Source organism: Kitasatospora sp. NPDC041988 (genome assembly GCF_055588525.1).
On record NZ_JBVJCO010000002.1, the window covers coordinates 1 to 56,002 of the forward strand.

Here is a 56,002-nt window from a genome sequence, read left to right on the forward strand (position 1 = left end):
GGGGAGGGAGAGCTCACTCCCGGGCGGGTGTTTTCCCTCGGGGGGGGGGGACTCCCCTAGTGGGAGCACGGCGGAGGGTTGGGTGTGGGGGGGGGGCGGGGGCTCCCGGGGGGGGTCCGGGGCGCGCCGCCGGGCGGGTCACCGGCTCGCGACGTAGGGGTGGTCGCGGCGGGCGTCGTGGAGGACCGAGGCCCACCAGAGCAGCTGGTCGAGCATGACCTTGGCCGAGCCCTCCGGCTCCTCCGGGGCGATGAGGGTGCCGTCCGGGGAGAAGAGCAGGTAGTAGCGCGGGAAGGAGACGTACTCCCGGACGGTGTGGGCGTGCAGTTCGTTGAACACCTGGCGCAGTTGCTCGATCGCCAGCAGGCCGCCGCTGCCCCCGCTGTAGCCGACGAAGCTGATCGGCTTGGCCTGCCACTGGGTGTAGTGCCAGTCGATGGCGGCCTTCAGTGCTGCCGGGAAGCTGCGGTTGTAGTCGGGCGTCACCACGACGATCGCGTCGGCGGCCTCAAGGCGCCGGGTCAGGTCGGCCATGCCGGCGGGGCGGGGCAGGTCGGGCTGCAACGCCGGTGACACGGAGGGCAGTTCGAGCGGGATCTCGACGTCCGCCAGGTCGATCAGGTCGACCGCGAACTCGCCGTGCCGCTCGGCCTGTTCGACGAACCAGTGCGCCACCACCGGGCCGAAGCGGCCCTCCCGGACACTGCCGATGATCACTGCGAGGTTCAGTCGCTCACTGGACATGGTTGCGCTCCTCAGGAAGGGGGTTGGGGTTGTCCGGCTCCCTGCCGGGGCCGTGCACTCCAAACTGCCCGGTCCGCGGGACCGGAGGAAGGCCGGGCGGAGAGTGGTAGTGGCAGGGCCACGATCCGGGTGCCGCCCGGGTGTTACGTTCGGCGGGTGAGCGACAACGAGCTGGGCCTCTTCCTGCGCCTCCGCCGTGAGGCCGTCACGCCGGCCGAGGTGGGACTGCCCGTCGGGCCGCGCCGCCGCACTCCCGGACTGCGCCGCGCGGAGCTGGCGACGATCGCCGGGGTCAGCGTCGAGTACGTCACCAGGCTGGAGCAGGGGCGGGACCGGCGGCCGTCGATGCCGGTGCTGTCGGCGCTGGCAGACGCGCTGCGGCTCACCGCCGCCGAGCGGGTCCACCTGTACCGGCTGGCCAAGGGGGCCGATCCGGGCTTCAGTTGCACGGGCGGGGCCGGGCCGAACCGGGTGGTGAGGCCGACCGTGCAGGCGCTGCTCGACCGGTTGGAACCGGCGCCCGCCGTGGTGCTGAACAGGCTGAGCGAGATCCTGGCCTGCACGGACGGGTACCGGCTGCTGGCCGGGCCGATCGGACTACTGGACGGCAGGCAGCCGAACCTCGCGCGGTTCGTCTTCACCGATCCGCGGGCGCGCACGGCATACCCGGACTGGGATCGGGTCGCCGACGAGCAGGTCGCGGCCGTCAAGCAGGGGCCCGGGCGGTCCGATGCCCATGTCGGCATGCTGATGGACGAGTTGACCGTGTCGTGCGGGGCGGAGTTCGCCGGGCGGCTGGAGACTCTGCCCGGGCTGCCGAGGGCGAACGGGTTCACCCGGGTCGTCCACCCGGAGGCGGGGGAGCTGCGGCTGGCCTACGAGACGCTCGAACTGCCCGCCGACGACGACCAGCGGCTCGTCGTCCACCTGCCGGCCGACGAGGCCACCGCTGCCGCGCTCGACCGCCTCACCGGCCGCCGCCCGGGTGCCCTGCGGGCGGTCTGAGTCTCTGCCGAGTCTCTGCCGACCCGGCGGTCACGGCCCGGAGCTACGGCGCCTTCTCCGGCGGGTGGAACGCCACCGGGGCGGCAAAGGCGGCGCGGCGGGTGGCGCGGCGCAGGGCGCGCAGGACGGGGGTGCCGAGGGTGAGGCAGAGGACGACGGTGAGGGCGGCGCGGGGGAGGTCCCAGCCGAGGGAGGTGGTGAGGCAGTAGGCGGCGAAACGGACCAGGTTGGTGCCGACCGGGTCGCCGGGGACGAAGGAGATCGAACTCGCCAGGCCGGCGATGTAGGGCCAGCCCTGGAGGTTCATGATCGTTCCGTAGAGCACGGAGGACAGTGCCCCGTAGCCGGCCAGCAGGGCGAGTTCGCGGCGGCCGCGGAGGGTGGCGGCGCCGGGGAGCAGGCCGGCGCCGAGGCAGACCCAGCCCATCGAGAGCATCTGGAACGGCAGCCAGGGGCCGACCCCGCCGGTCAGCAGGGCGGAGGCGAACATCGAGAGCGAGCCGAGGACGAAGCCGAAGCCCGGGCCGAGCACCCGTCCGGACAGCACCATCAGGAAGAACATCGGCTCCAGGCCGGCCGTGCCGGCGCCGAGCGGGCGCAGGGCCGCGCCCGCGGCGGCCAGCACACCGAGCAGGGCGACCGACTTGGCGTCCAGGCCGGGGGCGCCGCCGCCGGCCGTGCGGCCCTCGGAGATCTGGGCGATCACGACGGCGAGCAGCAACGGCAGGAGCAGGGCGAACAGCCAGGGGGCGTCGGTGGAGTGGCCGACCAGCGCGGAGTCGGTGGCGGCGAGCAGCGGCCAGCCGAAGGCGGCCACGCCGACCAGGGAGGTGAGGAGCAGGGTCGCGATCGAGCGGCGGCCGAGGGGAACGGGGCGGGCGAGTGCGGCCGGGCGGGTGAGGGGCCGGGGGGCGGCGGTGGGGCGGTTCATCCGGTGCTCCCGTCGGGTCCGGTGCTCCCGTCGAGGGCCCGTTCGACCTGGTGGACGGTGAGCCAGGGGGAGGGGGCGAGGATCTTGGCGACCTGCGGGGCGAACGCGGGCGAGGAGACCACCACTTCGGGCGTCGGACCGTCCGCGACGATCTCGCCCTCGGCCAGGATCACCGTGCGGTGGGCGAGTTCGGCGGCCAGCTCCACGTCGTGGGTGGCGAGCAGGACGGCGTGGCCCTCGGTGGCGAGCGTGCGCAGGATCTCGACCAGGCGGGCCTTGGCGGCGTAATCGAGGCCGCGGGTCGGCTCGTCCAGCAGCAGGAGCGGGGGCCGGGCGGTGAGGACTACGGCCAGGGCCAGGGTGAGCCGCTGGCCTTCGGAGAGGTCGCGCGGGTGGGTGGTGTCGGCGATGCCGGGCAGCAGCCGCTCCACCAGGGCGCGGCAGGTGCCGGGGGCGGCGCCCGCGTCGCTGTCGGCCGCGGCGCACTCGGCGGTGACGCTCTCCCCGTAGAGCAGGTCGCGCGGGTCCTGCGGGACGAGGCCGACCTGGCGGATCAGGTCGGCGGGCCGGGTGCGGTGCGGGGTGAGCCCGCCGACCCGGGCGCTGCCGGTGGCGGGCGTGTGCAGCCCGACCAGGGTACCGAGCAGGGTGGACTTGCCGGCGCCGTTGCGGCCCATGAGCGCCGTGATCTCGCCGGGTCGGAGGGTGAGGTCGACGCCGCGCAGGGCGGGGACGGGGCCGCGCTTGACGGCGAGGCGGTCGGTTACGGCGACGGGGGTGGTTGCGGTCGGTTCAGGGGCGGTTGCCGGGTGCAGGCCGTCGAGCCGGGTACGGAGGGCGGCGGCCTTGCGGCGGGCGTCGCGGACGGAGAGCGGCAGGGGGTCCCAGCCGGCGAGCCGGCCGAGGCCGACCACGGGCGGGTGAACGGGCGAGTGCGCCATCACCTCGGCGGGTTCACCGAGGACGGGCGGCGCGCCGGGGTTGAGCAGCAGCACCTGGTCGGCGTACTGGACGACCCGCTCCAGCCGGTGCTCGGCCATCAGCACGGTGGTGCCGAGGTCGTGGACCAGCCGCTGCAGCACGGCCAGCACCTCCTCGGCGGCGCCCGGGTCGAGCGCGGAGGTGGGTTCGTCCAGGACCAGCACGCGCGGGTGGACGGTGAGCACCGAACCGATCGCGACGCGCTGCTGCTGGCCGCCGGAGAGGGAGCCCAGGGCGCGGTCACGGAGGTCGGCGAGACCGAGGAGGTCGAGCGTCTCCTCGACCCGGCGCCGCATCACGTCCGGGGCCAGGCCCAAGGACTCCATGCCGTAGGCGAGTTCGTCCTCGACCGTGTCGGTGACGAAGTGCGCCAGCGGGTCCTGGCCCACCGTGCCGACCAGGTCGGCGAGTTCACGCGGCCGGTGCTCGCGGGTGTCGCGCCCGCCGACGGTGACCCGGCCGTGCAGCACCCCGCCGGTGAAGTGCGGGACGAGACCGCTGACGGTGCCCAGCAGGGTGGACTTGCCGGAGCCCGACGGGCCGACCAGCAGGCAGAGTTCGCCCTCGGGGATCGTCAGGTCGACGCCGCTCAGGGCCGGGGCCCCGGCATCGGCGTACTGGACGGAGACCTGCTCGAAGGTGATCACGAGGCCCTCCGGGGCGGGTGCGGGGTGGCGGGTCGGGCGGGCGGCTGTGCGGTGGCCCCGGTCGGGGTGCGGGCCGGGGCGGGGCCCTGGGCGGGGGGCTGGGGTGAGGCAGGGGTCTGGGGTGAGGCGGTCACGCCGTCCTCCGTGGTGGCTGCGGGGCGGCGAACGCCGGGACCAGGCCGACGAGGATGGCGACGACGGCGGCCAGCGGCAGCGTGGGGGCGGTCGGCGGGACGACGGTTGGGGCGAAGGCGGCAGGGTCCTGGGCGGAGAGCCAGATCGTCAACCCGGCCACGGCGGCGCCCGATCCCGCGGTCAGCCACTCGGGCAGCGCCCACGGATCGGGCCGGTAGCGGCTCCTGGTGGAACGCCGGCCGCCGAGCAGCAGCCCGGTGGATGCGGCGGCAAGACCGAGCAGCAGCACGGGCAGGGCCCAGCCGGCGCCGCCGGCGGTCAGCAGCCCGTACGCGGCGAGGCAGACGCCGAGCAGGCCGGCCAGGGTCAGCACGGCGGTGGTGCGGGCGAGGCGCGGCGGGATGTCGGCGGTGCGACCGAAGCCACGGGTGTCCATGGCGGCGGCGAGCGCCACCGAACGCTCCAACGCGCCCTCCAGGACGGGAAGCCCGACGCTCAGCACGGCGGCGATGCCCCGGTCGGCACGCCCGCGCAGCCGACGGGCGGCGCGCAGCCGTTGGACATCGGCGACCAGGTTCGGTGCGAAGGTCATCGCCACCACGACGGCCACACCCGCCTCGTAGAGCGCGCCGGGCAGCGCGCGCAGCAGACGGGCCGGGCTGGCGAGAGCGTTGGCGGCGCCGACGCAGATCAGCAGGGTGGCCAGCCGCAGCCCGTCGTAGAGCGCGGCGAGCAGGCCCTCGACGGTGACCCGGCCGCCGATCCGCACGCCCTGCGCCCAGGCGGGCAGCGGCACCTCGGGGAGGGTGAAGAGCACATGCGTCCCGGGGACCGGCGAACCGAGCAGCACGGCGAACACCAGGCGGATGCCCAGCACCAGCAGCCCGAGCCGGAGGAACGCGCCGTACGAACGCGACCACGGCGCATCGCCGCGCCTGGCGGCCACCACGTAGCCGGCCACGGCGACGAGGAGCAGCAGGAGGAGCGGGTTGGTGGTGCGCGTGGCCGCCGCGCCCAGGCCGAGCGCCCACAGCCACCAGGCCCCGGGGTGCAGCTGGCGGGGGCCGACGGGCGGGCGGCGGGTGGCGCGGGGGGTGCGGGGCGGGCCGGCGGCGCGGGGTGTGGTCACGGGGGAGGAGGTCCAGGTCGGGGAGGGCGGGGGTGGGGCGGGGCTGGCGGGGGCGGGCTGTTGTGCGGGTGGGGTGCGGGGGTGGGCCTGGAGCTGACTCGGGGCTGACTCGGGGTGGCCCTGGAGTAGGAAGTCGGATGGGCCGACTTCCTACTCCGGCTGGTCGGGCGGGAGCCCTTTCTGTAGACCGGTCGTCATAAGTAGACCGGTCGATATATATAGACCGGTCGATATATGTGGACCGGTCAACATATTCGGGTGCCTGTTCAGCGGCGGCGGCGCGCTTGCCAGACGGTGCCCGCGGCCAGGACGGCGACGAGCACGGCGCCGGCGATCACGCCGAGGTCCGGGCCGCTGGTGCCGGGCGAGCCGTCGTTGCGCGCGGTGGTGGCAGCGGCGTCGGCGGAGGAACGGTCGGAGGGCTGATCGTTGGGCCGGCCGGCTCCGCCGAGCTGGTCGGCGCAGCCGGCCTTCGGATAGCCGGCGATGGCGCAGAGCAGCCCGTTGGTGTCGTACCGCAGCGGCGGGGCGACGGTGGCCAGCACCTCGGCCGAGCTGGCGTTGCCGGGCACGACGGCGCAGGCGGTGCGGGGCCCGGGCGGGGTCTCGCCGGCGGCGTCGGCGGCGGTGCCGAAGTCCAGGACGACACCTACGCGCTTACGCCCCTGCTGCGCGGGCGTGCTGCCGCAGACGGTGGCGAAGTCCGGGGCGGTGCCGGGGCGGGCGGCGTCCCGGCCGCCGTCGGGGCTGACGGCGAAGCGCCACCCGTCCACGCCGCCGTCCGGTGGCACGTACACGGCGGGCCCCTGCTGCTGGTAGGCCCATGCGCCGTCGGACCACTTCCAGAACGACCAGTACCGGTACCCGGCGGCCTGCGCCGGCGCGGCCCCGAGGACCAACAGGATCAGCACCCCGGCCACCACCCCGGCGACGAACCGGACGAGCGCGGGCGCCACCCGCCGACAGCGACTGGGAGCCGCGGGTGCGGGGGCGAGCGTTGCCGGGGCGGCCGGTGTCGGGGCGAGCGTTGCCGGGAGCCGGCCAGGCAGGCCGGCGGGCGGCAGCGGGGTGGTGGGCGCGGGCCTGCCGGTGACAGTCGGCCGGCCGGTCGCCACCGGCGCGTCCACGACCTGGCGATCCGTGACCTGGCGATCAGTGACCTGGCGATCCGTGACCTCGTGATCAGTGACCTGGCGATCCGTGACCCCGTGATCCGCGACCTCGTGATCCGCGACCCGCCGATCACGGACTCGCCGCTCCGCAACCCGCCGCTCCGCACCGGAACACGAGCTCGCGGCGCCTGCCCCGGGAGTCGGCCCGGCCGGGCCGGAGCCGGTCGGGGTGGCGGGGCTGGTCACAGCTTCGGGCCGCGCTTGCGCTGGATGCTCAGGAGCACGCCGCCGCCGATGCCGATGAGCAGGCCGATGCCGATCGGCCACCACTGGCCGATGCCGCCGTCCTTCTTCTCCTTCGCCGGCGCGGAGGCGGCAGCCGAGGCCGAGGCCGGGGCGGTCGCCTTGGGCGCCGGGCCGAGGGCGGTCAGCTGCGCGACGAGGTCGCCGCCGAACGAGGCCGGGTCGCGCTGGGCGGCCTGGGCGACGAGTAGCAGGGTGGCGGTGGCGGAGGCGTCGGTGCCGCCCTTGGTCCAGGCGGTGCCCTCCTTGGCCAGCCAGTCCACCGCGCCGGTGGCCTGCTGCGGGTGGCCGCCCTGGATCAGGCCGAGCGCGGCCCAGGCGGTGGCGGTGTAGTCGGGGGTCGGGGCGGCGCCGGGGGTGGTCAGGGTGAGGTGCTGCCCGCCGGCCGCGAGCTGTGCGGTGAGGTAGGCGCCCGTGGCCTCGCCGGAGTCGGCGCGCGGCACGGCTGTCGGCGCGGAGCCGCCCGTGCCGGTGGAGCCGTCCGCGCACGTGAGCGCCTTGGGCGCGGCGTCGGTCCGGTTGGTGTTGGTGACCGGCAGCTTTCCGCCGACCGCGGCCAGCGAGGCCTGGCCGGTGGCGAGGGCGTTCGGTTCGAGCGCGCCGTCCGGCTTGGGCTGGTAGGCGAAGGCGCCGCGCTGGTCGGCGGGGGCGGCGCAGCCGAGCTGGAAGAGCGCCAGCCCGTCGAAGGCGTTCTTTCCGGCCTTGGCGACGCCGGCCGGGTCCACCTTGGCGGCGAGCAGGGCGTTGACGGCGAGGCCGGTGGAGTCGGCGTCGCCGGGGCTGCCGGGATTGTAGGCCCAGCTGCCGTCCGCGTTCTGGTTGGCCTTGAGCCACTGGACGCCCTTGTCGACGGCGTCCTGGTGCCCGCCGAGCGCGACCAGCGCCTGGACGGCGACGGCGGTCGCGTTGCTGTCCTCGGTCGCGGCGGCGCAGGCGGCCGCGGTGTCCGCGCGGAACGACGGCCAGCCGCCGTCCGCACACTGCTGGCCGGTGAGCCAGGAGACGGCGGAGTCGGCGGGCGTCACCTTGGCGCCGGCCAGCGCGGTGAGGGCGAGCGACTGCCGCCACACCCCGTCGAACGTCGGGTCGCCCTTGCCGTAGAGGCCTTCGGGGACGGCGGCGGCGCTGGGCGAGGGGCTGTCGGCGAGGGCCGGAGCGGCGGCGCCGCCGGTGAGCAGCGCGGCGGACAGGGCGGCGGCGCCCAGGCGGGCGGCGGTGAGCATGGTGGAGGTGAGCCTTTCGGTGAGCGGTGGTGGCCCGGGTGGGCCGTTCCGTAGACCTCGACGGTGCCGGGTGCGGGTGTGCCCGGTGTGGCCGCTCGCCTCTCCCCGGGCATTCCGACTCGCCCGGCCGTCCAGCGCCGGGCTCACGGTTGCGGGGTCAGTGCCGGATTCGCACCGGCTTTCCCCGGAGGAGAAGCGGGATGGAGTTGTCCTGCGGGTCGACTTTAGCCGCCGCACGGGGGCTGCCGAACCGGCCCGGGCGAGAACAGGTTCCACTTGGCCGGCGAGGCGCCGCCACAGGGCCCGGCGAGCACCGGCGAGCGCCGGCACCGGCAGCGGCGAGGCGGCGACGGGCCGGCGGCAGGCCGACGTCAGGGCAGGGTGAGCAGCCGGGCGGCGGTGTGCAGGTCGGCGCGGACCTCGGCGATCGAGGAGCGGCCGGAGAGCCAGGACACCAGGGCCGAGTGCCAGGTGTGCTCGATCACCCGGACGGCGGCGCGCTGGCTGTCGGTGGGCGGCCCCGACTGGCCGATCGCGTCCAGGATGAGCTGGCCGGTGGCGGTGCTCACGAGGTCCACCTCGGTACTGACCGAGCGGTCCGCGAAGGAGAGCGCCCGGACCATCGCCTCCGCCAGCAGTGGTTCGCGCTGGAGCGCGTGGAACGCGCGGGTGAGTGTCTCGGCGACCCGCGGGGCCGGTTCGAGCTCGGCCGGAGGGTGCCGCCGGACGTGCTCCTGAAGGCTCTGCAACTGCTCCAGCATGACCGCGACCAGCAGATGTACCTTCGACGGGAAGTACCGGTAGAGGGTGCCGAGCGCCACCTGCGCGCCCTCCGCGACCTCCCGCATCTGCACCGCGTCGTACCCGCCGCGGGCCGCCAGCGCGGTCGCGGAGCGCAGGATCCGCCGCCGCCGTTCGGCCTGCCGGGCGGTCAGCGGCGGGCCGTCGGGGTGCGGCGCGGGCTGCGGTGCGGAGCGCGGCGCGGGGTGCGCCGCGGCGGGCGGCGCAGGGTGTGGTGCGGCGGGCGACGGCAAGGGTGCTCCCGGTGCGCGAGACTGGCGGGGTGCTCCTGAAGTGCCGGAGCAGGTCCGGAACGGTTCCGGAGCAGGTCCGTCCTGCCGGTCCGGTGGAGCAGGTCCGGCAGGTCGGGCGGGTGATCCGGCGTGGCGTGAATCACCAGCCCTGGCTCCTGACGAGAAGCTACGGGCCGGTATCTTCAAGGTCTCTCATTGTTCACATGGTCAGTGGCGAACTCCACACCACACTGAAACCTGATCTACTTTACCGACCGGCAGCACACCTAGCAGCAGAGATGGGGGCCGAGGATGACCGCGCAACCGCTGCGGATTGCCCTGCTGTCGTACCGCGGCGACCCGTTCTGCGGCGGCCAGGGCGTCTACGTACGGCACCTTTCCCGTGAACTGGCCCGGCTGGGCCACCACGTGGACGTGATCGGCGCCCAGCCGTACCCCGTACTGGACGAGGTCGAGGGCCCCGGCTCGGTCCGGCTGGTCGAGTTGCCCAGCCTGGACCTCTACCGCGCCGACGACCCGTTCCGCACCCCGGACCTCGCCGAGTACCGCGGCCCGGTGGACGTGCTGGAGGTCGCCACGATGCGCACCGGCGGCTTCCCCGAGCCGCTGACCTTCTCGCTGCGCGCCCGCCGGTACCTCGCCCTGCACAAGGGCCGCTACGACGTGGTGCACGACAACCAGACGCTCGGCTACGGCCTGCTCGGCCTGGGGCGGCACGGGTTCCCGCTGGTCACCACGATCCATCACCCGATCACGGTGGACCGGCAGCTGGAGCTGGACGCGGCCCCCACCCGGCTCAGGCGGCTGTCGCTGCGCCGCTGGTACGCCTTCACCCGGATGCAGCGCCGGGTGGCCGCCCGGCTGGAGCACATCATCACCGTCTCCGGCAGCTCGAAGCGGGAGATCGTCGAGCACCTGCGCGCCGCGCCCGGCGCGGTCTCGGTGGTGCCGATCGGCGCCGACACCCGGCTCTGGTCCCCGTCGGGGACGGTGCGGCGGGTGCCCGGCCGGATCGTCACCACCTCCAGTGCGGACGTGCCGCTCAAGGGGCTGGTGTACCTGGTGGAGGCGCTGGCCAAGGTCCGCACCGAGCGGGACGCGCACCTGGTCGTGGTCGGCAAGCCGCAGAAGGAGCAGGGGCCGGTCACCGAGGCGGTGCGCCGGTTCGGCCTGGAACGGCACATCGAGTTCCGCAGCGGCCTGACCGATCAGGAGCTGGTCGACCTCTACCGCTCGGCCGAAGTGGCCTGCGTGCCGTCCCTGTACGAGGGGTTCTCGCTGCCCGCCGCCGAGGCGATGGCCACCGGTACGCCGCTGGTCGCCACCACCGGCGGGGCGATCCCCGAGGTGGCCGGGCCGGACGGCGAGACCTGTCTGGCCGTCCCGCCGGGCAACGCGGACGCGCTGGCGGCGGCGCTCGGCCGGCTGCTGGACGATCCGGAGCTGCGCGACGCGCTCGGCGAGGCCGGGCGCGAGCGGGTGCTCGAACGGTTCACCTGGCAGCGGGCCGCCGAACTGACCGTCGAGGGCTACCGGGCAGCGATCGCCACCGGGGTCGGGCAGCGGGCCCGCTCCGGTCCGGGCTGGCGGTACGTGGCCTGACGGCCGTCACGTCACCCTCTTCAAGTCATTCTGTCCCCGCCCGGTCTGATGTGTCGTCAGGGGCGTTTGGTACCAAAGGAATGGGAGCCCCGCAGTGCTGACCGTTGATTTCTCGCGCTTCCCGCTCGCCCCCGGCGACCGGGTGCTCGACCTGGGCTGCGGCGGGGGGCGGCACGCGTTCGAGTGCTACCGGCGCGGGGCCAACGTGATCGCCCTCGACCAGAACACCGAGGAGATCGCCGAGGTCAGGAAGTGGTTCGCGGCCATGGAGCAGGCCGGCGAGGCGCCCGAAGGTGCGTCGGCGGTCGCCATGGAGGGCAACGCGCTGGCCCTGCCGTTCGAGGACGAGTACTTCGACAAGATCATCATCTCCGAGGTGATGGAGCACATCCCGGACGACAAGGGCGTGCTCAACGAGATGTTCCGCGTCCTCAAGCCCGGCGGCCTGCTCGCCGTCACCGTGCCGCGCTGGCTGCCCGAGAAGATCTGCTGGGCGCTCTCCGACGAGTACCACGAGGTCGAGGGCGGCCACATCCGCATCTACCGCGGTGACGAACTGGTCGGCAAGCTCAAGGACGCCGGCCTGGAGCCGTACGGCACCCACCACGCGCACGCGCTGCACTCGCCGTACTGGTGGATCAAGTGCGCGGTCGGCGTGGACAACGACAAGGCGCTGCCGGTCAGGGCCTACCACCAGCTGCTGGTCTGGGACATCGTCGGCACCCCGGTGATCAGCACCCTCACCAAGGCCGCCGAGAAGGCGCTCAACCCGGTCATCGGCAAGAGCTTCGTCGCCTACGCCTCCAAGCCCAACCGCGCCGAGACCGCCCGGGCCGGCGAGTGACCGCCGCCGTCCCCGAGGTGCTGCTGCTGGACGGGGTGCTCGACGCCGAGCAGGCCGCCGGCACCGTCCGCAGCATCCTCGCCGAGCAGCAGAGCGACGGCGCCATACCCTGGTTCACCGGCCACCACCTCGACCCGTGGGACCACACCGAGGCCGCGATGGCCCTGGACACCGCCGGCGAGCACGCCGCCGCCGAGGCCGCCTACCGCTGGCTGGCTGCCAACCAGAACCCCGACGGATCCTGGTACGCGGCCTACAGCTACGGGCAGGGCGGCACGGACGGCCAGGTCTCCAACGCGGCCAAGGAGACCAACTTCTGCGCGTACGTCGCGGTCGGCGTCTGGCACCACCACCTCAGCACCGGCGACGACGCCTTCCTGGAATGGATCTGGCCCGTCGTCAGGCGCGCCCTGGACTTCATCGTCGGCCTGCGGCTGCCCGGCGGGCCGATCTCCTGGCGGGTCGACGAGAACGGCGAGGCGCCCGACGAGGCGCTGCTCACCGGCTCGTCCTCCATTCTGCACGCGCTCCGCTGCGGCCTGGCCATCGCCGACTACCTGGAGGAGCCGCAGCCCGACTGGGAGCTGGCGGCCGGCAAGCTGCGGCACGCCATCGCCCACCACCCCGAGCGGTTCCTCGACAAGGACCGCTACTCGATGGACTGGTACTACCCCGTGCTCGGCACCGCGCTGCGCGGCCGGGCAGCGCTGGAGCGGATCGAACGGGAGTGGGACCGCTTCGTCGTGCCCGGCCTCGGCGTGCGCTGCGTCAGCGACCGGCCCTGGGTGACCGGCGGCGAGAGTGCCGAACTGGCCCTCGCGCTCTGGGCGGTCGGCGAGTCCGACCGCGCGGTGGACATCCTGCGCTGGATCCAGAAGCACCTGCGGCACACCGACGGGTCGTACTGGACCGGGTACGTCTTCGAGGACGATGCCATCTGGCCCGAGGAGCGCACCACCTGGACGGCGGGCGCGCTGCTGCTGGCCGTCGCCGCGCTCGGCGGCGACCCGGCCACGGTGGCGGTCTTCGGCGGCGACCAGCTGCCCGCCGGGCTGGTGGTGCAGGACTGCTGCTGAGGCGGCCTCACGGGGCGTCGAGCACTCGGCGCCGCAACGACTCGGCGCCGCAACGCTGAAGGGGGGGGGGGGGGGGGCGGCCCCCCCCCCCCCCCCCAGGTTGTGTCCTGGGGTTCGCCGCACCTGGGTTCCTAAGGGTTGGGTAGGCCCACCCCGCGTGCGTCCTTTGAGCGGTCCGGATGGTCGTGGGGCTGCTTGCCCCCTCCTTCCCCCCCCCCCCCCCCCCCCCCGACCCCCCCCCCCCCCCCCCCCCCCCCCCCCCCCCCCCCTTCAGCGTTGTTGCCTGGGCGTCAGCCGCGCTGGATGCCCGAGGTGTCGGTCAGCACGCCCTGGGAGCCGTCCTGGAGCTGGGCGACCAGCGCGGCGCCGCGCTGCTCGACCGCCAGGTACCAGGTGCCCGGGACCAGCTCGCCGACCGGGCCACCGGCCGGGTTGTCCTTCGGGGCCAGCTGACGCGGCGCCGGGACGGCGAACCAGAACGGCGCGAAGTCGGCGGCCGGGGCCGCCGGGGCGGGCTGCGCCTGGGCGGCCGGAGCCTGCTGGGCAGCGGCCTGTGCGGCGGCGGCCTGCTGGGCGGCACCGTCCTGGGGCTGGCCGGCCTGCGGGGCCGGGTAGCCGTAACCGCCGGGCTGACCACCGAAGGCCGGCGGCTGCGCCTGGAGCGGGTCCTGGCCGGGGGCCGGGTAGCCGTACTGGCCGGGCTGGCCAGGCTGGCCGGGCTGACCGGCGTGCGGGGCCGGGTAGCCGCCCGGGTAGCCCTGCGGGGCGGCCGGCTTGTCGGTCACCAGCGGCGCCTTCAGCGCGGGCACCAGCGGGGCGGCCGCGGCGGCACCGGCGAGCACGATCAGGGAGATGACGGCGAGCCAGGCGCCGAAGCCGTGGTCCAGGCCCTTCGGGCCGCCGCCCAGGGACCAGATCGAGGTCCAGAGCGCGGCGACGGCGAAGGCGATGCCCCACTGGTCCAGCCGCAGGCCGAGCACCTGGCGGTTGGCGGCCGCGGCACCCTGGAAACGCTGCACCAGGATCAGTACGGCGGCGAGGATGCCGAGCAGGAAGACCGAGGGCAGGACGGGGAACAGGACGCTGTCCCAGGCGTTCTGCGACGTGTCACCGCAGTACCTGCCACTGCAGTCCACGGTCCAGTACGGCAGGAAGGAGGCGATGAAGAGCAGGACGGCCGCACCTGCGACGGCGGCGTCTCCCCTGGTGAGAGCGCGCAGATTCACTAACGTTCCCCTCGTTGGTGTGTCGTGGACGGCGGTTTGCACGGTCGGCTTGACCGGCCCGGAAAACTCCGAACGGACCAGAAGCCTAGGGCCAACCGCCTCGCGGGTGCACAGCGGGCTCGGGAATGGGGCGAAGTCGTTGCAAACTGTGCGGGTCCGACTCCTGCCGTCCACCCGGTGGTCGAGTGGGCCCCTCGGCCGCGGACGCCTACCGGGTGGTCAGAAACGTCGTCAGCGCGTCCGCGATCCCCTGGGCTGCCTGCTGGCGCCACTGAGGGTCCGTCATCCGCCTGGCGTCGGTCGAGTTGCGCATGTTACCGCACTCGATGAACACCTTGGGAACCGTCGAGAGATTCAGCCCGCCGAGGTCGGAGCGGGTGTCCAGTCCCTGACTCGCCGTGTAGTCGGCGTACGGCTCGCCGGTCGCCGTGTGGAAGCTGTCGCGCAGCAGCAGGCCGAGCCGGTGCGAGGGTGCGACGATCGCCGAGGTGTCCGCCTTCCCCGCGACCACCTTCGCGGGCATGATCACGTGGAACCCGCTGCCGCCGGCCGGGCCGCCGTCCCCGTGCACCGAGACCGCCACGTCGGCGTGCGCATCGGCGCCCGCCCGGGCGCGCTCGTCGATGCACGGGCCCCAGGGCCGGTCCCCGTCCTGGACCAGCACCACCGTGGCCCCGCGGGCGGCGAGGATCGCGCGGGCCCGGCGGGACACGTCCAGGCTGTACTCGGCCTCGGTGTAGCCGGCGTTGGTGGAGGTGCCGGTGGTGTCGCACTCCTTGCGGGCGTTGCCGATGTCGACCTGGCGGTTGATCTCGGTGGTGTGGGCGAAGTTGCCGGGGTTGTGGCCGGGGTCGATCACCACGGTCCGGCCGGCGAGGGCGGTGGACGCGGGGGTGGTGGGGGCGGGCGTGGGCACGGTCTCGGGGGAGGCCGACGGTGTGCTCGCCGGTTCCGGTCCCGCAGTGGTGGCCGGGGCGGTCCCCGAGGTCGTCGCGGTGGACGGCGCCGCTGCAGTGGACGGCGCCGGCGGGGCGGCCGCCTCGGCCGTGTGGGCCGACGGTGCGGCGTCGTCCGCCCGGCCGTGGTCGCCGACGGCCTGCCAGCCCAGCCAGCCGGCCAGGCAGAGCGGCACCACCGCGCCGGCCACCGCGGTGGTGCGCAACAGGCGGGAACGGCGGGGCGGTTCGTCGTGCGTACTGCCGTCGGTGGTGCGGGTCACGGGTGGTTCAGATCCTGTCCTGGGTGCGCGCGGTCAGGCCGTACATGTCCGCGATGGTCTTCCACTTCGCCACGAAGTCCTTCTTCGCCTGGGTGGCCTGCGGGTTGAGCTCGTCGGCGTGCTTCTTGTCGGCGGTGTTCGGCGCCGAACCGGAGCAGCCCTGCCCGGACACCGCACGCGCCCAGCTCGCGTACGCGCGGTCGATGTCGGCGGACAGCTGCCAGGCCGACTTCAGCGACGCCACCGCGTCCGCGCCGCCGGGCAGGTCGGTGACGGCCAGGGCGGCGAGCTTGGTGAGCAGCTGGTCGCGCTGCTTGGCGCCGGTGTCGAAGACCTGCGCCGCACTGTCGATGTCGGCCTTGGACGGGCAGCTGGACACCTTGGCGACGGCGCTGCCTATCGGCGCCTTTGCGCTCTCGCCCTGGGTCAGCAGTTCGTCCAGCGCCTTGGCCTGGGCCTGCGCGTTGGGGCCGGGCGCGCCGGCCGTCGGGCTCGCGGAGGCGGACGCGGTGTCGGTGGCGGTCGGGCTCGGCGCGTCGGCCGAACCGCTGGGCACCGGGGCGGGCTGCGGGTTGCCAGAGGCCGTCGCGTCCGTGGGCGCGCCGGTGGCGGACGGGCCGGGGGCGGCCTTGTCGGCCGAGTCGCCGTTGCCCTTCACCGCCCAGAGGATGCCGCCGCCGATCGCCAGCACGAAGAGGAGGGCGAAGGCGATCAGCAGCGGTGCGCGCTTGCTGCCGGGGCGGTCCTCGTCGTCCAGGTCGTCGTAGCCGGTGGGGTAGTCGGCGGGGAGGTCGGGCTGCCCGTACGGCTGCTGGGGGTAGGGCTGCGGCGGGTAGGGCTGCTGCCCGTACAGCTGCTGCGGGTGCGGGGGCTGCGGCGGGGTTGCCGGGTAGCCGTAGCCGCCGGGCTGGGCCGGGCCCTGGTGCTGCGGGGTCGCGTGGCCCGGGAAGCCGCCGGCGGGCGGGGCCGTGGGCTGTGCGGCCGGAGGCGGGCCGGCCGGCCGCGGGGCTGTTGCCGGGAAGGCGGGCGCGGTCGGGGCGTCGTAGCCGGGGGCGGCCGACAGGTACGGGCGCGCCCCCAGCGGCGGGCCCTGGTCGCCGACGGCGCCCGGCCCGGGCGGCCGCGGGGGCGCCCCGGCAGGCGGGACGGCCGCGGGCGGGGGCGCGGCGGGGTTCTGCGCGCTGCCGGGGGCAGGCTGCTGCTGCGGGCCGCGGACCCAGCCGCCGGCGCCGCCGCGCGCGGTTGGGTCCCAGACCGCCGGAGCCGTGTTCTGCTGGTCCGTCATTGCGCTCTAGCCCCCACCGTCTGCCCGGATGCTCTGCCTGGTGCTGTGCCGTTTTGTCGCTTTGTCGTCGCCTGCGGCACCCGTCGGCGCCGCGCGGACACCGTACCGTTCGAACCCCCGCCCGACAGCCCCGGCACGACGTTAGAGCATCCGTGATCGCCCGTGGGGCGGGTACGCGGATCCCGGCGGGGACGGATCAGGCGGCGGTCCGGCGAAGCACCCGCAGCGAACCGGTCACCGAGATCTCCTCGAACCCCTCGGCGAGCGCCCGCAGGTACACCCGGTACGGGGCCTGCCCGCCGTCCGCAGGATCGGGGAAGACGTCGTGCACCACCAGCAGGCCCTCGGGCGCCAGATGCGGCACCCAGCCCTCGTAGTCGCCGGTGGCGTGCTCGTCGGTGTGGCCGCCGTCGATGAAGACCAGGCCGAGCCGCCCGCCCCAGAGCGCCGCGATCTGCGGCGAACGGCCGACCAGTGCCACCACGTGCTCCTCCAGCCCGGCCGCGTGCAGCGTGCGGCGAAAGCGCGGGAGCGTGTCCATCCGGCCGACCTCCGGGTCGACCAGCGTCGGGTCGTGGTACTCCCAGCCGGGCTGCTGCTCCTCGGACCCGCGGTGGTGGTCGACGGTCAGCGCGACCGTCCCCGCCTCCCGGGCGGCCGCCGCGAGCAGGATCGCCGAACGCCCGCAGTACGTGCCGATCTCCAGTACCGGCAGCCCCGTGCGCCGCGCGGCCGTCACGGCCGCCGCGTACAGCGCCAGCCCCTCGTCCACCGGCATGAACCCGGTCGCACCCTCGAACGCCGCCAGCACCTCGGCCCCGGGTCGCGTGTTCTCCAGGAGGTCGGACATGCTGCAGCTCCTTGCCAGGGGTGGTCGGTACTCGGTACTCCGTACTCGCCGTCGGACCCTACTCGACAGTACGCCCCACCGTCCCGCCTACCCCGACGTGCAGCGGAGCAGGGAGTCGGCCCGGCCGACTTCCTGTGCGCGGTCCGGTCAGGGGGCGAGGAGGGAGCGGGCGATGCGGGTGCGGTGGGGGGCGAGTTCGGCGGCGATGGCGGCGGATTCGGTGGGGGTGGTGGTGACGGCGGCAGGGAGGGGCGGGCGCTGGGCGAGGAGGGCGAGGCGGAGGTGGGTCGGGGGGTGGGTGGCGTCCACGGCGGCCCGGTCCCGGGCGGAGCGGCGAAGCAGGCGCTCGCGTTCGAGCGGCGGGACGGTGGCGAGGTGGTCGCGGAGCTCCGCCCACAGGGCCTCGGGCGGCGGGACGGGCCGGGTGGGGGCCGCGCCGCGGCGCGGCGCCCGGGGGCGGTGCTGGTGGGAGACGCGCAGCCGGGAGACGAGGGTGGTGGCGGCCTCGGAGAGCAGGAGCGTCTCCAGCATCCCGTGGGCGGCCTCGGTGGACGCGGCCCGCGCGGCGAGTGCGTCCGCGTGGTACTCGGCCTGGTGTCCGGCCCGGGCGGTGAGCCGGTCGAGCAGCAACAGGGCCCGCATGAGCAGCCAGGCGAGCGAGTTGAGCAGCACGTTGGCGATCAGGTCGGCGAGCTGGAACAGCAGCCGGAACCCGGCCGCGTCGCCGACCGACTCGCGCGGACGGGCGAGGTCGTACCAGTGCGCCAGCGCGCCGATCGCCGAGCCGAGCCAGAGGCCGCGCCGGTGGTCGCCGTTCACCCGGTGGGCGAGCTCGTGGCCGAGCAGGCCGATCCGCTGTTGCTCGTCGAGCGCCTCCCAGAGCGGCAGGCCCAGGGTGAGCACGCTGCGCCGACGCAGCCCGACGACCCCCAGGCTGGCGTTGAACGCGTCGTCGACCCGGATCGCTCCGACCGGCCGCGCCCCGAGCTCGGCCGCGACCCGGTCTGCGAGACCGTAGAGGGCGGGTGCCTGTTCCCGCTGCAGCACGCTCTCGCCGCGCGGCACCCGACCGATCCGGGGGCGGAGCAGGACGACGACCGCGAGGACGAGCGCGCCCAGGCACCGGAGCGGGGTGTTCCCGGTCACCAGCAGCCAGAGCGACCAGCCGAACAGCGCGGCCGTGCCGAGGTGGACGAGCGAGGCGGTGGCCGCGGCGGCGATCCAGTCGCGCCGTCCGCTGGAGGTGGTGCCGCCGGCGGCGAGCTCCTGGTACAGCTGCTCCCCGCTGCCCGGGCGCCGCGAGTGAAACGTGTTCTACTCCGCGCGGGCGTGCCGTGCCAGAATCGGCCCGACCACCGATCCGAGGGGAACCCGGGAGCAGCCCCATGCGCGCAGCCATCCTGCACAAGACCGGCCAGGACACGCTCGACGTCCGCGACGACGTGGTGGCGGTCGGCTTCGGCCCCGGCAAGGTGAGAGTCCGCCTGCGGGCGGCGAGCCTCTGCCACTCCGACCTCTCGGCGATGAGTGGCGTCCTGCCGCAGCCCGCGCCGTTCGTCCCCGGCCACGAGGGCGCCGGCGACGTGGTGGAGGTCGGCGAGGGCGTGACCGGCATCGAGGCGGGCGACCGGGTGGTGCTCTGCTGGATGGCGCCCTGCGGCCGCTGCGCCCACTGCGAGCGCGGACGCGGACACCTCTGCGTCTCCAGCCTGCGCCGGCTCGGCGCTCCGGGTTTCCGGTTCGACGAGGGCGGCGTCCCGGTCGAGGCCTCCGGCTTCTACGGCACCGGCTCGTTCGCCGAGGAGGTGGTGGTCGAGCGTGACGCCGTGATCAAGGTCCCGGCCGACCTGCCGTACGAGCTGGCCGCCCTGATCGGCTGCGGGGTGACCACCGGCATCGGCGCCGCCGTCCACACCGCGCAGGTCGAGCCGGGCGCCTCCGTCGCGGTGATCGGCGCCGGCGGGGTGGGCGTCGCGACCGTGCAGGGTGCCCGGGTCTGTGGTGCGGGCCGGATCGCCGTGGTCGACCCGGTCGCCTCGCGGCGGGAGCGGGCGCTGGCGTTCGGCGCCACCGACGCGCTCGCCCCCGAGGAGCTGAAGGCCGTCGCGAAGGGCATGCCGGGCGGCGGGTTCGACTACGTCTTCGAGGCGGTCGGCCGCGGGGCCACCGTCCGGGCCGGGTACGACGCGGCGCGGCGCGGGGGAGCGGTGGTGGTGATCGGCGCCGGGGCGCAGGACGACCTCGCGCAGTTCACCATGGGCGAGCTGTTCTTCAACGAGAAGCGGCTGCTGCCCTCGCTGTACGGCGGGGCGTCCGTGCCGCGCACCATCGCACTGGTGGTGGACCTCTGGCGGGCCGGGCGGATCGACCTCACGGGGATGATCACGCACCGGGTCGGGCTGGCGGACGTCAACGAGGCCATCGCGCAGATGCGGGGCGGCGAGGCGCTGCGGACGGTCGTCACGCTGGACTGAGCCCCCGTCGCCGGAACGCGGCAGGGCCCGCCGGCGCACCGGCGGGCCCTGCCGCGCACTGAGGGAGCGGGCTCAGCCCCGGTCGGCTCCGAGGCCGAGCCGGTGCCGCCCGTGCGGGTCGGCCTCCGGGCGGTCGTCGGCGGCGGAACGGCCGCGGTGGCGGCCGTGTGACGCGGTGTCCTCGGCCGTGGTCCCGTCGGCGTCGGTCCCGTTGGCCGCGGGTCCGGTGGTGTCGGTGAGGGTGTCGGACATCAGAATCGTCTTCCGTGCGAGGGTGCAGGTGCTTCGGCGCCAGGCGGGCGCCGCGGGCAGTCGGGCGCGTGACCGGCACGACCGGGCGCATGAACCGCGCCAGAGCCGGTGATCACGGCCCGTGCCCCGGCCACCATAACGGCCGGAGCGGGCAAGATCCTATCGAGATCCTGATGGATGGCCCGCGAACGGCACGGCTCCGCGCGGACCGGCCGAACCCAGCCAGTGGCCCACCAGTTCGCGGTACAGCGGCGACAGCACCTGGAGATCGCCGTGCCGCGCGAGCACACCGCGGCCGCCGTCCAGCAGCAGGACGCGGTCGGCCCGGAGCGCCGAACTGATCCGGTGCGCCACCACCACGAGCACCCCGGGGCGGGCGGCGAACGCCCGCTCGACCCGGTCCTCGGCGGTGGCGTCCAGGTGGCAGGTGGCCTCGTCCAGCACCACGACGGGGGCGGGGGAGAGGTACGTCCTCACCAGCGCCAGGAGTTGGCGTTCGCCGGCCGAGAGTGCGCCCGGATCGGCGAGCACGGCGTCGGGGCCGCCGAGCCGGGCGACGACCTCGTCAGCACCCAGAATGGCTGTGGCGCTGGCGAGTTGGGCGTCGTCTGGGTGGGCCTCGGCGGACGCGGCGGGCCAGCGCAGATTGGCGCGGACCGTACCCGGGAACACGTACGCCTCCTGCGGGAGCAGCGCCACCAGGCGCGCGCGGTCGCCGTCGGGGAGCAGGTGCGGGCGGACGCCGTCCACGGTGACCTCGCCGCCGAGCGGCGCCAGCAGGCCGGCGAGCAGCGCGGCGAGGGTGGACTTCCCCGTTCCGCTCGGGCCGACCACGGCCAGGTGCTCGCCGGGGGCCGTCGTTACGTCGAGGCCGGCGAAGACCGGTTCGGCGGTCGGGCCGTGGGCGTGGCGGAGGGCGGCGAGGCGGAGGGTGGGGGCGGTGGTGCGGGTGGTGGGCGTCGGTGTCGACTCGGGTTCCGGCCCCGGTCCGGGTTCCGGCTCCGACCCCGGTCCGGGTTCCGGCTCCGGTTCGTGGGAGGTGGTGGCGAGGCGGTCGAGGACGACGGCCAGGCTCAGCAGCCAGCCGCCGACCGTACCGGCCAAGGTCCGTACCGCGGGGTCGAGTTGCTGGAGCAGATAGGTGGCCACGCCGAGCAGCTCGCCGGGTGTGAGGCCGCCGTCGTCGAGCAGCCAGGGCGCCGCCGCGACCACCGCCAGCACCGGCAGACGGCCGCCGAGCGCAACCACCAGCGAGCGGACCGCGGCGGCCCGGCCGAGCGCGCGGGAGGCGGCGGCGCTGTCCCCGGCGGTGGCGGCGAGTGCCTCGGCTGTCCGCTGCCGGGTGCCGGTGGCCTGGATGTCGCGCAACCCGTGGAGGACGCGGCCGGCCTCGGCGGCGAGGCGCTCCTCGGCAATCACGACGGCGCGGCGCCGGTCCACCAGCGGGCGGAGCAGCCGGGCGAACAGCAGGCCGGCGGCGAGCAGGGGGACGAGGACCAGCGGCAGTACGGTGGGCGCGAGCACGGTCAGGCCGACCAGGGCCGCGACCAGGGTCACCCCGACCCCGCGCAGCGTCCGCAGCAGGGTGGCGGTCAACTGCCGTGCGGACTCGACCTGTTCGGTCAGCCGGGCGACCTCGGCCGGATCGGCGTACGGCCGGGCGAGCGCGCCCCGGACGACGCGCTCCACCAGAGCGTCCCGCAGCGGCTCGACCACGGCCGCGAGGTGCGGGAACCCGGCCCGTGCCGCGTATGCGCGGGCGGCGGTCACCGCACCGAAGCCGGCCAGCCAGGCCACCCCGACCCCCGGCCGCCCGGCCAGGAACCCCTGGTCCACGGCGGCCGACACCATCAGCCCCGACACCAACGCCGGCAACGCCTCGATCCCGGACCACCCGAGCAGCCGCCACAACGCCCCCCTCGTGTCGGCGAGCTGCCGCCCGAGCAGCGCCCAGCCGGGCGAGCGGGGCTGCACGAGAAGTCGGCGGGGCCGACTTCTGGTGCGCGCCGAGGCTGTGTCCGACGGTCCGGTGGGTGCGGAGCCGGTGTCGGCGCTCTCGGGCCCGGCGAGCGACTCGGGGAGCAGCGCAGGAAGTCGGTCAGGCCGATTTCCTGCGCGCGGCACGCCGTTGGTGGCGCTGTGGCGGCCCATCAGGCGGTGGCCGCTTCGAGGGCGGTGCCGGAGAGGGTGGCGCGGTAGTCGGGGTCGGTGAGGAGGTCGGTGTGCGGGGCGAGGGCGCGCAGGCGGCCGGCGTCGAGCCAGGCGACCAGGTCGGCGCGGGCGGCGGCCGCCTCGCGGTGGGCGACCACCAGCCGGGTGCGCCCGTGGGTGGCCCGGTCCAGGGCCTCGGTGACCTGGTACTCGGTGGCGAGGTCGAGCCCCGAGGTGGCGTCGTCCAGCACCACGACCCGCGCGGGGCGGGCCAGCAGCCGTGCCAGCCCCAGCCGTTGCAGCTCGCCGCCGGAGAGCCGGAGCTCGTCCAGCGGGGTGTCCCAGCCGGCGGGCAGCCGTCGCAGGAAGCCGTCCGCCCGGGCGGCGGCCGCGGCCTCGGGGCCGGCGTCGTCCAGCGCCTCGCGGACCGTCCGGCCGGTCAGTGCGGGGCGTTCGAAGGCGTAGCCGACGGCCCGGCGCAGCTCGGAGGCGGTCAACTCGTCGACGGGGACGCCGTCGACGAGCACCCGGCCCTCGTCGGGGTCGCGCAGCCGGCCGGGCAGGGCGGCCAGCAGGGACTTGCCGCAGCCGGAGCGGCCGACCAGGGCGACGGTGTGCCCGCCCGGCACGGTGAGGTCGAGTGGCCCGAGCAGCACCCGGTCGCCGTCGCGTACCACCACACCGCGGAAGGCGAGTTCGCCCGCGCCGCCCTCCGGCAGGAGGGCCGTGCCGCCGGCCGCCGGTGCGAGCGCCAGCAGTTCGTCCACCCGGGCCTGCCCGGCCCGCGCGTGTGCCACCCCGACCAGCGCCTCGACCTGCTCGAACAGCCCGGCCCCGAGCGCCGCCCAGCCGGCCGCCGCTGCGAGCGCGCCGGGCGCCAGCGTGCCCGCCGAGACCAGGGCGCCGGCGGTGGCCAGCACCGCGACCTCGACCACGGCGATCAGCAGCGTCGCCTGCCACGCCGTCCGCCGCTGTGCGGCCCAGAGCGCGTGTCCGGCGTCCGAGAGGGCGGGGAGTGGCTCCAGCACGCGCGCCGCCTCGCGCCGCTGGGCGCCGGCCGCGTGGATGCTGCGCAGTCCGGTGAGCGCGCCGGCGAGCCGGCCGGCGAGGTCGGCCTGGACCTCCTGGTAGCGGACGAAGACCTGCCCGGCCTCCCGCAGGAAGAGCCGGATCAGCACCACCCCGGGCACCACGCCGCCGAAGAAGGCGAGCGCCAGCCAGGGCGAGAGCACCCCGAGCCCTACGATCGCGCCGAGCGAGGTGAGCAGTGCGGTGGTCGCGCCGAGCACGGCGGGGAGCCGGCCACCCGCGTCCGCGGCGGAGCCGACGAGGCGCGCGGCCAGGTCGCCGGGCGGCGGTCCGCCGTGCCGGAGCCGGCCGCCGGGGCCGAGAGCGAGCAGGTGGCGCACCAGTCGGCCGCGCAGGGCGGCGGTGGCCTCGGCCGCGCAGGCGGGGCCGGCCGCGGCGGCGAGCGCGTTGGCGGCGGCGGCCGTGCCGAGGACGAGGGTGAGCAGGACGAACGCGGAGTGTCCGGCGCCCCGGTCGAGTGCGGTGTCGACGGCGCCGGCGAGTGCCGGGGGCAGGGCGAGCGTGGTGGCGGCCTCGGCGGGCAGGGCGACGGCCAGCGCGAGGGTCCAGCCGGTGGGGCGGCGGGGCATGGGCGGGCTCCCGTCGGGGTGGGGCAGGAAGGGGCGCGGGTGGGTCAAGAGAGAAGGAGCAGAGAAGGAGCAAGGGAAGCGGGGCAGAGGACGGAAAGGGACGGCGCCGCTCCCGCCTGTCCGGACAGGCGGGAGCGGCGCCCGTGGGTCACCGCGTCAGCGGGTGACCGACCGCCGCACGACTAGCTGATCGTGAAGATCAGGCAGGTCAGGATGAGACAGGTGTACTGGCAGCCGCCGCCGTGGCCGGTCAACTCGACGGACTCGGTCTCGGGCAGCTCCTGCAGGGCCGCGAGGTCGGTCTCGAAGTCCATCATGTTCTCCATGATCGGGTTCCTCCCCTGGTGCTTCCGCCCGCCGCGATCTGCGGTACGGGCGTCGGGTGTTGCTCCCGCGGCGGCCTCCATCCACCACCGCAGGTACCACCCCGGGCCATCTGGGCCCGGGAGTCTGTGAGCGGACCGGGTAGCCCCGGCCGGTCAGCCGGGGCTACCCCGGCCGGCCGGTCCGCAGGAAGGCGGCCAGCAGTTCGTGCAGTACGGCGGCGCCGTCCTCGGCCAGCACCTCGTGCCCGGCTCCGGCCGCCTCCACATAGCGGAAGTCGGCGCCCTCGGAGCGGCCGATCCGCAGCAGCTCGTGCCGCAGTGAGCGGGACTGGCTCACCGGGACGACCTCGTCCCGGTCGCCGTGTACGACCAGCAGCGGCGCGCTGAGCCGGTGCGCCAGCTGGAGCACGTCGCGCGGGCCGCGGGCGTCCGCGATCGGTTCGCCGCCGCCGAGCCGCGTGGTCAACGCCCGTACGGGGGGTGCCGCTTCGGCCAGCAGCCGGGCGCCGGACAGGAACGGGGCGACCACCGCGCAGCGCGCGACCTGCTCGGCCGGCGCGTGCGCGGCCGCCAGCAGGGCCAGGAACGCGCCGTAGCTGACGCCGAACAGGGCGGGCGGCTCCAGGCCGAGTGCGGCGCGCTGGCCCGCGAGGCCGTCCAGCAGGTACAGGATGTCGTCGAGGTCGGGCCCGCCCCAGGCGCCCCGGATGGCCATCGCGTGCGCCAACCCGTAGCCGGTGGAGCCGCGTTGGTTGGGTGCGACCACGGCGATCCCCTCGGCCGCCATGCGCTGCAGGGCGGGGTCGAACTCCAGCCGCCAGGCGTCCGCCGGGCCGCCGTGCAGGGCGAGCACCAGGTGCGGACTGCTCAGCCAGGCGTCACCGCCGTACACCACGGCCTCCAACGGTCCGGCCGGGCCGGCGAGTTCGAGGCTCTGGGCCGGGTGCCAGCGGCCGCCGTCGCCGGGCGGGGCGGAGCCGTCCAGCCGCCAGCCGGCCGGGGCGGTGCGGGAGGTGCGCGGCCCGCCGGGCTGCCAGGGCAGGACGGTGTCGCGCCACGGCCCGGGCAGGCCGGAGCCGAGCGGCGCCAACTGCAGGGGCAGCGGCACCGGTCCGGACCCGGCGGGTGCCGGACCGTGCGCCAGCAGCGCGTCCACGTCCAGGGTGGCCAGCGCCGTCGGGTGGTCGGGGGAGGAGTACGGCATCCGCAGCCCCGCCTCCGACCAGTGGCCGACCGCGCCGAGCCGCCCGGGCGGCACCGGTAGCTGGTCCAACCGCCCGGCGGCGGGCCGCCACAGGGCCAGCGCCGAGCCCGCGCCGTGGTCGATCTGGACCACCACCCGGGCCCCTTCCGGCCCGGGCCGCAGCGCCACCGGCCGCAGGAACATGCCCGAGACGTGCAGGCACTCCGGGAACCGCAGCGGCTCCCCGCCGCCCAGCAGGCCCCAGCCCAGCCGGTCGGTGCCGGTCGCGTCGCTGCGCACCATCGCGAAGCTGCTGTCCGGATCGAACAGCACCAGCCGATCGTTGCTGCGTTCGCCGATCTCCAGCAGTGGGGTGACGGCGCCGCTGCGCAGGTCCAGGACGACGGTGCGGACGATGCCCGCGTCGACCCGGTCGAGTGCCAGCAGCGCGCCGGCACGGTCGAGCCAGACGCCGCCGCCGTGCAGTCCGGGGAGCTCGGCGACCTGTCGGGGCTCGCTGCCGTCGGCGTGCACCAGCCAGACGGTGGTGGCCGGCCGGGTGTCGGTGCCCAGCGCCACGGCGACCGGGGCGCGGGCGCCGTCCGGTGTACGCGAGCCCGGGGTGCGCGGGTCGTCCGGTGTACGCGAGCCGCCCGGGGTACGGGCGCTGTCCTGTGTGCCGGCGCTGTCCGCAGAAGCCGCCGGAAGCGGCAGCAGGCGCAGCCCGGGTCGCCTCAGGGTGGCCAACTGACGTTCTTCGGTGGCAGATTCACGGCCCGGTCGGGCGGCACCGAGTGCCACCAGGTCGTGCCGCTCGCCGTCGTGCCGGCAGACCAGGACCGAGCCGTCCGGCAGCGCGATCAGCTGCGAGCGCAGGCTCTCGGACCGGTTGCCGGGCAGCGCCAGCGAGGTCGGTGCGGCCGGTCCGGCCGCCGGCAGGTGCCAGCTCTCCGCGTACCAGCCGCCGTCGGCGGCGGAGGCGAGACAGGCGGCATGGCTGCCGTCGGCGGCGAAGGTGAAGCTGAGGCGGCGCAGGGCCTGCGTCGCGCTCCTGGTGGCCACGGTCATGGTGCCCTCGTCTCGCCTGCGGGGGGCGGCAGTTCGCCCGGCGGCGCCGGCACCGGATCCACCCAGAGCCGGGGGCCGCCGTGCCGCAGCCGCAGCAGGAAGGCGAGCACGCCTGCCGTCCCCGTGCCGTACGCGGCGGCGCAGCCGGTACCGGTCTCGTCGGGCAGCACCAGCAGGCCGTCGCGCAGCGCCGACCTGGCGGTGATCAGCTGCGCCAACTCATCCGCGCCGGCGCGGAATTCGGTGTCACCGGTGAACTCGGCGAGGTCGAGCAGGTATTCGCCGTTGCCGGCCAGCCCGTGGCAGGCGCTGACGCCGCAGTGCCAGCGTCCGGCCAGGACGGCCCGCCCGGCGGCGAGGGCGAGTTCACGCGCGGTGGCGTCGCCGGTCACCTGCCAGAGCCGGAGCAGGAAGGTGCCCGCGCCCGAGGCACCGCTGCACCAGTGGGCGAGCCTGACGTGGTCGGGGTCGCCGGCGTCCTGCGGCCACCAGGCGCTCTCCTGCGCGCCGGCGCCGGACTCCCGCCGCACGGTGGCCGCGAGCGTACGCCCGGCCTCGGCGGCGCCGTCGAGCAGTGCCCGGTCGCCGGTGGCCTCGGCGGCGGCGAGCAGGAACGCGCCGACGCCCGCCACCCCGTGGGCGTACCCGAGGTGGGTGATCCCGGCGAGTGCCGAGTCGAAGTCCTTCGGGACGGGCCAGACCGTGCCGTACGGGGTGGGCCTTCCGGCGGCCAGCAGGCCGTGGCCGCAGCGGGCGGCCCGGGCCAGGAACTCCTGGGCGGCGTCCGTTCCCGAGCCGTCGGCGGCGACTCGGAGCTGGAGGAAGCCAGCCCCGGCCGCACCATGGCAGACGTCCGGGTTGGGCCACTCGACGGCTATTTCGCGGGCCAGGCCGACGGCGCGTTCGGCGAGCGCCCGGTCGCCCAGGGCCCCGGCGGCGTCCAGCAGCGCCCAGGCGGTGCCCGAGCGGCCGAAGTACAGCCCGGGCAGGACGACGGGCTCGGCGGCGCACCGGCGCTCGATCCACTCCACGGCCATCGCCGCCGTCCGGCTGGCCTCCTCCCGCACCCCGGCCGGCAGCCCGCCGGCCACCGCGGCCCGGGCGAGCAGCGCCAGCACCCCGGCGGCGCCGTGCTGCACATTGCACGGGTCGGACCGCTGTCCGGCCGGCACGGTGGGCCAGAGCCGGTCCCGCCGCAGCGGGGTGGCGGTGGCCGCGAGGTGCCGCAGGCCGTCGTGCAGTACCCGGTCGACGATGGTGTCGCCGTCTCCCACGGGGCGGCTGAGGGTGGCGCCCGCGACCGTCGGCCCGACAGCCTCCGTACGGCCGCCGCCCGGCGCCGGTACCCCGGGACCGCCCGCCAGGGCCTCCCGTACGCGGTGCAGCTGCCACCGCTGCCGTGGTTCCTCCGCGCGCAGCCCCAGCACCACCGGCGCGAGGCGCCGCGCGGTGTCGCCGGAGCGGGCGGCGAGTGCGAGCCAGCGGCCGAGGCGGTCGGCGACGGGACGGGCGTGCGGGAGGTCCTCGGGCAGCAGCGGGTCGTGGCCGGTGGCGAGCAGGAAGAAGAGCCCGCCGAGCGCGTACAGGTCTGCCGTCGGCTCGGCCGCACAGCTGCCGTCGCCCGCAGGCCCGTCCTCGACGAGGGCGAGCCGCCCGGGCCCCTGCTCGGGGGCGCGGTAGCCCGGGGTTCCGGCCGATCCGGCACGGCGGCCGGCCTCGGCGGCCAGCTCCAGGTCGACCAGCCGCAGCGTGCCGTCGGGCTGCACCAGGACGTTGCCGGGGGAGAGGTCGCGGAGTACCAGGCCCAGCTCGTGCACCCGCTCGACCAGGTCGAGCAGGGCGTGCACCAGGGGGCCGGCCTCGGCCCAGTCGACGTCCGGGCTGCCGTCGCGGCGCAGCCGGGCGGCCACCCAGCTGCCCAGCGGTTGCCCGGCGATTCGTTCCTGCACGAGGAACAGCGAGTCGTCCTGCTCGATCAGCTCGACCGGCCGCGGTGCCAGCCCCTGCCCCTCCAGCCGGGTGAGCAGCGCGGCCTCGTGCCGCAGCGCGGCGCGGGCGTCGGTGCCGGAGCGGTCCACCTCGATGTGCGCGCGGGCCTGCTTGACCACGACCTCCTCGCCGCCCTCGGTGTCCCGGCCGAGGAAGACCCCGCCCTTGGCGCCGTGCCGGATCGCGCCGGTGATCACGTACCGCCCGGCCAGCAGTACCCCGCCGGCCCCGCGCCGAGCCGCGGCCGGCTTGGCCGCCCCGGGCCCACGACGGTCGGAGACGGCGCCCCGCCCCTCGGTCCCCCGCCCCTCAGCCCGTCGCTCCTCGGCCCGTCGGCCGTTTGGTCCCCGCCCGTCTGCTCCCTGCTCCTCTGCTCCTCGCTCCTCGGTTCCCCACCCCTCGACCCCCGGCCCCTCCGCCAGCGGATCGCGCGCCCACGGCGGACACCGGTACGACGCCCCGCGCATGTCCTCCACCCGCTCGCCGCCCGGCCCGCGCAGCATCGACCGGTAGCCGCCGTCGTTGCCCAGCTCGGCGCGGGCCGCGAAGGCGCCGTACCGGTAGTGGACGCGGCTGCCGGGCCGGTACGGCCGGTCGGAGAGCACGACCGGCCCGGGCAGGCCGTCGGTGGCCCGGTGCAGCGCGGCGGCGAGCCGCCGGAACTGCTCCTCGCCGTCCGGGTAGACGGTGATGAACTTGCCGGCCGAACCCCGGTCGCTGTTGCGCGAGTTGAGCTCGTGCAGCTGTGCCGGCCCGGCGGCGAACTTGAACGCGCACGGGTCGTCGGCCAGCACCTCGGCGACGGCGGCCAGCACCGTGCCCCCGACCGCCGACGCCGCGCTGACGTGGATCTTCCAGCCCTCCCCGGCCAGTTCACCCGCGGACGGCCTGGCCGTGCACCAGAAGTCCTCGACGGTGACCTCCCAGTCGCCGTCGCCTCCCCGGCCCCCGGCGCCGGCCAGCGCCGCCCGCGTGACCTCCGGCCACGAGCCGGCCGCCTTCGGCCCGCGACCCGCCGATCCCGTTCCCCCGGCCGTACGAAGCGATGTGCCCGCCCCCATCCGCATTCACATCCCTTCGTCTCGGCCGGCGCTCGCGGGTGCCCACTGCTCCGGCACCCGGGCGCACGGCCACGGCCTGATCGGTTTCTCGGAAGTACGGGAGCGCTGCCCCGGCCGCGTCCGCCGCGGACCTCGGCCGGTGCCCGGCCCGGACCCCTTCCGGGGCCCGGAGCGGACCCGCCTGACCTGGGCCCGAGCTCCGGCGGAGCGCCTTCCCGACCCCCCGGTCGGGGCAACTCCCGTTCGCAGAAGTGAAGTTACTTTCGGTTTTGGGGCGGACTCAACGCGTAGCGAGTCACTTCACTCGTAAGGGTGATCTGGGCGCTGTTTCGAATTTGTGCGAGCCGCCCCCTGTGAGCGGTGACTCCCGCGCGCTTCGGCGGGCGCGGCGCTCGAACGGCCCGTACGCCGTCTCCCGGCGGTGCCCGGGCGCCGCCCGAACGCGCCGAACAGCGGGTTGACGCGCATCTGTGCGCCCCGTCCCCCACACCGGGCACCGCGCGGGGCGGCCGGCCGGGACGCGCCGGCCCCGGAACGCACCCGGCCCGGGCGGCCCGGGCGCCCCCGCGCGCACGGTAGTCTCGACAGGTGCCGAAACTGTCCGACGTCATCACCGCGCTCGAAGAGGTCTACCCGCCCCGGTGGGCGGAGTCCTGGGACGCCGTCGGCCTGGTCTGCGGGGACCCTCAGGCCGAGGTCCGCCGCGTGCTCTTCGCCGTCGACCCCGTGCAGGCGGTGGTCGACGAGGCCGTCGAGTGGGGTGCCGACCTGGTGGTCACCCACCACCCCCTCTACCTGCGCGGCACCACCAGCGTCGCCGCCACCACCTTCAAGGGCCGGGTCGTGCACACGCTGATCCGGGGCGGCATCGCCCTGCACGTGGCACACACCAACGCCGACCACGCCGACCCGGGCGTCTCGGACGCGCTGGCCGAGGCGGTCGGCGTCCGCGTCACCGGCCCGCTGGTGGCGGACCCGACCGACCCGCTGGGCCGGCGCGGCTCCGGCCGGATCGGCCTGCTGGAGCCCCCGCTCACGCTCTCCGCCTTCGCCGCCCAGGTCGCCAAGGGCCTGCCGGCCACCGCCGCCGGCGTCCGGGTCTCCGGCGACCCGAACCGGCTGGTCAGCCGGGTCGCGGTGTGCGGCGGCTCCGGTGACAGCCTCCTCGCCGAGGTGCGCGCGGCCGGTGTCGACGCCTACCTCACCGCCGACCTGCGCCACCACCCGGCGTCCGAGGCCGCCGAGGCGGCGCCGGTCGCGCTGGTCGACGCCGCGCACTGGGCCACCGAGTGGCCCTGGCTCGCCCTGGCCGAGCGGGCGCTGCACGGCGCCGCCGAGAAGCGGGGCTGGGCCGTGGAGACCAAGGTCTCCCACAAGGTCACCGACCCGTGGACCGCGCACGCCCCCATGTCCTTCACCGCCTGACCCGATTCACAGGAGCCCTCCGCTTGAACGCCGCGCCCGCCGACCAGATCCGCCTGCTCGACCTCCAGGCCATCGACTCGAAGCTCGACCAGCTGGCCCACCGGCGTCGCAGCCTGCCCGAGCACGCCGAGATCGAGACGGCCACCGCCGACCACACCGCGCTGAAGGACCTGGTCGTCGCCGCCCAGGCCCAGCAGGGCGACACCGCCCGTGAGCTGACCAAGGCCGAGCAGGACGTCGAGCAGGTCCGCGCCCGGGCCGCCCGCAACCAGCAGCGCCTGGACTCCGGCGCGATCACCTCGCCGAAGGACCTGGAGAACCTCCAGCACGAGATCGGCTCGCTCGCCAAGCGCCAGGGCGACCTCGAGGAGGTCGTGCTGGAGATCATGGAGCGGCTGGAGTCCGCCCAGACCCGGGTCACCGAGCTGACCGCGCGCCTGGAGCACTCCACGGTCGTGCTCAAGGAGGCCGAGGGCCGCCGCGACGCCTCCTTCGCCGAGATCGACGGCGAGGCCGAGAAGGTCCGGCGCGAGCGCGAGACCGTCGTCGCCGTCATCCCGGCCGACCTGCTGAAGCTCTACACCCGCCTGCGCGAGCAGCAGGGCGGCGTCGGCGCGGCCCGCCTCTTCCAGCGCCGCTGCGAGGGCTGCCGGGTCGAGTTCGCCGTCTCCGACCTGAACGCCATCAAGGCCGAGCCCAAGGACGCGGTCGTCCGCTGCGACAACTGCGGCCGCATCCTGGTGCGCACCGCCGAGTCGGGCATCTGATCCGGTGGCGGGGCGCAGGTTCATCGTCGAGGCGGACGGCGGCTCCCGGGGCAACCCGGGGCCGGCCGGCTACGGCGCGGTGGTCCGGGACGGTGACACCGGCCGGATCATCGCCGAGGCCGCCGAGTTCATCGGCCACGCCACCAACAACGTGGCCGAGTACAAGGGCCTGATCGCGGGCCTGAAGGCAGCCCGGGAGATCGACCCGGACGCCTCGGTGGACGTCCGGATGGACTCCAAGCTGGTGGTCGAGCAGATGTCCGGGCGCTGGAAGATCAAGCACCCCGACATGCAGCCGCTCGCCGCCGAGGCGCGCGGCGTCCTCCCGCGCGGCCAGGTCAAGTACACCTGGATCCCGCGCGAGCGGAACAAGGACGCCGACCGGCTCGCCAACGAGGCGATGGACGCGGGCAAGGCCGGCCGCCAGTGGGAGCCCAGGCCGCTGAAGGCCGCGTCGCCCGTCGTCGTGGAGCCGGCCGCGGAGCCGCCGCTGGAGAAGGCCGCGCCGAAGGCCGGCTGGGCGGCCGCCGCCGACCTCGGCACGCCGACCACCTTCGTCCTGCTCCGCCACGGCGAGACCCACCTCACCCCGGAGAAGCGCTTCTCCGGCAGTGGCGGCAGCGACCCGGAGCTCTCCGAGAAGGGCCGCTGGCAGGCCGAGCGGGCAGCGGAGGCGCTGGCCGCCCGCGGCTCCGTCCAGGCCGTGGTCAGCTCCCCGATGCGCCGCACCCGGGAGACCGCGGAGATCGTCGCCGCCCGCCTGGGCCTGGAGGTCCGGTACGAGGACGGGCTGCGCGAGGTCGACTTCGGCGACTGGGAGGGCCTCACCTTCGCCGAGGTCCAGCAGCGCTACCCGGACGACCTCACCGCCTGGCTCGGCTCGCCCAAGGCCAAGCCGACCGGCAGCAGTGAGAGCTTCACCACCCTCACCCATCGGGCGGGGGTCGCCCGCGACAAGATCCTGGCCCGCCACCCGGGCAAGACCGTGCTGGTCGTCTCACACGTCAGCCCGATCAAGACGCTGGTCCGGCTCGCGCTCGGCGCCCCGCCGGACGCGCTCTACCGGATGGAGCTGTCCGCCGCCGCGCTCTGTGCCGTCCAGTACTACGCGGACGGCAACGCCTCGCTGCGGCTGCTGAACGACACCGGGCACCTGCGCTGATCGGCCGGTGGGGCCCGGTGGACTGCGCCTACAAGACGGTCGAGCCGGTGGAGGCGCGGCCAACCGCCCCCGCTACGTCCTACTCCTCCGGCTCCCAGGCGCGGAGCAGGTCGAGCAGCCCTGCGTCTCCGTCAACGTGCAAGGAGCCGGCCGGGATACGGTCGTACAAGTAGAGGACCAACTCACTGGCCGTGCCATGGATGGAGGCGCCGGCTGCGTCCGAGTCCTCGCCGGTCGCGGCAGTGGGCGCGGGGATGCGGGTGGAGCGTGCGCCGTCGCCGTCGACCGTGAGGCGCCAGGAGCGGCCCTCGGCGGTGTGGAAGTCGAAGGCCGTGGGCTTGTGCGGCCAGGCGCTGGGCGTCGCGACGCAGGTGAACAGGAACTCCTCCACACCGTCGAGGGCGACCTCGGCCGGCAGCGGCTGTGGGGCGCCCGCGGCGAGCCGGGCGTCGTAGGTGTGCACCGCGCTCTCCTGGACCCGGTGCCGGGCGACTCCGCCGGAGGTCCGCGGCGTCTGCAGGGCACTCCACCACGCCCAGCAGCCGGCGTCCGGGCCCGCCTCCCGCAGGGTGCTCAGCAGAAGCTGCGTCGACGCGGCCAGCCAGGCCAGCAGGGCCTCACGCTCCCGCGGCACTTCCAGAGCGGCGCGCGCAGCGGCGGCCTCGGCGGGGGGAGCGTCGGCAGGCCCCGCGCCGACGATGGCGGCCCAGAAACGGTCTCCCCCACCCAGGTGCTTCACCAGATCGAACAGCGTCCACCCGGGGCAGGTCGGCACCTGTGCGTCGAGACTGGGCGCGGCGGCGACCGCGGCGCGGAAGGCGGTCGACCGTTCATCGATCAGTCGTAGCAGGTCAGGGAACTCAAGATTCTTTTCCACGCCGGATGTCTATCACCGTGCTCCGGTGATCGGACAGCGATTTTTCTCAGTCGCCGCCGGTTGGCCATTGCGGACGTCGTCCTCGCCTCCCACCGCTCGGGTGACAAGCTGCGCACTGCTGCGAGGACGCTGGTGGTGGCGGTACGCCCGGCGTCGTGCCTGTGGGTGCTCTGGCCTCGCCGCGCGGCCGGGCACCTCGGCGACCCGAGCTTCCACCGCAAGGCATCGCTGTTGCAATGGAACAAACGTCACGAACTGGGAAGTCAGCCACTTCAGCCATGCGAAACCGTTGACAGCCGGAGGAGCCCCCACCGCGCTCCGGATCAGTGGATCTCGGTGACCACCACGTCCAGCTGCCACGGCTTGCGCGCGGTGCCCTCGGCCGCGACCTCCACCCGGTGGTCCAGCCCCCGCAGGGCGTCCACCAGCTCGCCGGGCGTCTTCGGCTCGGCGCCCGCCACCAGCAGGTCGCGCACCAGCCGGCCCTTGGTCGCCTTGTTGAAGTGGCTCACCACGGTGCGCTTGCCGTTGCGCTCCTGGAGTACCCGCACGGTCGCCGTCCGGGACGCCACCTCGCCGGCCGGCTTCCACGCCGCCGCGTACGCCGAGCTGCGCAGGTCCAGCACCAGCCCGTCCGCCACCTCCGGCAGCACCGACGCCATCGTGCCCCGCCAGTACGCCCCGAGCGCTCCCAGGCCGGGGAGTTTCACGCCCATCGAGCAGCGGTAGGGCGGAATCCGGTCGCCGATCCGCACCGCACCCCAGAGCCCCGAGAACACCAGCAGCGAACGCGCGGCCCGGTCGTACGCGGCCTCGTCCAGCCGCGCGAGCCCGAGGTTGTCGAACAGCACCCCGGTGTACACCTCGCCGGCCGGCAGTGCGCCCGCCGTCGGCAGCGCGGCATTGCGCGCGATCTCGCCGCGCAGGCCCGGGCTCAGCCCGAGCACCTCGGCGGCCGCGTCCTCGTCGCCCCGGCAGAGCCCGACCAGCGTCTCCAGCACCTGCGCCCGCGCCGCCGTCAGCCCGGGCAGCGACAGCCCGTCGAGCGCCACCGGCACTCCGTCCCCGGACGCGGCCTTGCCCTCCGAGGGCGGCAACAGCACCAGCACAGCGGACTCCTCAACACTTTGTGGCGGACGATCCCCGCCACCCTACGCAAAACCGGCCCGCGACCGGGCGCCCGGTCCGTCCTGCGAACGCTCCGCCGCTACTGCCGGCCCGCCGCTCTCCCGCCCGGCCGCTACTCCCGCCCCGCCGCCGCCGCGACGACGGCCGCCCCGGTGCCGAGTGCCAGGCAGAGCGGCGAGTAGTAGCGGGTGTCCAGGCGCCGGAACCGGTCGGACCGCTTCACCCGGCCCCCGCCGAAGAGCAGCAGCCCGCCCGCACCGCGCGCCAGCATCACCCCCGCCACCGTCCGGACGCCCGCCCTGCGCACCCACCCCGGACCGGCCTTCGGCAGCACCCCGGCCTCCGCGCCCACCAGGTACGCCGCCGTGCCCAGCAGCCCCGCCACCGCGACACAGGCCGCCGCGGGCGGCACCCCGTCGCCGGTGCCGACCACCGTGTCCGCGAACTCCTCCGGCGTCCGCAAGGGCCACGGCGTCACCGCCCACACCGCGTGCAGCGCCCCCGTCGCCGCCAGCACCATGCCCACCGCGGCCCCTGTCACCCGTACCGCACCCATCGCCGACCCCCTCCACGACACCGACCACTCGGGCCCACCCTAGGACCCCTTACGCCCCGCCGGGCCGCCCCCGCCACCGGCGGCCATGACGACTCCGTCGCCCTCGCGGCCGAGGACCTCAGGTCCCTGCCGGGCCGCTGAGCCCATGCCCGGGAGGGCGGGCCCGGGCACCGGCGCGCCCGGCACCCGGGTCCGCCCGGAATCACCCGATTCGCCCTACGCTGCCTCCATGCCACGCCGAAAACTGCGCGTCAAGGCCGCCGACTCCGCCCGGATCAATGCCGAACTGGCCGAGTTGCGTGCCCGTCTGGAGATCCACACCGAGTGGCCCGACCCCGTCCTCGCGGAGGCCGAGGAGGCGGCCCGGACGCCGCGGCTGCCGGAGTACGACGCGACCGAGCTGCCGCTGTTCACCGTCGACCCGCCCGGCTCCCGGGACCTCGACCAGGCCATGCACCTGACCCACCGCCCGGGCGGCGGCTACCGGGTGCACTACGCGATCGCCGACGTGGCGGCCTTCGTCCGGCCCGGCGGGCTGATCGACACCGAGGCCCGCCGTCGCGTCCAGACCCTCTACTTCCCGGACCACCGCGTCCCGCTGCACCCGGCCCGGCTCTCCGAGGACGCGGCCAGCCTGCTGCCGGGGGAGACCCGCCCCGCCCTGCTCTGGCAGCTCGACCTGGACGCCGACGGCGCCGTCGTCCTCGCCGACCTGCGCCGCGCCCTCGTCCGCTCGCACCGCAGGCTGGACTACGCCGCCGTCCAGCGAGCCGTGGACGGCGGCGGCGCCGACGAGCAGCTCGCCCTGCTCGCCACGGTCGGCCGGCTGCGCGAGGAGCGGGAGCGCGCCCGCGGCGGGATCAGCCTGCCCGTCCCCGAGCAGGAGATCGAGGAGACCCTGCACGGCTACGTCCTCGGCTACCGCGCACCCACCCCCGCCGACGGCTGGAACGCCCAGATCTCGCTGCTCACCGGCATGGCCGCGGCCGAGCTGATGCTGGATGCCGGCGTCGGCCTGCTGCGCACCCTGCCCGCCGCCCCGCCCGAGGCGTACGCGCGGCTGCGCCGCACCGCCCGCGCGCTGGACGTGGACTGGCCGGACGACCTGCCGTACCCGGAGCTGATCCGTTCGCTCGACCCGGACGCGCCGCTGAACGCGGCCTTCCTCAACGAGTGCACCGGCCTGCTGCGCGGCGCCGGCTACCGGGCCTTCGACGCCACGCAGGGCCTGCCGGCCCCGGCCGACCCGGTGCACGCCGCGCTGGCCGCGCCGTACGCGCACTGCACGGCGCCGCTGCGCCGGCTGGGCGACCGCTTCGCCCAGGAGATCTGCGCGGCAGTCGCCGCCGGCGAGACGGTGCCGGACTGGGCCCGGGAGGCGCTGCCCGCCGTCCCGTCCCTGATGGCGGGCGGGGACCGCCGCTCGGCCGAGGTGGAGCGGGCCTGCGTGGACCTGGTGGAGGCGGAGCTGCTGGCGGGCCGGGAGGGGGAGGACTTTCCGGCGCTGGTCATCGACGTGGACGAGCAGCGGCCGACCCGCGGCACCGTCCAGCTGCGCGAGCCGGCCGTCCGGGCCCGCTGCGACCGCCCCGACGGCGCGTCGGGCGCCGGCCTCGGTCTGCCGCTCGGCGAGCAGGTCGTGGTCCGGCTGACGGTGGCGGACCCGGCCACCCGGACGGTCCGCTTCGCCGCCGTCTGATCCCGGCCCGGTGGGAGGATCGTCCCGTGACCGAACAGACCTCCCCCCGTCCGCGGTCCGCCGGGCAGCCTTCCGCCGTTCCCGGCCGGCGCCGCCGGCTGCTGGTACTGGCGATCTGCTGTCTGAGCCTGTTCATCGTCGGGCTCGACAACACCGTGGTGAACATCGCCCTCCCGGCGATCCAGAAGGACCTCGACGCCCCGGCCTCCGGGCTGCAGTGGATCATCGACGCCTACACCCTGGTGCTGGCCTCGCTGCTGATGCTGTTCGGCTCGGTGGCCGACCGGTTCGGCCGGCGCCGGGTGTTCCAGACCGGCCTGCTGCTCTTCGTGCTCGGCTCACTGCTCTGCAGCCTGGCGCCGAGCCTGGAGTGGCTGGTGGTGTTCCGCGCGGTGCAGGCCGTCGGCGGCTCGATGCTCAACCCGGTGGCGATGTCGATCATCACCAACACCTTCACCGAGCCGAAGGAACGGGCCCGGGCGATCGGCATCTGGGGCGGCGTGGTCGGCATCTCGATGGCGCTCGGCCCGCTGCTCGGCGGCTTCCTGGTGAACGGCGCCGGCTGGCCGTCGATCTTCCTGATCAACGTCCCGGTCGGCCTGGTCGCCTGCCTGCTGACCGCCCGGTACGTCCCCGAGTCGCGCGCGCCGCGGGCCCGCCGGCTGGACCCGGTCGGCCAACTGCTGATGGTGGCGCTGCTCGGCTGCGGCACCGCCGCGATCATCGAGGGCCCCGAGCACGGCTGGACGTCCCCGCTGATCGTGGCCCTCGCCGTGACCGCGCTGGCCGCGCTGGTGGCCTTCCCGTTCTGGGAGCGGCGGGTCGCCGAACCGCTGGTCGACCCGCGGTTCTTCCGCAGCGCGCCGTTCACCGGCGCCACCGTCACCGCCGTCTGCGCCTTCGCCGCGCTCGGCGGCTTCCTCTTCCTCAACACCCTCTACCTGCAGGACGTCCGCCACTACAGCCCGGTCGAGGCGGGCCTGTGGACGCTGCCGATGGCCGGGATGATGCTGGTCTGCGCGCCGCTCTCCGGCCGCATCGTCGGCGGCCGGGGCCCGCGCGGCCCGCTGGTCGCGGCCGGCCTCGGGCTCGCCGCCAGCGGCCTGCTGCTCACCCGGCTGGCCGCGGACTCCCCGGCGTCCCTGCTGCTGGTCGCCTACGCGCTGTTCGGCTTCGGCTTCGGCATGGTGAACGCGCCGATCACCAATGCCGCCGTCTCGGGCATGCCGCGTGCCCAGGCGGGCGTGGCGGCGGCGGTGGCCTCGACCAGCCGGCAGGTCGGCCAGTCGCTCGGCGTCGCGGTGATCGGCACCGTGGTCACCTCGGCCGTGGCGGGCCCGCTCGCCACCGGCTTCGCCCCGGCCAGTCACGCCGGCTGGTGGATCGTGACCGGCCTCGGCGCCGCCATCCTCGTCCTCGGCCTGGTCACCACCAGCGCCTGGGCCACCGGCACCGCCGCCCGGGTGGCCGCCCGCCTCGGCGGCGAACCGCCCGCCGTCATGGCCGGCGTACGGGAGGCCCCGCCCGAGCGGCTACCATGACCACTACGGCGGAAGAGCCGGCCGGGCGGTCGCGACGGGTCCTCAGGGCCCGCCGAGGAACGTCCGGGCTCCACAGAGCAGGGTGGTGGGTAACGCCCACCCGGGGTGACCCGCGGGACAGTGCCACAGAAAACAGACCGCCCACCGCTTCGGCGATGGGTAAGGGTGAAACGGTGGTGTAAGAGACCACCAGCGACCGGGGTGACCCGGCCGGCTCGGTAAACCCCACCTGGAGCAAGGTCAAGATCGGTGCCCTCGGGCACCGTGCGCGGATGTCCGAGGGCTGCTCGCCCGAGTCCGCGGGTAGACCGCACGAGGCTGTCGGCAACGGCAGCCCTAGATGGATGGCCGCCTCCCCAGGCCGCGCAAGCGGCCCGGGAGACAGAACCCGGCGTACAGGCCGACTCTTCCGTCCTCAGGCGTGGCGAAGGCCCGCCGGTCCGCTCAGCGGGCCGGCGGGCCTTTCTCCGTCTCCCCGTTTTTTGTCTCTTCGTCCGCCCGACGGCTCAGGCGGGGTGGGCGCCGACCGCGTCGCGGATCTGCTCGCCGAGGCCGCCGTTGACGCGGGCGCAGTTGGCGCAGCAGAAGAACCGGCCGGCCACCTCCACGCCGTGGCCCACGATCCGGACCTGGCACTGCTCGCAGCGCGGCGCGAGCTTCTCCATCGCGCACTCGAAGCTGTCGAAGGTGTACACGTCGCCGGTGATGGTCTTGATCTCGAAGGCGAGCCAGTAGTCGTTGCCGCAGGTGACGCAGATGGCCATGGTGGCCGTCTCCCTTCCGGTGGGGGCTGAACGACCGGTCGGGCGCTCAGCCCTTCCCAGTGTCGGAGCGGCCTCCGGGGGCGGCCACTCGGCCGCACCCGCCCGGGAGGCTCAGGCGGACCGACGTACCGGGGCCGGGCCGCCGGGAAGGCTCAGACGGACCGGGCCGAGAGCTCCTCCAGTGCCCGGACCGCCCGGTCGGCGTCCTCGACGCCGACGAACAGGTGGTCGTGGTGGAAACCGGCCACCACGTTGCAGCTGATCCCCTCCTCGGCCAGTCGCCCCGCCACGGCGGCGGTCAGGCCGACGGCCTCCAGCGCCGAGTGGATCTGCAGCGTGATCCAGGCGGCCACGTACTCGTAGCGCAGGCCGAGCGCGTCCGCCTCCTCCTGCGTCACCACCACCGTCACCCCCTCGGGCTCGGCGACCGTCACCACCGGCCGCATCCCGGCGGGCACCTTCGCGGGCAGCGTGCAGTAGACGTACCGCCCCGGGTTGAGCTGCGGGCGCATCCCGCGCAGCAGGGTCGCAAGGTCTCGTTCACCGGCCATGCCCGCCACCGTAGCGGCTGGGCCTGCGCCCGCACGGGTCGCCGGCCGACGTGTCGGAAAGCGTTGACGAGCGACAGTCACCGATATATCGTCGAGTTATCGAGACAGTTACTCGACTGTCCGAACGATCGACAGACCAATCATGTGGAGGTGGGCGCCATGCGCTCAGGACGACGATTTCGTGAGGAGGCCCCGCGCGGCGGCAGGCGCCGTGGGCCGGGTTCGGAGTTCGGGGGGACGCCCGGGGAGGGCTTCGAGGGTCGGAGGGCGTTCGGCCCCTTCGGCCCGCCGCCGTTCGGGCCCGGACGCCCGATGGGCGGGCCGTTCGGCGGCTTCGGCGGGCACGGGGGCCGTGGCCACGGTCCGCGCGGCCGACGCGGCGGGCGGGCCCGGCGTGGGGACGTGCGTGCCTCGCTGCTGGCGCTGCTCAAGGAGCGGCCGATGCACGGCTACGAGATGATCGCGGAGATCGCCGAGCGGACGGGCGGGGCCTGGCGGCCGAGTCCGGGCTCGATCTACCCCAATCTCCAGCTGCTGGAGGAGGAGGGCCTGATCACCGCTGAGGAGGTCGGCGGCAAGCGGCTGGTCTCGCTCACCGAGGCGGGCCGGGCCGAGGCCGAGGCGGGAGTGGCCGAGCCGTGGGCGGAGGCCGGCCGGGAGGTCGACTGGGAGGCCGTCCAGGAGGTCGGCCAGGCGCTCGGCGCGGTCGACCAGGCGATCCGGCAGGTCATGACGACGGGCACGGAGGCGCAGCGCGCCAAGGGCCTGGCCGTGCTGAACGAGGCCCGCAAGAAGCTGTACCTGATCCTCGCCGAGGATGCGTGACGGCTCAGGGGGGCCGGGAGGCGGACGGTGCTGCTGCTCAGGGGCGGACGGCGAACAGTGCCACGCACGCGAGCAGCAGTACCGCCCAGCCGAGCCAGAGCCAGCCGTTCGAGCCGATCGCCGCGCTGTAGACGCTGACCACCACCAGCAGTCCGGCGGTGACGGCGGCCACCTGCCGGTTGTGGTGCATCACCGCACGGGACTTCGTCCTGGGGTGGTGCCGTACGGTCTTCGCCATCGCCGTCCTCCCTGGGCAGGGCTCCCGAGGGGAGCGGTCGTCACCCGCGGGTGCGGGCGCTGGCCGCCTCGTCGAACTCGTAGTGCCAGTACCAGCGGAGACCCCGCTGCTGCTTGGCCCGGACGTACACCAGTGTGCGCGCGGGCGTGTCCCCGTGCGCGGGGACCGGCACCTTGTAGGTCTTGGGCACGCCGTAAATGGGCCCCAGCGGGATCGGCAGGATCCGGCCGTCCAGGGGTCCGCCGACGAATTCGGTGTCCGCGCTCTTCACCACACCAGGGTCTCACCCCGGCGCAGGTGGCCGGCGGGTGGCTTCCCGGCATCCGGCAGGTGAACGGCCGCCCGGGGCAGTCCGGGGGAGGGCTTGTGACGCGCAGGTGCCGGGAGTGTGACCGGGGAGGCACCGCCCCCGGTCATCCGAAGGCCCCGCGCACCCTTATCCTTCCTGTTACGCCCTCGGGGTTCACCCGGGTCAGCGGGCCCCGTACGGGCCGGGCAAGGCGCACATTCGTGTGCCGCCGGGTCGCCGAGCCGCAGCGTACGTGCTGCCGTGACTCCGTACCGTGACCCGGGCGTCGGCCGTCCGGCAATCCCGGCTCCGGCCGGCAGGGCGCGGACAGCAAGGCCGAGCACCACCCCGGGAAGCAAGCGGGGGGCGCTGTGCGTTGCGTCGGAGTGGTACGTCGAATGCTGTGTCACACCAGGCACGGCAGTGCGCGGAGAGGGGCCCGATGGAATCCGGCAGCAGGTGGACGACCTGGTGGCAGAAGCGTGACCGTCAGCGGGTGCGGCCGGCCGACGCGGACAGCCCCGCCGCCAGACTGGATCAGCTGCTGGGCGCCGTGCGCGCCGGATTCCCGCTCGCGCCCGCCGCGCATCCGGCCGGCTACCGATGTTCCTGTGACCGGGTCGCCTGCCCGGCCCCTGCCCAGCATCCGGTCTCCTTCGCCTGGCAGACCCAGGCGACCACCGACCCGGAGCAGGTCGGCCGCTGGCTCTCCCGGGACCCTCAGGCCAACTTCATCACCGCCACCGGCCGCGCCCACGACGTGCTGGACGTGCCCGCCGAGGCCGGCCGGCTTGCCCTGGAGCGGCTCACCGCGCTGGGTGTCGAGGGCCCGGTGGCCGCCGTCGGCGAGGACCGCTACCTGTTCTTCACCGCCACCCGGGGCACCCCGGTGGACGAGGACGAGTGGTGGCCGAGCGCCCTCGACTCCACCCCGGACACCATGTCCGAGCACCCCGGCCTGCGCTGGCACTGCCGCGGCTCGTACACCCTGCTGCCCCCGGCCGCGCTGCCGGACGGCTCCGAGGTGCGCTGGCTGCGCGGGCCCGAGCAGCCCCTGCCGGACCCGCTGCGCGTCCTGGACGTGCTGACCGACGCCTGCACCGAGGTGGGCGCGGTCGCCGAGGAGCAGTGGCTGATCGGCTGACCGCTGTTCGCCCGCTCGCCTCCGGGGCGCTTCGATCCGATGCCGACGGTCGGCGCTCGAACGCCGCTCGTTCCTCACGGCGTCCTCGCTTCTCCCTTGCGACACCGGCGCGCCCCTTCGGCTCGGGGCGGGGCGCCCCGGGTGGTTACGGCAGGGTGAGGATCTCCGCGCCGTCCGCCGTGACGACCAGGGTGTGCTCGAACTGGGCGGTCCGCTTGCGGTCCTTGGTGACGACGGTCCAGCCGTCCGCCCAGATCTCGTAGTCGTAGGTGCCCAGCGTCAGCATCGGCTCGATGGTGAAGGTCATTCCCGGCTTGATCACCTCGGTGGCCCGCTCGCTGTCGTAGTGCGGGATGATCAGGCCGGAGTGGAACGACGTGTTGATGCCGTGCCCGGTGAAGTCCCGCACCACGCCGTAGTCGAAGCGCTTCGCGTAGGACTCGATGACCCGGCCGATCACGTTGATCTGGCGGCCGGGCTTGACCGCCTTGATGGCCCGGTTGAGCGACTCGCGGGTCCGCTCGACCAGCAGCCGCGACTCCTCGTCCACGTCGCCGCAGAGGTAGGTGGCGTTGAGGTCGCCGTGCACCCCGTGGATGTAGGCGGTGGCGTCGATGTTGACGATGTCGCCGTCCTGCAGCACGGTCGAGTCCGGGATGCCGTGGCAGATCACCTCGTTGATCGAGGTGCAGATCGACTTCGGGAAGCCCCGGTAGCCGAGGTCGGACGGGTAGGCGCCGTGGTCGCACATGTACGCGTGGGCGACGGCGTCCAGCGCGTCCGTGGTGACCCCGGGCGCGATCAGCTTCGCGGCCTCCGCCATCGCCTGCGCGGCGATCCGGCTCGCGATCCGCATCTTCTCGATCGTCTCGGCGCTCTGCACCTCGGGCCCGGTGTACGGCGCCGGCGCAGGCCGCCCGACATACTCGGGACGCGCGATGTGCGCCGGGACCTTGCGGGTGGGGGACTGGATGCCGGGTACGAGAGCCATGGCCGCGAGTCTATCCGCCGCCCCTGCCCCGCCCGGGGGCGTGCAGGACACCCCGGGCCGGGGAATGATCAGTACCGACGTACCCCGCCGAACGGGAGTGACCGCCATGCCCCTGGGATTCCACCGCAAGCCGACCGGCAAGCCGGGCGAGTGGTTCTACTGCATCAAGCACGCCAAGGTGGAGGAGGGCCCCGAGTGCCCCGCCAAGGACCGCCTCGGCCCTTATGCCACCCGCGAGGAGGCGGCGCACGCGCTCCAGCTCGCCGACGAGCGCAACCGCGAGTGGAAGAGCGACCCGCGCTGGAGCGACAGGCCGACGGACGACCAGGCCGAGTAGGCGTCAGCGGCCCTGGGGGCCGAGGTACTTCGCGCTGGTGAGCGGGGCGAGCACCTGCCAGCCGAGCGAGGTGTAGAGGGCGTGGCCGTCCGGGGTGCCGGCGAGGACGCCGGTCTGGGCGCCCTGCTCGAACGCCGCGGTGGCGAGCACCCGCATGACCAGGCTGCCGAGGCCTCGGCGGCGGTGTTCGGCGGAGGTCTCGATCTGGTCGACGACGGCGGTCGCGCCGAGGGGGACGGTCTGGCCGCGGGCCGCCAGCGCGCCGCCGGCGTCGGTCACCAGGGTGCGGACCACGCCGCCGCGGGTCCAGGTGCGCAGGCGGTAGCCGTCGGGGGCGGTCAGCCGGTGGGCGGGGGCCGGGGCCAGCGGGACGGTCATCAGGTAGCCGGGCTCGTCGTCGATCCACCAGTCGGGCCCGAGCCAGGGGGCGACGACGGTCGGGTCCGCGAAGATCTTGAGCCACGTCCCGTCGGCGCGGACGGCGCCGGCGACCTTGCGGACGTCGGCCTCCCGTACGGCGTCCCCGGTGGCGTCGAGGACGTGCCGGGTGACGTGGCCGGTGAGGCCGACGTCCACGGTGTACCCCCACGGCTCGACGACGGGCGGCGCCGCAAGTCGCGACACTATCCACCCGTCGACCCAGCTGCGGACGACGTTCTCCGTCGTGATCTCCAGCATGGCCACCCCTCCGTCCGGACGATCCGATGGAGGAAGAGTAATAGGTCTAGCCGCGACACGCCACTTACCTTCGAGCTGCCGCCTCCGCCCGCACGCCTCAGCGGGCGCCCTACCAGCGGTTGATCGCCGGCCCCGCGGTGAGCCGCCCGGCGAGGTCGGCCAGCCGGCCGAGCGCCGAGCGGCGGGCCGCGGGCTCCCCGGCGGCCGCGCTGACCAGGTGCTGGGCGAGGTCGAACGGCTCCTCCTCGGCGGTGCCGACGGCCAGCCGCTCGTGCGCCAGGCCCGCCAGGTCGGCCGGCCCGGCGGCGCCGTCCAGGGCGAGCACCGTCGCCCCGCCGCGCCGGGCGTCGTGCACCCGCTCCAGCAGCCCCGCCCCGGCCGCCGCCGGGGCCACCACCAGCACGGTCGCCCCGCGCCCGGCCCCGGCCAGCCGTCGCAGGCCGTGCGCCAGGTGGTCCGGGGCTCCGGCGGGCACCCGGTGCCGAAGCAGGGTCGGCGCCAGGCGGGGGACGCCCGACCAGGCGGCCTCGTCCTCCAGGTGGGCGGCCAGGTGCCAGGGCTCGTACGCCTCGGTGCCGACCAGCAGCAGCCCGTCCGCGCCGCGCCGGTCGACCGCATGCCGCAACGAGCCCGCGAAGCCGCCGACCGCCTCCAGCCAGCCCGTACCGGCCAGCCGCTCCCGGAGTGCCGAAACTCTCATCGCGTCCATGCGGCACAGAATGTCGCGGCGGGCCCGGCATTTGGCAGGATCGGCCCATGACTTCCCTCGATTCAGCGACAAACCCGGCCCACGAGCTGCCGGACGTCTCGCAGCTGGTGGTCGGTGTCCTCGGCGGCACCGGCGACCAGGGGCGGGGGCTCGCCCTGCGGCTGGCCAAGGCCGGCCAGCAGGTGATCATCGGCTCGCGCGACGCCTCCCGCGCCGAGGCCTCGGCGGCCGAACTCGGCCTCGGCGTGCGCGGCGCCGACAACGCGACCACCGCGCGGGAGAGCGACATCGTGATCGTCGCCGTCCCCTGGGACGGGCACGCTGCCACCCTCTCCGCCCTGCGCGAGGAGCTGGCCGGCAAGATCGTGGTGGACTGCGTCAACCCGCTCGGCTTCGACAAGCAGGGCGCGTACGCGCTGGTGCCGGAGGAGGGCAGTGCCGCCCAGCAGGCCGCCGCGCTGCTGCCGGACTCCCGGGTCACCGCCGCTTTCCACCACCTTTCGGCGGTGCTGCTCCAGGACGAGACCGTCGAGCAGATCGACACCGACGTGATGGTGCTCGGCGAGGAGCGCGCCGCCACCGACATCGTGCAGGCGCTGGCCGGCCGGATCCCGGGGATGCGCGGCATCTTCGCGGGCCGGCTGCGCAACGCCCACCAGGTGGAGTCGCTGGTCGCCAACCTGATCTCGGTCAACCGGCGGTACAAGGCCCACGCCGGCCTGCGGATCACCGACGTCTGAGCCGGTCACCGAGCCGGTACCCGGGGTAGCGCCCCGGGACGCGCCGGCCGCCGGTCTCACCCCTGGACCAGGTCCGGGGGTGAGGTCGGCGACAATGGGGGCCGACCGTCAGCCCGCGCTAGGAGCCCCCGCCATGCCCCGCACGTCCCTCTTCGCCTCGATCGTCGTCGTCCTCGCGCTGGCCGCCGGTGTGGTCTCGCTGACCCAGGGCTTCTGGTGGGGCCTGATCTGGATCCCGATGGCGGGCGTCGCCAGCAACGTCCTCTGGCTGAACCTGCGCCGCGAGAAGCTCGCGAAGGCCGCCGCCGAGCGGGCCGGCCAGAACGCCTAGTTCCTCTAGTTCTTCCAGAACGAGAACAGGTACCGGCCGAGGGTCGCGTAGTCCGCGTCCGCGCCGAACAGGCCCATCAGGCCGTACACCGCGTCGAAGAAGAATCGGTTCACCTCGGGCTGCCAGAGCAGCGCGAAGACCGCCAGCATCCCGTACGGGGCGAACGGCTCGACCGCGCGCCGGGTCTTGTACGACAGCCAGGGCTCGATGATCCCGTAGCCGTCCAGGCCGGGCACCGGCAGCAGGTTCAGCAGGGCCGCGCTCAGCTGGAGCAGCCCGAGGAAGCCCAGCGCGCCGGAGAACGGCGAGACGGTCAGCTCGTAGCCGTTCCACTCGGCGTGCACCGACGGGTCGTCCAGCCAGCCCGCGCCGATCGGGATCAGCAGCACCGCCGCGCAGAGCAGGTTGACCAGCGGGCCGGCCGCCGAGATCAGGCTGTGCTTGAGCCGGCCGTTGATCCGGTGGCGCTCGATCCAGACCGAGCCGCCGGGCAGGCCGATGCCGCCGAGGATCACGAACACGATCGGCAGCACGAAGCTGAGCAGGATGTTGGTGTACTTGAGCGGGTTGAGCGTCAGGTAGCCCTTGGCGCCGACGGTGAGGTCGCCGCCGTGCAGCGCGGTGCGCGCGTGCGCGTACTCGTGCAGGCAGAGCGAGACCATCCAGCCCGCCACCACGAACAGGAACACCCCGAACGAGGCGTTTCCGTACCCCGAGTACACCGCCCAGCCGGACGTGGCGAGTATCGCGAGCAGCACCCAGAACACCGGGCTGATCCGGCGGTCCTCGCTGCGCGAGCGCTGCGTTGCGGCGAAGGTCATGGTGTGGGTGCTCCGGGTGTCTGGGGTGTGTCTCGGGTGTGGGTGTCCGGGATGGGGCAGGGACCGATCATGCCGGGCGGGTCCGTCGCCGGACAAGCCGTCCCGGGTGAACGTACGACGACCCGGCCCCGGTTCCGTGCCCCGGCACCGGACACCGGACACCGGAGCACCGGACAAGCGGAGCCCCGGCCCCCGACGCCGGCGGCGGCCCGGACAATTGTGCGTGGCGGCGGCGGCCATCGACCAGAATGGGCGGGTGCACTACGGCATCCTCGGGACCACCACGGCTCACCACGACGACGGCACGCCCGTCCCGCTCGGCGGGGCCCGGCTGCGGGCGCTGCTCGCCGCGCTGGTCCTGCGGCAGGGGCGGCCGGTGCCGGCCGACCTCCTGGTGGACGAGGTGTGGGACACCGAACCGCCGCAGGACGCCTCCGCTGCCCTGCAGACCCTGGTCGGCCGGCTGCGCCGCACCATCGGCCGCGACCGGGTCGGCTCCGGCCCGGCCGGCTACTGGCTGACCGAGTCGCGCACCGACCTCGGCGACTTCCAGCGGCTGGCCGGCGAGGGCCGGCGGGCGCTGGAGGAGGCCGACCACGCGCTGGCCGCCGAGAAGCTGCGGGCCGCCCTGGCGCTCTGGCGCGGCCCGGCGCTCGCCGACCTGCCAGACCGCAGCGGCCCCGCCACCCGGCTGGAGGCCCAGCGGGACGAGGCCTGCCGGCACCGGATCACCGCCGACCTCGGCCTCGGCCGGGCCGCCGAGCTGGTCGCCGAACTCGCCGGGCTCTGCGAACAGCAGCCGCTGGACGAGCCGTTGCAGTACCTGATGGTCCGGGCGTTGCACGAGAGCGGGCGCAGCGCCGAGGCGCTGCGCCACTACGAGCGGACCAGACGTGTCCTGGCGGACGAGCTGGGCGTCGACCCGGGCCGACAACTCCAGGCCATCTACGCGGAGTTGCTGTCCCCCGTGGCGCCGATCGAGCCTTCGGTGCGCGAGCAGGCGCCGGCGCCGGCCCCATTGCCGCGCAGTGCGGGCAACCTGCGTGGGCGGCTGACCAGCTTCGTCGGCCGGGAGGGCGATCTGGCCTCCCTGCGTGGCGCCCTGACCGGCAGCCGGCTGGTCACCCTGACCGGCCCCGGCGGCTCCGGCAAGACCAGGCTCTCGGTCGAGGCCGGCCGCGCCGAACAGGGCGCCGGGCGCTGGCCGGACGGCGTCTGGCTGGCCGAACTCGCCCCGTTGGAGAGCCCGGGAGCCGTCCCGGCGGCCGTGGTCTCCGCGCTCGGTCTGCGCGAGATCGTGCTGCACACCGGCAGCATGGTCGCCGAGGTGATGGAGAAGCGCGCCGAGGACCCGGTGCGCCGGCTGATCGAACACTGCGGCCACCGCCAGATGCTGCTGATCCTGGACAACTGCGAGCACCTGATCCAGGCCGCCGCCGATCTTGTCGACCGGCTGCTCGCCGAGTGCCCCGGCCTCACCGTCCTCGCCACCAGCCGGGAGCCGCTCGGCGTACCCGGCGAGACCGTCCTGCCGGTCGAGCCGCTGCCCGACCCGGTGGCGCTGCGCCTGCTCGCCGAGCGGGCCGCCGCCGCCCGCTCCGGTTTCGACCCGCAGAGCGACCCGGCGGCGTGCGCCGAGATCTGCCGACGCCTGGACGGCCTGCCGCTCGCCATCGAACTGGCCGCCGCCCGGCTGCGGGTGATGACCGCCCGCCAGATCGCCGACCGCCTGGACGGCCGGTTCACGCTGCTCACCGGCGGCAGCCGTACCCTGCTGCCGCGCCAGCAGACCCTGCGCGCGGTGGTCGACTGGAGCTGGGACCTCCTCGGCAAGCGCGAACGGGCGGTCCTGCGCCGGCTCTCGGTCTTCGCCGGCGGCTGGACGCTGGAGGACGCCGAGGCGATCTGCGCGGACGACGTCGAGGTGCCCCGTGAGGAGGTCGCCGACCAGCTGCTGTCGCTGGTCGACAAGTCCCTGCTGGTGGCCGACCTCGACGGCGAGGGGCTGCCGCGGTACCGGATGCTGGAGACCATCCACGAGTACGCGACCGAGCGGCTGGCCGAGTCGGCCGCCGAACGCAGCGCCACCGAGAGCCGTCACCTGGCGCACTTCCGCGAGCTGGTCAGCACCGCCGACCTGAGCGTCCACGGCCCGCAGCAGCTGCACTGGCTGGGGGTGCTGGCGCGCGAGCAGGACAACATCCGGGCCGCGCTGCGCCGCGCGGTCGACCTGCGGGACGAGGAGCAGGCGCTCGTGATCTCCCTCGGCATGAGCTGGTACTGGTCGCTGCGCGGCTTCAGCCTGGAGGCCCGCGGCTGGTACGAGGCGGCGGCCGCGCTCGGCCCGGACCCGTTCGATCCGGACGGCCCGGCGCCGGTGCCGCTGGAGCGGAACGTGCTCGCGTACGGCCTGCCGATGCCCGCGGGGGTCATCGAGGAAGCTCGCCGGCTGATCGTCCTGTACCGCCTGGCCGGGCTCTTCGAGGGCAGCCTGGAGATCCTCGGCGACCCGGTGGCGGCCGCCACCGCGCAGCGGCTGCTCGACGCCTATACCCCGGAGTTGCCGCAGTCCTACCGCTTCCCGGGGCTGATGCGGGTGTTCGGGACCTTCCTGGCCGGTCGCCTGGATCTGATGAAGGACCTGGTGGACGACGCGGTCCGCGGCTGCAAGGAGCACGGCGGGCCGAACGACCTGGCGTTCATCCTGCAGATCCGGGCCAAGATGATGAACGACTGGCCCGGTGGCGAGGAGCAGGGGGCCCGGGACGGAGAGGAGTCCCTGGAGCTGTACACCCAGGCCGGCAACCTCTGGGGGATCTCCCAGGCGCTGGCGGCCCGCGGCGAGTCGCTGGCCAACCGGGGCATGGCCGACGCGGCCGCCGCCGCGTACGAGCGGGCGATCGAGCTGGCCGAGGAGCTGGGCGCGCCGCATGAGGTGCCGATCCTGCAGGTGAGCCTCGGCGGTGCCGTGCTGGAGCGGGACATGGCGGAGGGCGAGCGGATCGTCCGGGACGCGATCGCCGGGATCGACGTTCCCGGGGCGAACCAGGCCACCACCGGCGCGCTGCTGTTCGGCCGTCTGACGCTCTGCGGCATCCACGCCCAGCGGGACGAGTACGACCAGGCGCTGGCCGAACTGGACAAGCTCGACAGGACCAGGGTCGGCGGCTTCGCCCCCGGGGTGGTCAGCGGGCTGCTGACCACCGCCCGGGGCTGGATCACGGCCCGCGCCGGCGAGCCGGACCAGGGGCTTGCCATGCTCCGCGACGGCCGGCGGCTGCTCAGCGCGATGGAGTCGGCATCCGGGTTCGCGGAGCAGATGACGGTCATGGTGGTCCCGGCCGTGGCCGGGGTGCTGCGCGCATTCGCCGAGCGGGACGGCGACCTGGAGCGGGCCCGGACGGCCGCCCGGCTGCTCGGCGCACACACCGGGCTGAACGGCCCGAAGGGCGGTTACCTGGACCGGGTGGAGCGCGATCGCGTGGCCGCCGCCCTGCGGAGCCTGTTGGGTGACGCCGCGTACGAGAGTGCCGTGGCCGCGGGCGAGGGCCTGACCTCGCAGCAGACCAAGGCCCTGCTGGACGACCTGATCGGCTGACCGGGGCCGGCCGGCCCTCCCGCGTCGGGGGGCCGGCCCTGCCGAGGGGTGAGCCGAAGGGCCGGCCGTCAGGCCCGGGGCCCGTCCCCGGCCCGGGGCCGACGGCCGGCCCGGTCATGGCACGCGCGGCCTCAGGTCCGCTTGCGGAACCGGGCCACCGCGAGCGGCGCGAAGACCGCGGTGATGCCCACCGACCAGCCCAGCACGATGAGCACCGGGTGGGCCACCGCGCCCTCGCCGTTGAGCAGCGCCCGGCAGGCGTCGGCCAGCGCCGAGAGCGGGTTCACCCTGGTGAAGGACTGCAGCCAGCCCGGCATGGTGCTGGGCTGGGCGAAGATCGAGCTGCCGAACTGCATCGGCATCAGGACGAGCATGGACACCCCCTGGACGGCCTGGGCACTCTTCAGCGCCATGCCGAGCAGCATCGAGATCCAGACGATCGACATGCCGAACACCAGCGAGAGGCCGACTGCGGCCAGCAGCTCCAGCGGGCCGGTCCTGATCTCGAAGCCGAGGATCAGCGCGAAGCCGATCAGGATGGTGAAGGAGACCAGCGCGCGGAAGGTCTCCGCCATGATCTTGGAGAGCAGGACGGAGGACCGGCCGATCGGCAGCGTCCGGAACCGGTCCATCACCCCGGTCTGGAAGTCGCTGTTCAGCCCGGTGCCGACGGCCATCGCCAGGGTGAGGCCGGTCTGCCCGAGCATGCCGGGGATCAGGTACTGCTTGTAGGTGTCCTGGTCGCCGGCCATCGCGCCGCCGAAGACGTAGACGAACAGCAGGATGAAGATGACCGGCATCAGCACCGCGTCGAACATCGACTCCGGGTCCGCCTTGATCCGCATCAGGTTGCGGCGGGTCAGCGCGCCGATGTGCCGGAGGTTTCCGGCCAGGCCGATCCGGGTGTCCTCCACCCGGGTGGGGGAGACGGTTGCGGTGGTCATGCGACGGGCTCCTTGGCGAGGCTGGGGGTGGCTGCCACGGGTTCCGTGGCGGTCGCGGGCTTGCCGGTGATCGCGAGGAAGACCTCGTCCAGGCTGGGCACCTTGGTGTCGATCCCGGCTATCGCGAAGCCTCGGGTGCCGAGCACCCCGATCACGGCGGTGAGCTGGTCCTCGCCGGTGATCGGCACCGAGAGCAGCCCGGTGTCGGCGGAGAAGGTGGCCTCGGCGATGCCGGTCTCCTGCAGGCAGCGGGCCATCCCGGGCAGTTCGGCCGGGTGGGCCGGGCGGACCTGCAGGGTCTGGCCGCCGACCTGGGCCTTGAGTTCCGTCACGCCGCCGGCGGCGATCACCCGGCCCCGGTCGATGACGGTCAGCTCGTCGGCGAGCTGCTCGGCCTCCTCCATGTACTGGGTGGTGAGCAGCACGGTGGAGCCCTCGGCGACCATTCGCTGCACCTCGTCCCAGACCTCGTTGCGGGTGCGCGGGTCCAGGCCGGTGGTGGGTTCGTCCAGGTAGAGCACCCGGGGGCGGCCGATCATGCTGGCGGCCAGGTCGAGGCGGCGGCGCATGCCGCCGGAGTAGGTCTTGGCGACGCGCTTGGAGGCCTCGGTGAGCGAGAAGCGCTCCAGCAGCTCGGCGGCGCGGGCCTTGGCGTCCTTGCGGGAGAGGTCGAGCAGCCGGCCGATCAGGTAGAGGTTCTCGTACCCGGAGAGCATCTCGTCGACGGAGGCGTACTGGCCGGTGAGGCCGATGGTGCGACGCAGCTGCTTGGGCTGGCGCAGGACGTCGTAGCCGCCGACGAAGGCGGTGCCGGCGTCGGGCTTGATCAGGGTGGAGAGGACGCGGACCAGGGTCGTCTTGCCGGCGCCGTTGGGGCCGAGGACGCCGAGCACGGTGCCCTCGCGGACGGTGAGGTCGACCCCGTCCAGGGCCTTGGTGGCGCCGTAGTGCTTGACGATGCCGCGGACCTCCACGGCGTTGCCCGTGGCGGGCCCCCGGTCGTTCGGGGCGGTGGCGATGCGTGTCATGCCTCCAGGCTGTCCGGCCCCGCTGTCAGCGGGCTGTCACCGCCCGGCCGGTGCCGCCGGCCCGGTGCCGTCCCGCTGTCATCCTGCTGTCGCGCCGCTGACAGCAGCCCGGTCGGCAGCCCGGCCGGGCAGCGGGCGGGGCACGCCAAAGGCCCCGCTCCGGCCGGGAGCGGGGCCCTGTCCTTCCGTCAGTGGAAGGTGTGCTCGGGCGCCGGGAAGGCGCCGGACTGCACGTCCTCGGCGAACGCGCGGGCGGCCTCGCCGAGGACGGCCCGCAGGTTGGCGTACTGCTTGACGAACTTCGGCACCCGGCCGGCCGTCATGCCGGCCATGTCGGTCCAGACCAGTACCTGGGCGTCGGTGTCCACGCCCGCGCCGATGCCGACGGTCGGGATCGACAGCTGTTCGGTGACCTGCGCGGCCAGCTCGGCGGGCACGGCCTCCAGGACGACGGAGAAGGCGCCGGCCTGCTGGACGGCCTTGGCGTCGCGCAGCAGCTGGTGCGCGGCCTCGTCGCCGCGGCCCTGGACGGGGTAGCCGCCGAAGGCGTGCACGGACTGCGGGGTGAGGCCGATGTGCGCCATCACCGGGATGCCGGCCTCGACCAGCAGCTCGATCGAGCGGGCGCTGCGCTCGCCGCCCTCCAGCTTGACCGCGCCGACCCCGGCCTCCTTCATCAGCCGGGCGGCGTTGTGCATGGCCTGCGCGGGGGACTCCTGGTAGGAGCCGAACGGCAGGTCGGCCACGATCATGGCCCGCTTGGTGCCGCGGACGACGGCGGCGGAGAGCATCACCATCTGATCCATGGTCACCGGCACGGTGGTCTCGTAGCCGAGGTGGCAGTTGCCCGCCGAGTCGCCGACCAGCAGGACAGGGGTGCCGGCCTCGTCGAAGACGCCCGCGGTGAGGGCGTCGTAGGCGGTCAGCATCGACCACTTCTCGCCGCGCTGCTTGGCGGCGGCGAGGTCGCGGACGGTGACGCGGCGGTTGGTGACCCCGCCGTAGAGCGTGGCGGTCGACGCCTGGTTCTGGGCAGGCGAAGGCGAAGAAGCGTTCATCGAACAGGCTCCTGAAGGGTTGTCGTCTCGTGGCGCCGTGTGGCGTCCCCGGATCACCTCCATGCTTGCACGCCCCGGCACAGCCGCAAAGAGGCGTGCCGCAGGTGCGGTGCGATCTGCGGCACACCGGCCACCGGGGGGAGGTCTTTGCCCACGCGTTACGAAACGGGCTCGTCTCGTATCGAAAATCGCGCTACGCTGACCCGGGGGTTACGAGACGCTTGCGGCTCGGAAATGCCCGCCAGTGTCACGCCACCACGGACGGGAACCACAATGACCACCGCAGTCGCGCCACCTCGCGTGCCGGAAGCCATCCACCGCCGGCGCTGGGCGATCCTGGGCACCCTCGTGCTCGCCCTGCTCGTCGTCGTCCTCGACAACTCGATCCTCAACGTCGCGATGAAGACCATCGCGTCCCCGGCGCCCACCGGCCTCGGCGCCAGCCAGAGCGACCTGGAATGGTCGATCAACTCGTACACCCTGGTCTTCGCCGGGCTGCTGTTCACGGCCGGCCTGTTCGGCGACCGCTTCGGCCGCAAGCGCTCCCTGCTGGCCGGCATGGTCGTCTTCGGCATAGCCTCGCTGCTCTCCGCGCTGGCCGCCTCGCCCGGTGAACTCATCGGCTACCGCGCCCTGATGGGCGTCGGCGGCGCGCTGGCGATGCCCGCGACGCTGGCCATCATCATGAACGTCTTCGAGCGCTCCGAGCAGCCCAAGGCGATCGGCATCTGGGCCGGCGCGGTCGGTCTGGCCATCGCCATCGGCCCGATCACCGGTGGTCTGCTGATCGAGCACTTCTGGTGGGGGTCGGTCTTCCTGGTCAACGTGCCGATCGTGATCGTCTCGGTGATCGCGATGGTGCTGCTGGTGCCCGAGTCCAAGGACCCGAACCCGGGCCGGCTCGACCCGGTCGGCGTGCTGCTCTCGATCATCGGCCTGGTCGCGTTGATCTACGGCATCATCAAGGGCGGCGAGCTGGCCGACTTCACCGCCGCCGGTGCCTGGGTGCCGATCCTGATCGGCGTGGCGGCACTGGCCGCCTTCGTCTGGTTCGAGCGCCGTACCGCACACCCCGCACTGGACGTCAGCTGGTTCCGCGACAAGGTGTTCAGCGCCTCCGTGGTCGTCGTCGGCGTGGTCTTCTTCGCGCTGATGGGCGTCTCCTTCTTCGGCGTCTTCTACACCCAGAGCGTGCGCGGCTACAGCGCGCTCCAGGCCGGTCTGCTGATGCTGCCGCTGGCCGTCGCCCAGCTGATGTTCGCGCCCCGGGCCCGGCTGGTCGTCGACCGCTTCGGTGTCAGCGTCACCTGCGCCGGCGGCATGGCTCTGATCGCGGTCGGCTTCCTCGGCTACCTGATGCTGGACGCGACCACCCCGATCTGGATCCTGGTGGTGCTCGGCTTCCTGATGGGCGCCGGCATGGCGCACGTCATGCCGCCGGTGACCGTCGCGATCATGGGCTCGCTGCCGCGCGAGAAGGCCGGTGCGGGCTCGGCGGTCAACAACACCTTCCGGCAGGTCGGCGGCTCGCTCGGGGTCGCCGTGCTCGGCGCGGTGCTCTCCACCGTCTACCGCGACGGCATGGCCGACAAGCTGGACCAGCTGCCGACCGAGGCGCTGCGCGAGAAGGCGGGGGAGTCCCTGGAGGCCACCCTGGCCGTCGCCGACAGGCTCGGCCCGCAGGGCGCCGCGCTGATCGGCCCGGCCAACGCGTCCTTCATCGACGCCATGCACGTGGTGGCCGGGCTCTCCGCCGGCATCACCGTGGTCGGCGCGCTGCTCGCCTGGTTCCTGCTCCCCGGCCGGATCCCGGCGGGCAGCCCCGGCGGCGCGCCGGGCGGCGCGCCCTCCGTGGAGAAGGCGGTCGGTCCGGCACGCGAGACCGAGGCCGCCGGCGCCTGATCCGGCCGCAGGCGCCTGACCTGCGACCGGGCCGCTACCGAGGTGCGACCGAGGTGCGACCGTGCTGCGCGACAATGGGGGCCCTGTCCGTCCGGCGAGTCCGGACGGACAGGGCCGTCGTCCGCACCGAGGCTCTCACCGGCCCGGCCGGCGGACGACAATCGGGAGTGGGAACGGCGCCTCGCGCCCGCAAGATCCAGGGAGAAGAGCGGGGATGAAGACGGACACCACGGCCGCGCCGGACTGCACCAATCCACGGCGGGGCCGCCCGCGCAGTGAGGCCGCCGAGCAGGCCATCTTCGCCGGGGTGGAGGAGCTGATGGCGGCCGGCACCAGCCTGTCCGAGCTGACCATCGAGGGCATCGCCACCGCCGCCGGCGTCGGCAAGGCC

The 56,002-nt window shown here is 74.8% G+C and carries 51 protein-coding genes, 1 other RNA gene and 1 riboswitch (1 of these 53 cut by a window edge); of the genes, 20 read left to right on the top strand and 32 right to left on the bottom strand.

Annotation, left to right across the window (positions count from 1 at the left end; translation table 11 throughout):
• Positions 1-138: 138 nt before the first annotated feature.
• Positions 139-744, bottom strand: a complete 606-nt coding sequence (locus ACZ6NC_RS02945) for an NADPH-dependent FMN reductase (protein WP_465728328.1) — start codon at positions 742-744, stop codon at positions 139-141.
• A gap of 156 nt (positions 745-900) precedes the next feature.
• Here ACZ6NC_RS02945 and ACZ6NC_RS02950 point away from each other — a divergent pair, with 156 nt between their 5' ends.
• Complete coding sequence (locus ACZ6NC_RS02950) at positions 901-1,749, top strand: helix-turn-helix domain-containing protein (protein WP_465728329.1); 849 nt, start codon at positions 901-903, stop codon at positions 1,747-1,749.
• Between the two features lie 43 nt (positions 1,750-1,792).
• On the opposite strand, the gene ACZ6NC_RS02955 is transcribed toward ACZ6NC_RS02950, so the two are convergent.
• From ACZ6NC_RS02955 to ACZ6NC_RS02980, 6 genes are all read right to left on the bottom strand, one after another.
• A complete protein-coding gene (locus tag ACZ6NC_RS02955; RefSeq protein WP_465728330.1) occupies positions 1,793-2,680 on the bottom strand; it encodes an ECF transporter S component in 888 nt (295 codons plus the stop codon).
• Positions 2,677-4,308, bottom strand: a complete 1,632-nt coding sequence (locus ACZ6NC_RS02960) for an ABC transporter ATP-binding protein (RefSeq protein WP_465728331.1) — start codon at positions 4,306-4,308, stop codon at positions 2,677-2,679. Before ACZ6NC_RS02960 ends, ACZ6NC_RS02955 begins: the two co-directional genes overlap by 4 nt.
• Before the next feature lie 130 nt (positions 4,309-4,438).
• Complete coding sequence (locus tag ACZ6NC_RS02965) at positions 4,439-5,572, bottom strand: CbiQ family ECF transporter T component (RefSeq protein ID WP_465728333.1); 1,134 nt, start codon at positions 5,570-5,572, stop codon at positions 4,439-4,441.
• Between the two features lie 266 nt (positions 5,573-5,838).
• Positions 5,839-6,528, bottom strand: coding sequence for an SCO2322 family protein (locus tag ACZ6NC_RS02970; protein WP_465728940.1), 690 nt, complete (start codon positions 6,526-6,528; stop codon positions 5,839-5,841).
• A gap of 398 nt (positions 6,529-6,926) precedes the next feature.
• Complete coding sequence (locus ACZ6NC_RS02975) at positions 6,927-8,210, bottom strand: prenyltransferase/squalene oxidase repeat-containing protein (protein WP_465728335.1); 1,284 nt, start codon at positions 8,208-8,210, stop codon at positions 6,927-6,929.
• Between the two features lie 87 nt (positions 8,211-8,297).
• Positions 8,298-8,418, bottom strand: a riboswitch (cobalamin riboswitch).
• A gap of 163 nt (positions 8,419-8,581) precedes the next feature.
• Complete coding sequence (locus tag ACZ6NC_RS02980; protein ID WP_465728337.1) at positions 8,582-9,244, bottom strand: TetR family transcriptional regulator; 663 nt, start codon at positions 9,242-9,244, stop codon at positions 8,582-8,584.
• Between the two features lie 291 nt (positions 9,245-9,535).
• On the opposite strand from ACZ6NC_RS02980, the gene ACZ6NC_RS02985 reads away from it, so the two are divergent.
• From ACZ6NC_RS02985 to ACZ6NC_RS02995, 3 genes are all read left to right on the top strand, one after another.
• Entirely contained in the window at positions 9,536-10,846 is a 1,311-nt protein-coding gene (locus ACZ6NC_RS02985; protein WP_465728338.1) for a glycosyltransferase family 4 protein, read from the top strand.
• A gap of 94 nt (positions 10,847-10,940) precedes the next feature.
• Positions 10,941-11,690 (top strand): class I SAM-dependent methyltransferase, encoded by a 750-nt coding sequence (locus ACZ6NC_RS02990; RefSeq protein WP_465728340.1) that lies wholly within the window; start codon positions 10,941-10,943, stop codon positions 11,688-11,690.
• Entirely contained in the window at positions 11,687-12,766 is a 1,080-nt protein-coding gene (locus ACZ6NC_RS02995) for a glucosidase family protein (RefSeq protein ID WP_465728342.1), read from the top strand. Before ACZ6NC_RS02990 ends, ACZ6NC_RS02995 begins: the two co-directional genes overlap by 4 nt.
• A gap of 290 nt (positions 12,767-13,056) precedes the next feature.
• Here the strand turns inward: ACZ6NC_RS02995 and ACZ6NC_RS03000 are convergent, their stop codons facing one another.
• The 5 genes from ACZ6NC_RS03000 to ACZ6NC_RS03020 all read right to left on the bottom strand — a co-directional run bounded on the left by ACZ6NC_RS03000 (position 13,057) and on the right by ACZ6NC_RS03020 (position 18,492).
• Entirely contained in the window at positions 13,057-13,992 is a 936-nt protein-coding gene (locus tag ACZ6NC_RS03000; RefSeq protein WP_465728344.1) for a hypothetical protein, read from the bottom strand.
• 208 nt (positions 13,993-14,200) lie between these two features.
• Positions 14,201-15,211 (bottom strand): N-acetylmuramoyl-L-alanine amidase, encoded by a 1,011-nt coding sequence (locus ACZ6NC_RS03005; RefSeq protein WP_465728346.1) that lies wholly within the window; start codon positions 15,209-15,211, stop codon positions 14,201-14,203.
• A 7-nt stretch (positions 15,212-15,218) separates the two neighbouring features.
• Positions 15,219-16,496, bottom strand: coding sequence for a hypothetical protein (locus tag ACZ6NC_RS03010; protein WP_465728348.1), 1,278 nt, complete (start codon positions 16,494-16,496; stop codon positions 15,219-15,221).
• A gap of 196 nt (positions 16,497-16,692) precedes the next feature.
• The gene (locus ACZ6NC_RS03015) at positions 16,693-17,346 is read right to left on the bottom strand and encodes a class I SAM-dependent methyltransferase (protein ID WP_396319526.1); all 654 of its coding nucleotides are present in this window, start codon (positions 17,344-17,346) and stop codon (positions 16,693-16,695) included.
• A gap of 147 nt (positions 17,347-17,493) precedes the next feature.
• Positions 17,494-18,492 carry a M48 family metallopeptidase gene (locus tag ACZ6NC_RS03020; protein WP_465728350.1) on the bottom strand — a complete coding sequence of 333 codons (999 nt, stop codon included), beginning with the start codon at positions 18,490-18,492 and terminating at the stop codon, positions 17,494-17,496.
• Between ACZ6NC_RS03020 and ACZ6NC_RS03025 the strand changes: the two genes are divergently transcribed.
• Entirely contained in the window at positions 18,479-18,652 is a 174-nt protein-coding gene (locus ACZ6NC_RS03025) for a hypothetical protein (RefSeq protein ID WP_465728352.1), read from the top strand. The genes ACZ6NC_RS03020 and ACZ6NC_RS03025 overlap by 14 nt on opposite strands.
• A gap of 79 nt (positions 18,653-18,731) precedes the next feature.
• Positions 18,732-19,820, top strand: a complete 1,089-nt coding sequence (locus ACZ6NC_RS03030) for an alcohol dehydrogenase catalytic domain-containing protein (protein WP_465728354.1) — start codon at positions 18,732-18,734, stop codon at positions 19,818-19,820.
• A gap of 72 nt (positions 19,821-19,892) precedes the next feature.
• Here ACZ6NC_RS03030 and ACZ6NC_RS03035 read toward each other — a convergent pair whose 3' ends face one another.
• The 6 genes from ACZ6NC_RS03035 to lanL all read right to left on the bottom strand — a co-directional run bounded on the left by ACZ6NC_RS03035 (position 19,893) and on the right by lanL (position 29,508).
• Entirely contained in the window at positions 19,893-20,072 is a 180-nt protein-coding gene (locus tag ACZ6NC_RS03035) for a hypothetical protein (RefSeq protein ID WP_465728356.1), read from the bottom strand.
• Positions 20,073-20,231: 159 nt separating this feature from the next.
• Entirely contained in the window at positions 20,232-22,046 is a 1,815-nt protein-coding gene (locus tag ACZ6NC_RS03040) for an ATP-binding cassette domain-containing protein (protein ID WP_465728358.1), read from the bottom strand.
• Between the two features lie 176 nt (positions 22,047-22,222).
• A complete protein-coding gene (locus ACZ6NC_RS03045; protein ID WP_465728360.1) occupies positions 22,223-23,881 on the bottom strand; it encodes an ATP-binding cassette domain-containing protein in 1,659 nt (552 codons plus the stop codon).
• A 182-nt stretch (positions 23,882-24,063) separates the two neighbouring features.
• Positions 24,064-24,207 (bottom strand): VenA family class IV lanthipeptide, encoded by a 144-nt coding sequence (locus tag ACZ6NC_RS03050; RefSeq protein ID WP_465545460.1) that lies wholly within the window; start codon positions 24,205-24,207, stop codon positions 24,064-24,066.
• Positions 24,208-24,370: 163 nt separating this feature from the next.
• Positions 24,371-26,458: an alpha/beta hydrolase family protein gene (locus ACZ6NC_RS03055; RefSeq protein WP_465728362.1), complete on the bottom strand. Its 2,088-nt coding sequence runs from the start codon at positions 26,456-26,458 to the stop codon at positions 24,371-24,373.
• Positions 26,455-29,508 carry a class IV lanthionine synthetase LanL gene (gene lanL, locus ACZ6NC_RS03060; protein ID WP_465728364.1) on the bottom strand — a complete coding sequence of 1,018 codons (3,054 nt, stop codon included), beginning with the start codon at positions 29,506-29,508 and terminating at the stop codon, positions 26,455-26,457. The genes ACZ6NC_RS03055 and lanL overlap by 4 nt, the downstream gene beginning before the upstream one ends.
• A 588-nt stretch (positions 29,509-30,096) precedes the next feature.
• Between lanL and ACZ6NC_RS03065 the strand changes: the two genes are divergently transcribed.
• From ACZ6NC_RS03065 to ACZ6NC_RS03075, 3 genes are read left to right on the top strand one after another with little or no spacing between them, the layout of a single operon-like run.
• The gene (locus tag ACZ6NC_RS03065; RefSeq protein WP_465728366.1) at positions 30,097-30,933 is read left to right on the top strand and encodes a Nif3-like dinuclear metal center hexameric protein; all 837 of its coding nucleotides are present in this window, start codon (positions 30,097-30,099) and stop codon (positions 30,931-30,933) included.
• A 23-nt stretch (positions 30,934-30,956) separates the two neighbouring features.
• Positions 30,957-31,700, top strand: a complete 744-nt coding sequence (locus ACZ6NC_RS03070) for a zinc ribbon domain-containing protein (RefSeq protein ID WP_465728368.1) — start codon at positions 30,957-30,959, stop codon at positions 31,698-31,700.
• Positions 31,701-31,704: 4 nt separating this feature from the next.
• Positions 31,705-32,862 (top strand): bifunctional RNase H/acid phosphatase, encoded by a 1,158-nt coding sequence (locus ACZ6NC_RS03075; protein WP_465728370.1) that lies wholly within the window; start codon positions 31,705-31,707, stop codon positions 32,860-32,862.
• 79 nt (positions 32,863-32,941) lie between these two features.
• Here ACZ6NC_RS03075 and ACZ6NC_RS03080 read toward each other — a convergent pair whose 3' ends face one another.
• The 3 genes from ACZ6NC_RS03080 to ACZ6NC_RS03090 all read right to left on the bottom strand — a co-directional run bounded on the left by ACZ6NC_RS03080 (position 32,942) and on the right by ACZ6NC_RS03090 (position 35,423).
• Entirely contained in the window at positions 32,942-33,739 is a 798-nt protein-coding gene (locus tag ACZ6NC_RS03080; RefSeq protein WP_465728372.1) for a maleylpyruvate isomerase family mycothiol-dependent enzyme, read from the bottom strand.
• A gap of 323 nt (positions 33,740-34,062) precedes the next feature.
• The gene (yaaA, locus tag ACZ6NC_RS03085; protein WP_465728374.1) at positions 34,063-34,848 is read right to left on the bottom strand and encodes a peroxide stress protein YaaA; all 786 of its coding nucleotides are present in this window, start codon (positions 34,846-34,848) and stop codon (positions 34,063-34,065) included.
• A gap of 131 nt (positions 34,849-34,979) precedes the next feature.
• Entirely contained in the window at positions 34,980-35,423 is a 444-nt protein-coding gene (locus ACZ6NC_RS03090; protein WP_465728376.1) for a DUF3995 domain-containing protein, read from the bottom strand.
• Positions 35,424-35,652: 229 nt separating this feature from the next.
• On the opposite strand from ACZ6NC_RS03090, the gene ACZ6NC_RS03095 reads away from it, so the two are divergent.
• The 3 genes from ACZ6NC_RS03095 to rnpB all read left to right on the top strand — a co-directional run bounded on the left by ACZ6NC_RS03095 (position 35,653) and on the right by rnpB (position 39,075).
• Entirely contained in the window at positions 35,653-37,122 is a 1,470-nt protein-coding gene (locus ACZ6NC_RS03095) for an RNB domain-containing ribonuclease (protein ID WP_465728378.1), read from the top strand.
• A gap of 98 nt (positions 37,123-37,220) precedes the next feature.
• Positions 37,221-38,663, top strand: coding sequence for an MFS transporter (locus ACZ6NC_RS03100; RefSeq protein WP_465728942.1), 1,443 nt, complete (start codon positions 37,221-37,223; stop codon positions 38,661-38,663).
• Between the two features lie 13 nt (positions 38,664-38,676).
• Positions 38,677-39,075, top strand: an RNA gene (gene rnpB / locus ACZ6NC_RS03105) — RNase P RNA component class A.
• A gap of 94 nt (positions 39,076-39,169) precedes the next feature.
• On the opposite strand, the gene ACZ6NC_RS03110 is transcribed toward rnpB, so the two are convergent.
• Positions 39,170-39,427 carry a Prokaryotic metallothionein gene (locus ACZ6NC_RS03110; protein ID WP_148645382.1) on the bottom strand — a complete coding sequence of 86 codons (258 nt, stop codon included), beginning with the start codon at positions 39,425-39,427 and terminating at the stop codon, positions 39,170-39,172.
• A 152-nt stretch (positions 39,428-39,579) separates the two neighbouring features.
• On the bottom strand, positions 39,580-39,978 hold the full coding sequence (locus ACZ6NC_RS03115; protein WP_465728380.1) for an ACT domain-containing protein: 399 nt from the start codon (positions 39,976-39,978) through the stop codon (positions 39,580-39,582).
• A gap of 159 nt (positions 39,979-40,137) precedes the next feature.
• Here ACZ6NC_RS03115 and ACZ6NC_RS03120 point away from each other — a divergent pair, with 159 nt between their 5' ends.
• A complete protein-coding gene (locus ACZ6NC_RS03120; protein WP_465728382.1) occupies positions 40,138-40,803 on the top strand; it encodes a PadR family transcriptional regulator in 666 nt (221 codons plus the stop codon).
• A gap of 37 nt (positions 40,804-40,840) precedes the next feature.
• Here the strand turns inward: ACZ6NC_RS03120 and ACZ6NC_RS03125 are convergent, their stop codons facing one another.
• Positions 40,841-41,041, bottom strand: coding sequence for a hypothetical protein (locus ACZ6NC_RS03125; RefSeq protein WP_465728384.1), 201 nt, complete (start codon positions 41,039-41,041; stop codon positions 40,841-40,843).
• Between the two features lie 40 nt (positions 41,042-41,081).
• The gene (locus ACZ6NC_RS03130; protein ID WP_465728386.1) at positions 41,082-41,231 is read right to left on the bottom strand and encodes a hypothetical protein; all 150 of its coding nucleotides are present in this window, start codon (positions 41,229-41,231) and stop codon (positions 41,082-41,084) included.
• Between the two features lie 541 nt (positions 41,232-41,772).
• On the opposite strand from ACZ6NC_RS03130, the gene ACZ6NC_RS03135 reads away from it, so the two are divergent.
• On the top strand, positions 41,773-42,474 hold the full coding sequence (locus ACZ6NC_RS03135) for a bifunctional DNA primase/polymerase (protein WP_465728388.1): 702 nt from the start codon (positions 41,773-41,775) through the stop codon (positions 42,472-42,474).
• 145 nt (positions 42,475-42,619) lie between these two features.
• Here ACZ6NC_RS03135 and map read toward each other — a convergent pair whose 3' ends face one another.
• Entirely contained in the window at positions 42,620-43,465 is an 846-nt protein-coding gene (gene map / locus ACZ6NC_RS03140; protein ID WP_465728390.1) for a type I methionyl aminopeptidase, read from the bottom strand.
• 106 nt (positions 43,466-43,571) lie between these two features.
• On the opposite strand from map, the gene ACZ6NC_RS03145 reads away from it, so the two are divergent.
• Positions 43,572-43,802 (top strand): hypothetical protein, encoded by a 231-nt coding sequence (locus ACZ6NC_RS03145; RefSeq protein ID WP_465728392.1) that lies wholly within the window; start codon positions 43,572-43,574, stop codon positions 43,800-43,802.
• A 3-nt stretch (positions 43,803-43,805) separates the two neighbouring features.
• Here ACZ6NC_RS03145 and ACZ6NC_RS03150 read toward each other — a convergent pair whose 3' ends face one another.
• Complete coding sequence (locus ACZ6NC_RS03150) at positions 43,806-44,480, bottom strand: GNAT family N-acetyltransferase (protein ID WP_465728394.1); 675 nt, start codon at positions 44,478-44,480, stop codon at positions 43,806-43,808.
• A 109-nt stretch (positions 44,481-44,589) separates the two neighbouring features.
• Positions 44,590-45,189: a hypothetical protein gene (locus tag ACZ6NC_RS03155; RefSeq protein WP_465728396.1), complete on the bottom strand. Its 600-nt coding sequence runs from the start codon at positions 45,187-45,189 to the stop codon at positions 44,590-44,592.
• 47 nt (positions 45,190-45,236) lie between these two features.
• Between ACZ6NC_RS03155 and npdG the strand changes: the two genes are divergently transcribed.
• Positions 45,237-45,929 carry an NADPH-dependent F420 reductase gene (gene npdG / locus ACZ6NC_RS03160; protein WP_465728398.1) on the top strand — a complete coding sequence of 231 codons (693 nt, stop codon included), beginning with the start codon at positions 45,237-45,239 and terminating at the stop codon, positions 45,927-45,929.
• 133 nt (positions 45,930-46,062) lie between these two features.
• On the top strand, positions 46,063-46,260 hold the full coding sequence (locus ACZ6NC_RS03165) for a hypothetical protein (protein WP_465728400.1): 198 nt from the start codon (positions 46,063-46,065) through the stop codon (positions 46,258-46,260).
• 5 nt (positions 46,261-46,265) lie between these two features.
• On the opposite strand, the gene ACZ6NC_RS03170 is transcribed toward ACZ6NC_RS03165, so the two are convergent.
• On the bottom strand, positions 46,266-47,081 hold the full coding sequence (locus ACZ6NC_RS03170) for a site-2 protease family protein (protein ID WP_465728402.1): 816 nt from the start codon (positions 47,079-47,081) through the stop codon (positions 46,266-46,268).
• A gap of 256 nt (positions 47,082-47,337) precedes the next feature.
• On the opposite strand from ACZ6NC_RS03170, the gene ACZ6NC_RS03175 reads away from it, so the two are divergent.
• A complete protein-coding gene (locus ACZ6NC_RS03175; RefSeq protein WP_465728404.1) occupies positions 47,338-50,679 on the top strand; it encodes an ATP-binding protein in 3,342 nt (1,113 codons plus the stop codon).
• A 131-nt stretch (positions 50,680-50,810) separates the two neighbouring features.
• On the opposite strand, the gene ACZ6NC_RS03180 is transcribed toward ACZ6NC_RS03175, so the two are convergent.
• From ACZ6NC_RS03180 to panB, 3 genes are all read right to left on the bottom strand, one after another.
• Complete coding sequence (locus tag ACZ6NC_RS03180) at positions 50,811-51,623, bottom strand: ABC transporter permease (protein ID WP_465728406.1); 813 nt, start codon at positions 51,621-51,623, stop codon at positions 50,811-50,813.
• Positions 51,620-52,651 (bottom strand): ATP-binding cassette domain-containing protein, encoded by a 1,032-nt coding sequence (locus ACZ6NC_RS03185; protein ID WP_465728408.1) that lies wholly within the window; start codon positions 52,649-52,651, stop codon positions 51,620-51,622. Before ACZ6NC_RS03185 ends, ACZ6NC_RS03180 begins: the two co-directional genes overlap by 4 nt.
• Positions 52,652-52,839: 188 nt before the next feature.
• Positions 52,840-53,709, bottom strand: a complete 870-nt coding sequence (gene panB, locus ACZ6NC_RS03190) for a 3-methyl-2-oxobutanoate hydroxymethyltransferase (protein WP_465728410.1) — start codon at positions 53,707-53,709, stop codon at positions 52,840-52,842.
• A gap of 273 nt (positions 53,710-53,982) precedes the next feature.
• Between panB and ACZ6NC_RS03195 the strand changes: the two genes are divergently transcribed.
• Together ACZ6NC_RS03195 and ACZ6NC_RS03200 are read left to right on the top strand one after the other, a co-directional pair.
• Entirely contained in the window at positions 53,983-55,611 is a 1,629-nt protein-coding gene (locus ACZ6NC_RS03195) for a DHA2 family efflux MFS transporter permease subunit (protein WP_465728412.1), read from the top strand.
• Between the two features lie 214 nt (positions 55,612-55,825).
• Positions 55,826-56,002, top strand: the 5' portion of a protein-coding gene (locus ACZ6NC_RS03200) for a TetR/AcrR family transcriptional regulator (RefSeq protein WP_465728414.1). 456 nt of this gene lie beyond the right edge of the window; 177 of the gene's 633 nt are visible here — the first part of the coding sequence; its start codon is at positions 55,826-55,828; its stop codon lies off the right edge, out of view.

Excerpts from the sequence above, each read along its gene's own strand:
- ACZ6NC_RS02945 (WP_465728328.1), bottom strand. The coding sequence starts at position 744 with ATGTCCAGTGAGCGACTGAACCTCGCAGTGATCATCGGCAGTGTCCGG.
- ACZ6NC_RS02955 (WP_465728330.1), bottom strand. The coding sequence starts at position 2,680 with ATGAACCGCCCCACCGCCGCCCCCCGGCCCCTCACCCGCCCGGCCGCA.
- ACZ6NC_RS02975 (WP_465728335.1), bottom strand. The coding sequence starts at position 8,210 with ATGCTCACCGCCGCCCGCCTGGGCGCCGCCGCCCTGTCCGCCGCGCTG.
- ACZ6NC_RS02985 (WP_465728338.1), top strand. The coding sequence starts at position 9,536 with ATGACCGCGCAACCGCTGCGGATTGCCCTGCTGTCGTACCGCGGCGAC.
- ACZ6NC_RS03010 (WP_465728348.1), bottom strand. The coding sequence starts at position 16,496 with ATGACGGACCAGCAGAACACGGCTCCGGCGGTCTGGGACCCAACCGCG.
- ACZ6NC_RS03015 (WP_396319526.1), bottom strand. The coding sequence starts at position 17,346 with ATGTCCGACCTCCTGGAGAACACGCGACCCGGGGCCGAGGTGCTGGCG.
- ACZ6NC_RS03030 (WP_465728354.1), top strand. The coding sequence starts at position 18,732 with ATGCGCGCAGCCATCCTGCACAAGACCGGCCAGGACACGCTCGACGTC.
- ACZ6NC_RS03035 (WP_465728356.1), bottom strand. The coding sequence starts at position 20,072 with ATGTCCGACACCCTCACCGACACCACCGGACCCGCGGCCAACGGGACC.
- ACZ6NC_RS03045 (WP_465728360.1), bottom strand. The coding sequence starts at position 23,881 with ATGCCCCGCCGCCCCACCGGCTGGACCCTCGCGCTGGCCGTCGCCCTG.
- ACZ6NC_RS03050 (WP_465545460.1), bottom strand. The coding sequence starts at position 24,207 with ATGGAGAACATGATGGACTTCGAGACCGACCTCGCGGCCCTGCAGGAG.
- ACZ6NC_RS03055 (WP_465728362.1), bottom strand. The coding sequence starts at position 26,458 with ATGACCGTGGCCACCAGGAGCGCGACGCAGGCCCTGCGCCGCCTCAGC.
- lanL (WP_465728364.1), bottom strand. The coding sequence starts at position 29,508 with ATGGGGGCGGGCACATCGCTTCGTACGGCCGGGGGAACGGGATCGGCG.
- ACZ6NC_RS03090 (WP_465728376.1), bottom strand. The coding sequence starts at position 35,423 with ATGGGTGCGGTACGGGTGACAGGGGCCGCGGTGGGCATGGTGCTGGCG.
- ACZ6NC_RS03095 (WP_465728378.1), top strand. The coding sequence starts at position 35,653 with ATGCCACGCCGAAAACTGCGCGTCAAGGCCGCCGACTCCGCCCGGATC.
- ACZ6NC_RS03110 (WP_148645382.1), bottom strand. The coding sequence starts at position 39,427 with ATGGCCATCTGCGTCACCTGCGGCAACGACTACTGGCTCGCCTTCGAG.
- ACZ6NC_RS03115 (WP_465728380.1), bottom strand. The coding sequence starts at position 39,978 with ATGGCCGGTGAACGAGACCTTGCGACCCTGCTGCGCGGGATGCGCCCG.
- ACZ6NC_RS03120 (WP_465728382.1), top strand. The coding sequence starts at position 40,138 with ATGCGCTCAGGACGACGATTTCGTGAGGAGGCCCCGCGCGGCGGCAGG.
- ACZ6NC_RS03125 (WP_465728384.1), bottom strand. The coding sequence starts at position 41,041 with ATGGCGAAGACCGTACGGCACCACCCCAGGACGAAGTCCCGTGCGGTG.
- ACZ6NC_RS03135 (WP_465728388.1), top strand. The coding sequence starts at position 41,773 with ATGGAATCCGGCAGCAGGTGGACGACCTGGTGGCAGAAGCGTGACCGT.
- map (WP_465728390.1), bottom strand. The coding sequence starts at position 43,465 with ATGGCTCTCGTACCCGGCATCCAGTCCCCCACCCGCAAGGTCCCGGCG.
- ACZ6NC_RS03145 (WP_465728392.1), top strand. The coding sequence starts at position 43,572 with ATGCCCCTGGGATTCCACCGCAAGCCGACCGGCAAGCCGGGCGAGTGG.
- ACZ6NC_RS03150 (WP_465728394.1), bottom strand. The coding sequence starts at position 44,480 with ATGCTGGAGATCACGACGGAGAACGTCGTCCGCAGCTGGGTCGACGGG.
- ACZ6NC_RS03155 (WP_465728396.1), bottom strand. The coding sequence starts at position 45,189 with ATGGACGCGATGAGAGTTTCGGCACTCCGGGAGCGGCTGGCCGGTACG.
- npdG (WP_465728398.1), top strand. The coding sequence starts at position 45,237 with ATGACTTCCCTCGATTCAGCGACAAACCCGGCCCACGAGCTGCCGGAC.
- ACZ6NC_RS03165 (WP_465728400.1), top strand. The coding sequence starts at position 46,063 with ATGCCCCGCACGTCCCTCTTCGCCTCGATCGTCGTCGTCCTCGCGCTG.
- ACZ6NC_RS03170 (WP_465728402.1), bottom strand. The coding sequence starts at position 47,081 with ATGACCTTCGCCGCAACGCAGCGCTCGCGCAGCGAGGACCGCCGGATC.
- ACZ6NC_RS03180 (WP_465728406.1), bottom strand. The coding sequence starts at position 51,623 with ATGACCACCGCAACCGTCTCCCCCACCCGGGTGGAGGACACCCGGATC.
- ACZ6NC_RS03185 (WP_465728408.1), bottom strand. The coding sequence starts at position 52,651 with ATGACACGCATCGCCACCGCCCCGAACGACCGGGGGCCCGCCACGGGC.
- panB (WP_465728410.1), bottom strand. The coding sequence starts at position 53,709 with ATGAACGCTTCTTCGCCTTCGCCTGCCCAGAACCAGGCGTCGACCGCC.
- ACZ6NC_RS03195 (WP_465728412.1), top strand. The coding sequence starts at position 53,983 with ATGACCACCGCAGTCGCGCCACCTCGCGTGCCGGAAGCCATCCACCGC.